This window comes from Treponema sp. OMZ 798, from assembly GCF_024181385.1.
Lineage (GTDB): Bacteria > Spirochaetota > Spirochaetia > Treponematales > Treponemataceae > Treponema_B.
The window spans coordinates 1,441,789-1,499,459 of sequence record NZ_CP051305.1; the positions used below are offsets into that span (position 1 = coordinate 1,441,789).

The following is a 57,671-nucleotide window of genomic DNA, read 5'->3' on the forward strand; positions in this document are numbered from 1 at the left end:
CTAAAACGCAAAATAGATAAACGGGGGGATGCCCGAAGTTGAAACCGCATAAACGGCAGCTAAAAAACTTACGGTGATAACAACTTTGAAAATCATCGGAAGACGGCTATATATCGTAAAAGCTTTTTTTCTTAAACTTTCCGAAGGAAGCTGTAAAATAAGACCTGCAAAAAAGATTAAAAGAATAAAGGGACTTATAATTTGAAAGGGCTGAGACACATTTCCCAAGGATCGTAAATATAAATTCAGTTCCGATAGAGATGACGAAAAAAACACAAGCCAGCTGATATTTATAAATATAAAGACCGGTATAATTTTCAAAAAATCAAAACCTTTTTTTACATTTTGTTTTTCACCTAAAGGCTCTCCTCCTAAGGCTTTCTTTTTTTTCACTTCTGAAAAAATTCTCTCGATACAAAGCATTGTTCCCTGCATCGCTCCCCAAATCAAAAAGGTCCATGAAGCTCCATGCCAAAGACCTGCAATGAGCATCGTAAAAAAAAGCGCAAAAAGAGCCCGAGCAAGGCCAAAACGGGAGCCGCCTAAGCCGAAATAAAGGTAGTCGCGAAGCCATGAAGAAAAGCTTATATGCCACCTTCTCCAAAATTCGGTGATTGACTTTGAAACATAGGGGCGGTTAAAGTTTGCAGGGGTATTAAAGCCTAAAAGAATGCCTATACCTATCGCCATGTCGCTGTATCCCGAAAAATCGGCATAGATAATAATCGTATAACATAGCACCCCAAAAATGAGCTCCCATGTATTATAAAATGAAGGATTTGCAAAAATTTTATCTGTCACAAGGATGGTTAAAAAATTTGAAATTATCATTTTTTTATAAAGACCTGAAATTAAAAGCACAATTGCATTGTCGAAGGCTATGGGCCTTGCTCCTTTTTCATTGTCACAGTTAAGAGCTCTCGGAAGGTCCTTAAAAAAATATTCGGCCTGAACAATGGGGCCTGAGGACAGCTGGGGGAAAAACGATACATAGAGTAAAAAATCCCAAAAAGACTTGACATGCCTTATCTTACAAAGATAGATATCAAAGACATAGCTCATGCATCGGAAGGTATAATAAGAAATACCTACAGGAAGTAAAAGAGACCAAGAGCGTACATGGCTTAAAAAAGGCGATACTGAGTACATATCGGGAAAAAAGGTATTTAAATACGAAAGCAGTCCGTAAAGGTATTTAAAAAATCCCAAATACAAAATATCGAGAATGCAGATAATGATTACGATAGCCTTTCTGGGTACGTAATTTTTTTCTTTATCGATAAGAAAGCCGTAAAAATAATTTATAAGGGTAAAAACAAAAAGCAGGATACAAAAACGCCAATCCCACATCGCATAGAAAAAATAAGAGGCGGCCGTCAAAAGTATTTTCCGTTCTTTTTCCTGCCTAAAAATATACCAGTATAAAAAAAACACTGAGAGAAAAAATACGGCAAACGAAATCGTAGGAAAAAACATTGGTTTAAGTCTAAATTACCTATTACGGGAAGGTAACAGGCTTATTTGCCATCTTACGCTGAATCTCTGCAGCCCTGGAAGCAGGCATCAAAGAAAACCAATAAGCAACCGAAGAGTTTTTACCTTCCTCTATTGCCATCTTTTCTACGGCTCTAAGCACATCTATTACATCCTGATCATCCATCGAAAGGAGGTTGGCAACAGCCTTTTCAGGAGGCATACCGTTAATATATTTTGCTATTTGAACTATATTGGCTTCACGGGAATCCCGCTCCACCATTAAAAGGTTAAAATTCTTTTCTTTTTCTTCTATAGCCAGCCTGCGGTCATCCAGTTCCTCGGCAACCTGTTTATTTTCATTTTCTTTCGATTGAACATCTTCTTCCCGTTTATCCAGTTCCTGCGATCGGACTTCCAAAGCCAAAAGACGTTTTTCGTAGCGGTCATTTTCCAAATCAGCCATCTCATCGGCATCTAATGGAGCAATACCTTCAGCAGTTTTTAAGCCGAAAAGGGAGTAAACAGGAGAAAACAAAGTCCGTGAGCTGATTAGACCTAAATAGTCAAACCACAATAGGCCTCCGAACACGAGTAAAATAATCAATATTAAAAGAACAATAATTCGTCCTATAGTTCCGCTTCTTCTCAAAACTTTTACCTCCCATAAAAATTTTTTAAAACTCGTCAGATAAACAGAGAGGCACCATTTGTGCCGAACTGTTTATCAAACCTCCTATACAATATCGGAAAAACTTTTTCTAAGGTTAATGCTTATACAGATACTGAAAATATTCCATGTCGGTTGAAAGAATTTTTTCGGTCTCGGGCAAGGAATTTTTATAAATTTCCATGCTCTTCCAAAAGCTGTAAAATTCGGGAGACTTGCCGTAGCTTTCGGCATAGATTGCAACAGCCTTTGCATCCGCATCGCCCTTTATCCTTTCAGCTTCGGCATAGGCCTGAGACAAGATAGTCCGTTTTTCGTTTTCCAATTCCCCTAAGATTTTAAGTTTTTCGCCGTCACCCGTAGACCTAAAAGTTCCTGCAATCTGGTTTCTTTCCTTTATCATTCGGCTGAACACGGAATTTTCAAGCTCATCCGAATACTTAATTCCTTTAAAAATAAGGTCAACCACTTCCAAACCGAATTCTCCAAGCTGGCTGTTTGCCCTCTTTAAAATCTCATCTGCAAGAGCTTCCCGGCCTTTTTTTATCACAGGAAAGCCAACCTTTTCGGTTTTTATCGAGCCTAGATCAACTTCGGCATTTTCAAGGTTAAACTCTTCATTGTTTTTGCTTTCATTTATAATATTGGAACTTCGAACAACGTCGGCAAGACTGTTCACCGAAATAATGTCTCTAACCGATGAATCTACAATATCCGAAAGGCGGGAATAAGCACTTTCATAGGTGGTAAGAGATTCATAAAACTTTTTTACGTCAACTATACGCCATCGGCTGGTGGTATCTACTTTGAGATATTGTTTTTCTAAAGTAAGAATTTTTTGAGGATCACCGTCCAAGCGCAGGAGCTTAGCCGTATACTTGTTTACGGTATGAATTAAGGGCATTTTAAAATGAAGGCCGGCTTCTTTTTCGGTCTTTACAACAGCACCGAATTTTGTGATGATGGCAACATTTCCCTCATTTAAAATATAAAAAGGCTTTAAGAATAAAAATAAAACAATTATAATAACTGCAAAGAAAAACCATCCGAGTCCTTTTTTATCTTTTTTTGTTTTTTCGGGCTTTATCTTATTTTTGGAAGAAGATTTTTCATATTGAACATCTTCAGCATTTACATTTTCATAGTTTTCCATAAAATCAATTTCCTCCCTTATTTAAATCTTTTAAAGGTAAAAAGCTTTTTAAGTTTTTATCTATGAGCGTAACGTTTTCATTATTTTTAAAAATAGAATCCAAAGTCTCAAGGTAGAGCCTTCTTCTCGTAATGTCGGGAGCCTTTACATATTCGGAATAAACGGCATTAAATCGGGCAACATCACCCTTAGCCTTGTTTATCCTTTCGGAAGCATAACCTCTTGCTTCTTCAATCATCTTTTGAGCTTCACCCTTTGCCTTAGGAATTTCCTTATTATAGGCTTCTTTTCCTTCGTTTATTAGCCTATTCATATCTTGAATTGCGATGTTTACGTCCTCGAAGGCAGCTTGAACTTCCTCAGGCGGAACAATGTTTTGCAGCTGAACCGATGAAACGGAAATCCCAAGTCCCATCTGCTTATATTTTTCATTCATTTTTTCTTGAGCCAAAACTGCGATGCTGTCGCGGTCCAAGCTGATTATGTCCATAATAGCCCTGTCGCCCACCAAACTGTTGACAACGGATTTTGAAACATCTCTGACTGTTTTATTTCTTTGAGATTCTTCTACATTAAAAAGCCAGGCCTTAGGATCAACTATTTTATACTGAATAACCCATTCAACATTTATAATGTTTAGGTCTCCTGTAAGCATCGAAGATTCGTGAAGCATTGAATTTTGATATTCGCTTCTTTCTCCCGACCGCGATGTTCTAAATCCGAATTCTTCCTTTTGAACGGTCTTAATAGGAACCTTATAAACTTGATCTACAAAGGGAATTACAAAGTTAAGCCCCGGAGCAAGGGTCCTTGTATATTTACCGAAACGGGTAACAACTCCGTTATCTGTTGTAGGGATAACCTTTATCCCCGAAAAGGCTATAAGAGCTATAACTATCAATACTATTATTGTACGTAAAGCTCCAAAAACCCTTGAAGGGTCAACCTTTTTTTGCTTCATTTTTTTCCTCCATGAAGAATTTATTTTTTTTCTTTCTAAAAACCTTAATTTTTAGAAACCGTACTTAACACTTCAGATTTTTCTTTTTCAAGTTCAGCCAATTTTAATTCAAGCTTCGCCTGTTTTTCACGCTTGCAATAAGGGCACTCAAAATGCTCGCCCTCAAGATAGCCGTGAATTGGGCATATCGAAAATGTCGGCGAAATTGAAAAATAAGGAATACGGTAATTGTTAGCAACAGCCTTAACCAGATCCCTGCATGATTCCCAATCCTTTATAGACTCGCCCAAGAAGATATGAAAAACCGTTCCGCCCGTATACTTACGCTGTAAACTTTCTTGATGATCCAAGGCTTCAAATACATCTGTAGTGTAGGCAACCGGAAGCTGACTTGAATTGGTGTAATAAGGCTCGGCATCCCCTGAAGTTATTATATCGGGAAACTGATTTTTATCGTGGCGTGCGAGTCTGTAAGAGGTACTCTCTGCCGGAGTGGCTTCAAGGTTGAACAAGCTGCCTGTTTCTTCCTGGAAGTCGGCAAGGCGGTTTCTCATGTATGTTAAAACCTTTTCGGCAAAGGCCTTTCCTCTTGCACTCACAATATCCTCTCCCAAAAAGTTTAAGCAGGACTCGTTCATACCGCAAATTCCTATAGTCGAAAAGTGGTTATTTAAATGATGTAAATATCTTTTTGTATAAGGGAAAAGGCCGCCTTCCAAGAGCTTTTCGATTACCTTACGCTTCATCTCAAGGCTTTGCTTTGCTATATCCATAAGATAGTCCAATCGGTCAAAATAGTCCTTTTCGGTTTTTGCGAGATATCCTATTTGAGGCATGTTGATGGTAACAACCCCTATGGAGCCTGTAAACTCATCCGAACCGAAAAGACCGCCTCCTCTTTTACGCAGTTCCCTTTTATCCAGTTGAAGCCGGCAACACATAGAACGGACATCCCCCGGGTTTAAGTCGGAATTTATAAAGTTTTGAAAATAAGGCGTACCGTACCGGGCAGTCATCTCAAAAAGCAATTTTGCATTAGGGCTTGTCCAATCAAAATCTGAAGTTATATTATAAGTCGGAATAGGATACTGAAAACCTCGGCCTGCGGCATCCCCTTCAAGCATGAGCTCGATAAAGAGCTTGTTTATCATATCCATTTCTTTTTGACAGTCACCGTAGGTAAAGTCTTGAGTCTCGCCTCCGACAACGGCCTTTTGGTTTGCAAGGTCGGGAGGGCAGACCCAGTCCAAGGTTATGTTTGTAAAGGGAGCTTGAGAGCCCCAGCGGCTCGGAGTGTTTACACCGTAAACAAAACTTTGAAGACATTGCTTTACGCTTGCTTCGTTCATGTTATCCTTTTTTACGAAGGGAGCCAAATAGGTATCAAAGGAGCTGAAGGCCTGAGCTCCGGCCCACTCGTTTTGCATAATGCCTAAAAAGTTGACTATCTGCTGAATAAGAGTCGATAAATGCTTGGGAGGCTTTGAGGTAATCTTATCCGGAACTCCGCCCAAGCCCTCGTGGATAAGCTGACGCAAAGACCAGCCGGCACAATAGCCTGAAAACATTGAAAGGTCATGGATATGAAAGGCTGCCGTTATATGGGCTTCAGCAATTGCAGGCGTATATATATTTTTAAGCCAATAGTTTGCCGTAATGGTTCCTGAGTTATGAAGAATAAGACCGCCCAATGAAAAATTTACATTGGCATTTTCTTTTACGCGCCAGTCGGATTGGCTTAAATAGCCGTCCATGGTGCTGTTGATATTGAGCATGAGGCTTTCCGCATCCCGCACAGCCTCCCTCTTTGCCCTGTAAAGAATATAAGCCTTTGCAAGGCGGGCTTCCTGCTGTTCTATTAAAACAAGTTCGACAACATCCTGAATTTCTTCGATTGCAGGGATAGAATGGGCATAGCGTGAAGCCATAATGGCTTTAAGCTTTTCTTCGACCTTGTCGGTTAAAAAAGCAGCCTTTTCGTCATTCGGGCTTCCTTCAACAGCAGCTATAGCCTTATTGATAGCTTTTTCTATCTTTTTTCGGTTATACGCCTCAATCTCACCCGATCGCTTTACCACAGAACGCAAAATTTCAGGCTTTGCTTTTTCCATAGTACCTAAAAAGGACTTCCACTCAGGAAAAACCGTTTGATTTGTAGTTTTTTCCTCCATAAACTTTTAATACCTCCCAATTTATTTACATTATTTAGTTATTTTTCGAACCTTTTTTACCTCGCTGACAAACTCATCCAAATTGCTGAATTGCTTGTAAACTGAGGCAAAGCGGATATAGGCCACCTTATCTATTGAATATAAATGAGACAGAACCATTTCACCCAGAGCAGTGGTTTCTATTTCTTTGTTAAGGCCGGAACTTAAAACTGCCTGATCTTCAATTTCGGTAACAATATTTTCTATAGAGTTTAATGAAACGGGACGCTTTTCAAGAGCCCTTTCAATGCCCTTTTCAAGTTTTTTACGGTCAAAGGGTTCCCTGCGGCCGTCCTTTTTGATAACCATAAAGGGTTTTTCTTCGATATGCTCATAGCTTGTAAAGCGGTAGCCGCAGGCAAGACATTCTCTTCTTCTGCGTATACAAGCCCCTTGAGCCAGAGTTCTCGATTCCATAACCTTATCGTCGCAATTTCCGCAATGCGGACATCTCATACTTTACTTACAGGATGCCTAAAAAGCCGGCATCCATCCCTCCCAAAAATAGCGTATCTAAATATATCCTACAGGATAACACACTATATATAGCGTGTCAAGCCGATATTTAATTATTTTTCGCCTAAAAGCTGTTTTATCTCGAATATTTCGGCAGACATGGCCGAACGCTGCATCGATTGATATTTTTTCGGGACCATCTCCTTGCTTGTGCACTCTATTGCCGCTACCAAATTTTGCAGTTCTATCTCATAGGGATAAGAAGGCGGAATAAAATCGGCTATAGTTTCCTCCAAGTCTTTTTGTATAACCATAGCACGGCCTTCAACAGTTGCATTCATTTTTGCCCGCACAAGTATGGCTTCAATATCTGCACCGGATACATCGAATTTAATCTTTTTAATAACAGAATTTAAGTTTACCTCATGGAGCTTGATACGGAGCTTTCTTTGGAGGGTTTCAAAAAGATCTAACCTTTCGGCATCGGTTTCGGGGTAAAAAAGAGCCAGATGCTCTTCAGCCCTGCCCTGCCGTTTTAAGTCGACAGGAATCAAATCGGGGCGGCAGGTAATCAAAAACCAGATAATCTTTCCCCGGTATGCAGTGTTTCCCATAAAATTCGCTATCTGGGCAAAGACCCTGCTCGAAGTACCCGATACATCGTTTGCAGTGCGGTTTCCAAGCACTACATCGGCCTCATCTATCATTACAGCCACAGGCGACATAGCCCGCAAAATATTTAAGACCTTTTCAAGATTCGATTCGGTGGCCCCCTGCCATTGGGAGCGGAAGTTGCGTAACCTAACCATGGGAATGCCTATCTCTCCTGCAAAGGCCGAAACTATAAAGGTTTTTCCCGTACCTATGGGCCCCGAAATAAGATAACCCATGGGAAGCACATCGGTTCTTGCAGCCTTTAAGGCCTTTGCAGCTATTTTAAAACGCTTTTTTACAAAGTCATGGCCTGAAACAAGGGAAAGGTCATAATCGGTATCTATAAATTCCAAAAGGCCGCCGGCCTCATTTTCGATAATCTCCCTCTTTTTGGCTGCCAAATAATCCAAACTTATGGGTTTATCATCTTGATAGGACTCCCCCACAAGCTGGTAAAGGTTTAAAAGATTTAGTCCCGAGGTTAGAGCTCCCATTCTTTCAGGACTTAAGCCTCTCTCGGCTAAAAGAATTTCTTCAGTACGTCTTAGATGTTCCAAAAAATTGACCCTCACGGCAGCATCCGGCAGAGGAATACGCACCTTTATTGTAGAAGGAGAGGCTGTAAGGCGCGGATTTAAGTCTGTGAGGTTTTCCGTAAGCATTATTATGGAGATATCTTCCCGTGTAAAAGAAGGCTCATGAGACCACCTGTTTAGGGTAACAAGGCAGTACCTGTCGGTTTCATCCAAATTTCCTATCTCATCGGCCGGAATTATGGTTTCGGCATAGTCTACAATAAGCACAATCCTCAAATTTTTCCCGAAATTAAGCACAAAGTACCTTTCAAGGTATGAAAAAGCCTCTTCCGGATCGCGGGACAAAAAGGCCGCAGGAGGCACATCGGGATAGGTTCTGTGCATTGTTTCAAGATAGGATCTTTCCATGTCCGATGTACAAAAAGAAATTCCTCCGGATTTATCGTAATACACTATTATATCTTGATTTCCAAAAAGAACCTCGGAAATATAGTCCCTTATTTTTACAAATAAAAAATTATGCCCGTATTCGGTTATTTGGTGAGGCAAAAAATCTCTTATATTTCCGTGTACAAAGTAAAGGTTTGCAGTTTTTGAACAATATTTTCTGGAAAGTTCCTGAGCCCATTCAGGCAAAATATCTATGTAGGCACTATTTTCTTTAATCAGCTGTTTTCCTGCTGCCATAATCCCTCCCGCCTTACAATAACCATACAACAAAAAAAATAAAATTTCAAGAAGAAATTGATTGCAATTTATAATTGTATTTTTTTTCCGCTTTGATTGTTATTTTTTGTTTTTTGTGCTATAATTAGTTTAGCTTATGAGAAGTTGAGGAGGAAGTATGAAAAAGCTTTACTTAGTTTTAATATGCTTGAGTCTTGGATCTCTTGTTTTTGCTCAATCGGCAGAAAAAGTTGATGAGATTTTGCAGTCTAAGACTTTGACAAGAGGTCAAGCATGTTACCTAGTAGGAACGGCAATTGGAGAGGTTAAGGAAACCGATTCTTATCAAGCTGCATTTGATAAATTTAAAGGTCTTAAGATGTTTGAAAACAAAAAATATGATGAGCCGATTAGATTTGACGAATTTTCAAATTTAGCCTTACAATACTCTTCAATAAAACATGGGTTATGGTATGGAATTACAAAAAGTCCGCATTATGCTTTTAGGCAGCTTAAGATAATGAAGATAATACCGCAAAAAACGGTTCCGTCTTCAAATATCACACCCTTTGCGGCAATTAATCTACTGGCAAAAATAATGCCCAAAGCAGATAAATAAGGAGAAAGAAATGAAAAAAATACGAAGCCTTATATTTTTCTTTTTGATTATTTCGGTGAGTCTTTCAGCCTTTGAAGCAGGCGGAATTTTTAAAACCGGTGTTGGGCTTGATTTTAGCAAACAAACCACAAATCTAACCCATTTCGACAGTATATCTCTTTGGGCCAAACAAAACCTCGATAAACAAGGAAATTATAACTTTGCCGTTCAGTCTTCATATTTGCTGAATTTAAAAAAACCTATAAAACCTAAAAGTGAATTTGACGTCAACAATCACCTTATGCATATAGCGAACTTGGATATGCTAAAATTCAGCTTTCTGATTCCCATAGGCGATAACAGCCTGAATATTGATGCAGGAAGATACAATATATCGGATATTACGGCAAAGATTTTAAATCAAAATATTGATGGTGTTTATGTTTCATATGATATGCCTCGGTTTTCAATGTTTTTTAATCTTGGGTATACAGGTCTTGTAAATGCTTATGTAAACCCCACAACTGCAGTAGATATAAAGTCCATAACCGAAAAGGATACAAAAGTTTACAAGCTTTCACCTTCTTTTGTTCATATGTCCGCATTATTCAGACTGCCCTTCGCTTCGCTGCGCCACAAGGTAGACTTGGATTTAAGTTCCTTTATTGCAACAACGAATGCAAAATCGACAAATAACTATATATCCATATCTGTAAACGGACCTATAGTAAAAGGTCTTTTTTATAATGCATCAGGATCATCTTCAATTATAACAAGGAATAAGAGGGAGACGCAAACAGGCTTCTTTCTCTTAGGAGAGCTTAATTATTATTTTGAAAAGTATAGTTCAAAAATAGGTTTAAAAACCGAATTGTTTTCCGGAGGAAGGAAAGCATTTAAAACCTTTACGCTTTCAAATGCTTCAAATGTGAGGTTTATTGAAACAAGCGATCTATGGAAAACGGGATTAAATGGGAGCATAAAACCTATACCTGATCTATTCTTAAGTACCGAATTCAACATTATGACGTATGGAGAATCTAAACCAAGAGGAATAAAATTTCTAAGAGGTTTGGAATGGACAGCATTGGTCAAATACACAATACTTCAAGATATAGCTCTAAGCGGGGACCTAGGTATGTTCATAGGAAAAAATGGAAAGTTTGATGCCCGAGTAGGATTAAAGGGCATAATTTCTTTCTAAAGTTTTTATAGGAGAATAAAATGAAAAAGATTTTTATTGTTATCAGCCTTCTTTGTCTTACCTTTTCTCTTATGGCAATGGATGGCGAAGTAGTAGCCGTTAAAGGAAAGGCAGAAATAAAAAAAGGCGGAAAATGGATTCCTGCAAAAACAGGAAATAAAATTGAATCGGGAAGCATGATTTCTACAGGGTTTAAGTCCGAACTAACTTTAAAAATTGACGGTTCGGTTATTACGGTTAGGCCTATGACAAGACTTACAATTGAAGAAATAGCGAAAAAAAATGAAGCCGTTTCTTCGGAAGTTTATCTAAATGTAGGCTCCGTAAAGGCTGATGTAAAACCGGCTTCAACAAAAAAAGTTGAGTTTAAGGTAAAAACTCCTGTTGCAACGGCTTCTGTTCGAGGAACATCAGGCGAAATCAGCTCCGACGGTCTTTTAATAGGAACTAGCGGATCATGGTACTATGCAAACAGTGACGGCCTTGAAACAAGGGTTCAGATAGGCGACTCCGTTATCATAAGCGATACAGGTATGGTAACTCCTGCCCAAAACATTAAGGCAAATGATGTTTTACCTCAATCTGTACAAACTCTTGCCGAAGCAGAGGCTAATTCACCTACAATGACACCTCAGAGCTTGACCATGGAGGATGCAGTAGATATTGCATCATCAGTAACAACAGTCAGCATTAATATCGGCTGGGAAGACTAAACTTATACCGCCCTTTGAAGCATTTTCAATAAAGGCTTCGAAGGGCGTTTTTTTTTCTGCCGGGATTTGACCTTTAAATCTTATCTTTTCTTCATAAGCCAATTCTAAATGTTCAACAGAAAACTCATCAAGATGCCGCTTTAAATTTTCCCATTCGGAATAGGAACACTCAAAAAGAAAAGTTTCTTTTTTGATAAGCTCTTCGGTTTGGGCTTCATTCAAGACAAGTTTTGCAGAATCCGAATAAGCCTTTACCAAACCGCCCGTACCCAAAAGAGTACCTCCGAACCGGCGTGTGACCGTAAGCATGATATTTGTGATTCCTGAACCCTTGAGTACTGCAAGGGCCGGTCTTCCGGCTGTCCCCGAAGGTTCTCCGTCATCCGAGCAGCCCAAGACCTCTCCGTTTTCGCCTGTAACAAAGGCATGAACAACATGACGGGCATCTTCATACTTTTCTTTTTGGATTTTTAAAAGCTCTCTGGCTTCAGATGCCGAATTTATAGGAAAAATTTCGGCTAAAAATCTTGAATTTTTTACGTTGAGCTCACTTGAAGCATACTGTATTAAAATTTTCATTTTAAAAGATTCTCCCTCTTTTTTAATTTCCTGTCGGAATAAAACATAGAAATTATGCCGGCCGTAAAGGGAAGCAAAGCAAATGCCAAACTATCAAAAAAAGTATCCGCCGTCATAAGAGGAAAAAGTGCAAAAATTTGAATAATAAAAAATATAAAATCATAAAAGCCATTCAATAAATAAGAAAAAATAAAGCCTGTAAAAGGAAATAAAATAGAAATAAAAATTGCCGCAAGACCTAAAATTAAAAAGGCCGATATAAGAGGACTCACAACTATAGAAGCAATGATACCAATCGGAGCCAAGACCCCTATTTTGCTTATTACGATAGGAGCTGTAAAGGTCTGCGCACCTATCGAAGCCGAAAAACTCCCCAATATTTTAGGAGGTATTTTTCCGTTTAAGATATCATATACGGCGCTTCCAAAGATTAGTATACCGGCCAAGGCACCGTAAGAAAGCATAAAACCTAGACTGAGAGCCTCATCAGGTTTTACGGCAATATGAAAAATGAGCATTGTACATAAAATGGAAATCATGGGAGGCTGCAGCCCCAAAGATTTTCCTAAAATAATTAAAATCATCATACCGAGGGCACGGTTAAGAGATGGAGCAGCCCCTGCAAACCAAACAAATAAAATAATGGAAACTAAAGAAAACTTTATTGCGAGGCTTTTTTTTCCGAATATAGACCCCATCTGCAGGGCAGTTAAGCTTACCAAGGAAACATGCATTCCGGAAAGGGCTAAAACATGGGCAAGCCCTGCATTTTTAAAAGCTTCCGAAACCGGAAGAATCAAAAAGTCTCTATTTGCAGAAAGAAGGGCTAAAAGTAAGGCTCCGGCACTTCCCCACCCTGACAATAAACGCATAAGGTAAAAACGCAAAAAAGCTCTTAATTTTAAAACAGCCGATCTCCAGCCTAAAAATTCCGGCACGGACTTATCGCCAAAAAAGGCTAAGGGGCTCAAGCCGTTTTTCTTTGCACCGAAACGTCCCGCAGTTTCAAATATTACGCCCTTAGAAAAATTGGTTAAAGCTTCTTTTCTTGAACCGGCCTTGTAGGACGAAATTCCGTAAGCATTATTTTGTAATACCAGCTCCGAAGGAAAAAATATTTTTATATTTCCCCTTGCAGAAAATTTAGCCCCATTCTTATATGAAAAAGATATCAGTCTGGCACTTGCAGCATAGTATTTTTCACCTGCAGGATAGGCTTCTCCTGTAAGCTCTGCCCGGATGCTTTCAACCTTACTTAATTCGGCAAGGGAAAAAGGCTCTGCAGATAGAAAAAAGAGACGCAATACGGCAAGACTTCCTATGAAAAGCCCCGCAAATATAAAACAAGACTTCTTTTTTCTAAATATAAAACCGATTATAAAACTTAAAATAAAAATAAAGCTTATTAAAAATTTATTAAAATAATTTTCTACTGCACAAAAAAAATAAAAAGATAGTATTGCTGCACAAGCAGACAGCACAACCGGTTTTAATACAAAAAAATTACAAGAGATCCTTAATTTTTTTTCATTTACCACTTTAACTCCTCTATGGCATTTCGAGAAGCTTGTTTAACCGTTTCAGAATAATTTAAATACTCAACATACAATAGATAGTCAAATGCGGTTTTGTCCCCAAGCTTTCTCAAAGCCGTAATTACACTGAGCATCAGGGGCTCACTGTATTGCTTTGTTTTTTCGGTTTCCGAATTTAACACACCTAAAAATATCGACAAATTTTGCGAACATTCGATTGTACCCAAATTTCCCATACAATCAATTATCTTCATAAGTAATTCATCGCCCCTTGAACTTGTTTTGCGCAATCCCTGAGCATAGTAAAAAAATTTGTTTACCTGAGAAGATGCCTTACTCCACTTTAACGCAGATAAAACAGGTAAAGCCGCCTCAATCAAATTTTCAGAGCTCTCAAGATCTGCACCCTTTAGATTTTTAAGCCCGTAGTCAATTACAAGCTCACTAATCCTTCCAAGTTCAGGGCCTTCAATACGCTTATTTTCTTTTGCCAATAAATACAGTGTCCATATATATTGTATGTTTTTTTGCATTGTTTTAGCCAAAATTTCATCAAAATAATTAAAAGAAATATTATTTAATGCGGTTTTTACGGTATTTTTTAAACTATCGTTTACAGGATAAAATAAGGTCTTAACTAAGATATCAAAGGATGAAGGATCGGCAAATTTCCCTAGAGCCTCGGCATAAACCGTCAAAAGATTCACATTAAAAGCCTTGCCCGAAATTAAATCGGATAAGCCTGCATCATAAAGAGAATTAAGATAATCCGTAAAGGCTGAATCTTTTTGAACCAACTTACTGAGGCTTTTTAGACAGGCTATTTGAAAGTCTTCATTTTCAACCGTAGAAAATAAATAGCGTATATTTCCTGAGGACTTTACCTCATTTAACTCTCCAAGCTTGGTTACCGCAATTATACCGATATTTAATAATCTGTCATCATTTTGCAATATCTCATAAGAAGTTTTAACATATTCCACAGCATCTTGATATACGGGAATTAAGGTTCTATCATCCGATTGTGAAAGTGAACGCAAGATAACAAGTTTTACATCTATCCCTGCGGAAATAAAATCTTTACGCAAATTCAAAAGCTCATCTTGGTCTATAGCAAAACCGGAAACAAAACAAAAGATAAAAACTAAAACAAAAACTATCTTTTTCATACAGAACCCTTACCTTCTGCAAAATCATAGAATATTTGATCTTCCATTAAACCGTCTTGCAAAAAATTACCATCTTTTCTTTCTTGGCTATTGCTTGACAAAGCATCGTTTTCTTCATTTAAAATATTGCTTATAAATCCGGTATTATCATCAACGGCTATGTTATATATGTAAGATAAAATAGCATTTTTCATTCTTTGATCTAAAAATTCACATTGAAAGTGTATCCTTGATTTATTCAATGGTTGATCATATACAAAACGGACAATTTTACCGCACATTACAATCTCGGTATTTTTTAGTTTAAATTGCAGCTTCATTCGAATACCCTTTGCAGCCTTGCCTCTTACAAAAAACATAGCTCCGTCTTCCGATATATCCTTTACATTTGTTTTTACACCTCCTTGAGTTTCATAATCGGAGTTATAAGGATCACCGGCCCGGAGAGGAAACATCAAGCCTTCAATATCACATGAAGCTCTAACCGATTTTCTTTTTTGTGTACGCACAATTTTTTTTGAATGTTTAACATAAACTTCTATACGGTCATCTATTTTTTTTGCCTTGGCGGATTCAGAAACAAAAACATATCCTGCATCATTTTGTTTCCAAAAATAAACTTTTATAGCCTTATTTTGCCAATTAACTTTTTCGGCTCTTTCTGCAGATGCATCAAACAGGGCAAATACAAGCTCATCCTTAGTGTTTGCCATAAGCTTGCCGTAAACGGTTGTTTCTCGCGGCACAAAGAGAATGCAAATTTGGCCGATATAAATTTCGTGAGTCGATTCAAGCCTTCGCTTTTTTTGAACCTCTTCCAACTCAATCTTTGTACGGTAATCATAGAGTTTGTTAAGTAAAATCTGCATTTTTTGGGAAACATCGGCATCCAGCTTGTTTTCAACCTGACGGGCAATAAATCGTATACATTCGTCCAAGGCAGCAACCGACCAAAAAAGACGTGTTTTGTCTTCAAGGCCTACATAATTGGCTGTCCGCCATAACAATAAAAGATTGGAAAACAAAAAGCCCCTATCCTTCCCTTCGGTAAAAAAGCGGATTGAGTCCAAAAATTTTCTTCCGGGAAGAGTAAACGAGAAAGCTACCAATAAAAGAAATACAATCACAAAAACTATAAGAATATACATGTTTATCTCTTTATGATATAATATCATAAATTATGCATTTTGATAAGAAGACTCTAAGGTTTTTATTTGAATTTATCTTCATTTTCATCATTTTTGTTCTCCCCCCGATGTTAAATAACATGGCTTTTACTTCGCCGCCTCAGCCGGAAGGAGTTTTTTATATCTTGCTATTTATATCAAAGATAGTTTTTTTTGCAGCCTATGAGGAAATTCTATACCGAATATATTTGCCCTATAGAATAAAAAGCTTTTACGGAAAAAATCCTCAAGCTTTTAAATCCTATATAACAGCCTCAGAAATATTACCTATAATCTTTTTTGCTTTAGCTCACCGTTATTTGGGTTTCTTTAATGTGCTTTATGCTATGGCGGCAGGGATAATTTTTAGAATCTTATATGTTCTTATACAAAAAAAATTCGGCACCAAATGCAGCATAACAAGGGCAGGTATAAATGCGGCCCTTTGTATTATATTGCTGCACTCAGTACATAACGGCATTATCTATCTTTTAATTTTTAAAGGATAGATTAAGGCACAGGTCTCATATATCTTTTTATATATAAAAAAATTTTCTTCATAAACCGAGGTAAAAGATTTTCCGTCAATGGGTTTATTTTCATCCTCATCAAGCAAGAGGTCAAAGCCTATTATTGTGTTGGTCTTATCGGTTTTTATTTTTTCGTCGATAAGGTTTAAGCTTTCCATGCTTTTGCTTATGACAGAATCTTCAAGAGGCTTTCCGGCTTGTAAAGAATCTAAAATATTTCGGCATATATCCATACCCTCTTTTGCGAGATTCATGGTTCTTTCCAAATCGGAACTTAGTTCTTTTAAGGCCGAGGAAAGGCTTGCAGAAGTTCTGCTATCTTCTTTTTTAGAGGTCAGGTTAATTAAAGCCTTCATCTTATCGATTTTTATTTTTTTGGAAAGAGGCGAAGCCTTAGCTTTAATTAAAAAGTCTTCCATATTTATAGCCGGCATATTCGGGATTTTTAAGCCGCGAGGTAAAAGATTATAGGTTTTAACATCGGGAAATTCGGCAATCTTACTTTCAAACCACCAAGCGTACATCTGCATTCTCTTGTCGCTTAAGACCTTCCCCTCATAGCCTTCCTTTAATTGGGGCGAGGCAGAATAAAGGCTGAGGTGCGAGGCCGTTTCAGAAGGGAAAAAACGGTTTGAAAATGAATTTAAATCCTCCTCAAAGCGGCTTCCCTTAAAGTGGGTTTGAAAATCGGGAAAGGCCAAATCGAGGCCGGCAAAAATAATTTCGGAACAGCCTAAAATTCTTGCAAAATCCCAGCAGGCTGTTGCAACCGAACCGCCTGTAACAAGCTTACCCTTTTCGCCTATAGCATTTTCTATATATTGGGCAAGCGGGAACATGGAAGTGCATAAAAATTCGGCGGCTGCTTTAAGACGGAAAACGGCCGGATATACTGAAGACTCGGTAATAAGAATCGAATCCGAAATATCGAGATCTGCAAGATGAAGGTAGTTCCAATATTGGGCATCCATTAAAAGAATAAAGTCCGGTTTTAGACCTTGCCTATGGCAGGCCCTTACGGCCGTATCAGCTGCAATGATTATAAATTTATCTTCATTTTCTTTTATAAGATTTATGGTCTTGTCTAAGCCGGGCCCCGCCGCAATTATCAAGGCCGGGTAAGAAGAAAAAATATTTTCTATTTTGTTGATTCCTAAAAGACTTTCAGTGCGGCTGATATTTTTAAAAAAATTTTTAAGCCAAAGTTTTCCGAATTTTTTTAAGGTATTTTTATTTAAATTTGTCTTTTCATTCCGCCTTTTTTTTAAGGCCTCAAGCTCGGAAAACCAAGAAGGGCTTACATCAATCAGGGACTGAATTTTAAACACGGGAATATCAAAAAAAGATTTGCTCTCAAAAAAATCCAAGATGTCTTTCGGGTAAAGGCCTAAAAGAAGCATCAGATTTTCGTGCATAAAAAAATCATCCAAGGGGCGGCTTTGTAAAAAAAGAAAAAAAACAAAAAGATCGGGCTCAATTATAATCAAGGAGGATTTAGGATTGCTTTTTGCATAAAGCTCCTGAGTATAGCCCAAGCCGAGTCCGTAAAAAACACAAGAGCTTTTAGTCTTTTTATCTTCAAAAAAATCGAGGGAGATATTTTTTTCGGCTTCGCTTATAGGATTATATTTTGAGTGAATATATTTTCCGTTTATGCGCGCAGTAAAAATCTTTTTATCTTTCTCTTTTAATTTTGCTTCTTCGAGGGTATAAGTTTCAGGGATTTTTTCGGCAAATTTTTTAATACCGGTTTCAGAGTCAAGGCCCAAGGCAGTGCAAAGTTCAGGAAAACGTTTAAAAAAAAGCTTTGCATTATAGATCAAATTTTCTTTATTCGAGATTGAGCTCAATTTTCATTCCTTTTTTAAGAGGAGTTCCGGGCGGAGGCGTTTGAGAAGTCACATACCCGTCGCCCGTAATTTTTACCGCAAAGTCTTTTTGTAAAAGAAGCTCAAGTAAAAGTTTTTTGGGAACTCCCGTTAAGTCGGGCATCTTATCTTTTAAGACGACAGGTTTATTTTCGCTTATGGGAATCCGTCCCGTGTGTTCAACGGTGGGGGCATTTTCCCTTGCAAGTCCAAGATAGTCGATAATTTCGTTCGAGGCTTCTGAAATTGCAGGAGCCGCAATGATGGAGCCGTATATTTGTCCGACGGGTTTTATGACAGCCGTATATAAAATAATCTTAGGATCATCAGCCGGAAAAATTCCTATACAGCTCGAAATAAAATCGGTCTTACTGTAACCGCCTCCCTTTTCATTTGCCATCTGTGCAGTTCCGGTTTTTACGGCAATGGGGACACCGTTGATAGAGGCCCTCCAAGCTATACCCTCTATGGAGCCTGTTGTCATGTAACTTAAAAGAAGATCGGCATTTTTTTCGGATATAACCTTGTTTAAAACCGAAGGCTTATGAAGATAGACAATGTTTCCCTCCTTGTCGGCAATCTTCGAAATAAGAGAAAGCCTGAGAGTAGAACCCTTATTGGTAAAGGCCGTCGCAGCTTCAACCAGCTGAAGGGCGGAAACGCCTACTTCCTGACCAATGGCAATTGTGTGCTTTGTGCGGACAGACCAATTTTGAGGAGGGGCAAGAAGACCGGCCGTCTCTCCGGGAAGCTCTATATTGGTTTTAGAGCCGAAGCCGAAAAGTTTAATCTTTTCATAAAAGGCATTTTTTTCGGTAATGTCGGCAATCTGGGCAGTTGCATCATTACAAGAAAGACGGATTACATCCCGAGGGCTGACCCTTCCGTGAGTCTTTAAACAGGTTATCGGCTTTACTTTAGCCCTGTTAAATTCAAAAAGAGCATTACAGTCATAGACTTCACCGTCCTTAGTAGTTCCTAGCTCTAGGAAGGCAGCCATAGAAAATATCTTAAAAACCGATCCGGGTTCATAAACATAGTTTGCAGGACGGTCAAGACGTTGTTCAGGAGTGCTTTCGATAAAGTTTGCAAGGGAGGCAGAAGGAGAGTTTACATAGGCAAGTATTTCGCCGGTCTTTGCATCAACTGCAAGAAAAACGGCAGATTCGGCCCTTGTCTCTTCCATAGTTTTCGATATAATTTTTTCGAGCATGTACTGAATGTTTCCATCGATGCTCAGATAAACATCGTAACCCTTCCCTGTATACCCCTTTGTTTCAGGCGGAGGGGAGAGGATATTTTGAAGGGAGTATTCTACACCTGTCTTCCCCCTCCCGTCATCACCTAAAAAGCCTACAACTGTAGAGGCTAAGGTGTTTTCGGGATAGGTACGGTTAAAAACCGATTCAAACCTAAGCCCGCTTAATTTATTTTCATCTATAAGGGTTTTAACTAAATCCCTCTCGCTTTCGCTCATTCTTTTTTTTAAATATAAAAAATTGGATTTGGAATCTTGAATTTTTTCTAAGAGCTCCGATTCGTTTTGCATTAAAACAGGGGCAAGAACCTTTGCTGCCTCGGCAGGTTTTTTCATTAAGGTCTTATCGGCATAAAGATTATAAACAGTCGTTTGAACTGCAAGGATTTTTTTATTTCTGTCGTATATTGTACCGCGCTCGGTGGAAATTTTAGGCTTAATAACTATAGGTTCTTTCATTATCATGTACTTTGCAAACTGGAGTATAAGCAAACATGTGAATACTATTACTATGCCTACAAAAGCCCAAAACCTGCCTTTAGAAATAAAACTATCTACTTCTCCCATATAAAAACCTTACCGTAAATACCGTCAACGAGGACAAAGCCGTAATCTCTGGAGTCCCGTGAAGCATCTAAATTATCCCCAACGGCCAAAACCGTTCCGGCAGGAATAAACGAGACCTCCTTCATAGCCTTTCCGCCCCGGATCATTCCGCCCAAATTATCGAATTGTACAGCCGTCAAGGGTATATCTTTTCCGGAAACCTTCATCGAATAATCATAAGAGCCATTGTAGCCTAATTTTCGATAAAATTCTATAGGCTCTTGCGGAATACCTAAACATCTTTTTACCGTAAACCTGCCGTCTTTTCGGTAGACGATTATATCATCGGCTTTAGGGAGTGCCCGGCGGATAAGGTACTTATTTTTTAAGGGATGCTTTATCCCGTAGGCGGCCTTAAAAATAATAACATAATCCCCATCCCTTAAGGCCGGCTCCATAGAAGGACCAGAAACACGCCTGATATCAAGGAGAAGGCCTTTGAGTAAAATAAGAAAAAATATAATACAAACAAAATAAAGGAATTTTATTTTATAATTTTTAAGCACTTTTTTAGCCTTGCTCTATTTAAACATCTTTTTTATCGAGCCGAAAACTCCTCGCGTAATTTCGCGGCCTACGGTTCGGGTCATACTGTCCACTAAGACCCGTCCAAGCCTTCCGGCCTCGCTTCTTTGCTTTCGGTTTTGAGACTCTTCCAAACGGCGCCTTGCATTTTCCGCCCGTATCCGTGCGTTTTCTGCCCTGATCAAGGCTGCCTCTTCTTTTGCCCTAGCTGCAGCTTCTTTAGAGAGGCGTTTTTCTTCAAGCTCCCTTTCGGCAACCAGTTTTTTTTCTTCAAATTGCTCCATGAGAATTTCGTATGCCGATTCCCTGTCTATTATATCCTTGTACTTATATAACAGAGGGGATTCTTCGACAATAGCTTTAAGCTTTGCTTCTCCCACAGTGCCTATCTTACTTCTTGGAGGGGCAATTAAAACCCTTTGAGTTACAGAGGGGCTTCCGTCTTCCTGCAAGAGGGAAACCAGAGCCTCGCCGGTTTTAAGCTCGGTAAGTACCTTAGCCGTATCGAATTTGGGATTGGTCCTAAAGGTCTCGGCCGAAAGCTTTATAGCCTTTTGGTCTTTGGGAGTAAAGGCCCTCAGAGCATGCTGGATCTTATTTCCCAGCTGGCTTAAAATACTTTCAGGCACATCGGCAGGATTTTGCGTAACAAAAAAAACTGCAACGCCCTTTGAGCGGATAAGCCTTATCATGGTTTCTATCTTTTCGATGAGGGCCGAAGACAAATTATTAAAAAGAAGGTGGGCCTCATCAAAAAAGAAAACGATTTTAGGCTTTTCGGTATCTCCCGCTTCGGGGAGGTTTTCGTAAAGCTCGGACAAGAACCAAAGCAAAAAGGTCGAGTAAAGATTGGGTCTTTGATAGAGGCTTGTAGAATTTAAAACATTTATATAGCCCCTCCCGTCTGAGGTAAGCTTAAAAAAATCGGCAAGCTCCAAGGCTGGTTCTGCAAAAAAATCATTTGCCCCCTCCCCTTCCAAAATGAGGAGCGCTCTTTGGATTGCTCCTATTGAAGAATCTGAAACATTACCGTATTTAAGCTTTAGATCCTTGCTGTTTTCGCCTATATAAACCAAGATCGACTTTAAGTCTTTTATATCCAAAAGGAGAAGGCCTTCTTCATCTGCTATTCTAAAGGCAATGTTGAGAACACCTGCTTGAACCTCGTTTAAATTTAAAAGCTTTGACAAAAGAAGAGGCCCCATCTCAGATATGGCCGTACGTATGGGATGGCCTGTTTCTTTTAAGATACTCCAAAGGCGTATAGGATAGGATTTAAACTCGAATTCCGAAAGCCCTAAAAGGCCTAACCTTTCGTTTATTTTTTCGTTAGCTTCACCCTTTTCGGCAAAACTGCATAAGTCTCCCTTTACATCGGGTAAAAAAACAGGGACACCCATATCGCTGAAGGCCTCAGCAATTACCTTTAAGGTAATAGTCTTCCCCGTTCCCGTAGCCCCGGCAATGAGGCCGTGCCTATTTGCACGATCAGCCAAAAGCTCTACCCTGCTCTCGCCCAATCCGATAAAAATTCCTTTTTCCATACATAAGCTCCCAAGAAATTATGTTTAAACCGATTGACTTCCGATTTTATAGTATGTAATATAAATCAATTTGGATATAATATCAATCCTTAAATCATAGTTAAGGATTTTTATTCACTCCCAATCCTTACTATCGTTAAATCGGTATTAGCGCTAAGGAATTTTTGTACTGCTTCATCATGGGATATGATAATTAGAATCTTATCTTTAGATTTATTAAGGACTTCCTTTAAAATTGATTGAATGGAATTTATATCCAAATTCGCAAATGTTTCATCCAGAATAATTAAATCCTTTTCGGCAATGACAAGCATCAGGCGGGCCAAAGCAATCCGCTTTCTTTCTCCACCCGAAACCTTATCAATTTCGCTCGTACCGATGTGCTGCGTTAAATCCTTAATACCTACAATTTTTGCGGCCGTCTCAAGGTCTTTATCAGAAAACTTCTCATTAAACAATAAAATATTTTCTTTGACGGTTCCGCCGATTAAATAGATATTTTGATGGATAATCCCTATTTTTTCTTTTAACGAATTTTTATCGATATTTTCAAATTGAATATCATTAAAAAAAATAGAACCTTCATAATCAATTTCTCCTAAAAGCGCATTGATTAAACTTGTCTTTCCGGCTCCGCTTTTACCGTTTATTAAATAAACTCTATGACTTGTAAATTCACAATTAAAATTGCCGAAGACATTTTTATCATCATAAGAAACACTTACATTTTTAAAGTTTATATTATTTATTTTTTCACAAATGATAGAACCGGCATTTTCTTTTTCCCTTGCCGATTTAAAAAAGTCTTCTACAGGCTTTTTTAAAGCCTTAACATCTTTTGAATAAGTTCTTAATGTTAAAATACTATTAAAGACGGCAGAGTAATTTATGGAATACATATACATTGCCAAAACGGTTCCCGTGCTTACATCGGGAGATATAAAAGTTTTATAACAAATAATAATGGCTATACTTGTAAAGTTTCCGATATATTTTAAATAGCGGGATTGAGAACTTGTCAGCATAAGAGAAATATGAGACGAAATATATTTTTTATTTATCTTTTCCAAATGTTTTAAAAAGCCTTCATAGGAGGCGTAATATTTTAAATCAAAATTTCCATATACGGCATCCTTTGCTAAAGCCATAACTTCCGTATAGTCAGCTCTTTCATTTATTCTATCCTTACTTATTTTATCTACAAGCCTTTTACTTACAAAATAAAAAAGTATATACCAAATAATCGTTATTAAACCCAATTTATAATCCAATAGCAAAACAAACAATAATAAGGTAAGCACCTTAATGACGGTACTTATGGATATAAAATATTGCTTAATTACAGCTTCTTTTAACTGTTGAATATCGCTTGTTGCCATTCTTGATAGTTCATCAGGGTTCATTTTAGAAAGGTGTAAAGTTTTACAGTTCATTACTATCATTAAAAATTCTTTTAATAATTCCAAACCGATACCGTTTGTAAATTTCCAATAATATTTATCTGCAAAATAATCCGAAAAATATTGTACAAATCCTGCGGCCGTCAAGCCTCCCGCTACCAACAAAACTATCAATGGCGTACTGTCAATAAAACTATCGGATATAAATTTTATTAAAGTGGGAATTCCTTGCGACAAGAGCTGGGCTACTATCATAAAAAACGTAATTATAAATAATTCTTTTTTCTTAGACAGTATTAACTTAAATATAGACATAACTTCCTCCAATAAAAACTTTCGGGCGGGCACTAATCTCCTAAAACTTCCATGCCCGGAATCATAACGCTTTTGGGGCCGAAATAATTTGAATGTTGAACCCTTTCTTTTGAAAAGTAAAATTCTTTTTGGGCTTCAAACATGTTTCCCGAAATTGAGCCGTTATTTATTATGTGAATATCCTTTCCGTCAAAATAGCGGGCAAGCCTAAACTCGCCGCCGAAGTCTCCGGTTACCGCATCTTGAAAAAAGTCGGAAAAGGTTAATATTTCAACATAGGGTCCTTTTTTTAGTTCGGCTTCCGTTTTAGCTCCGGCAGCAACTTCAAAATTAGATATATTGCCCGTAGGCTCCACATTTAGGTAATGGGCAAACTTTATAGAGCCGTGATAGGTTTTTACGATGCCGTCCTTGTAAAGCTCGTGCTCTTTTAAAAGAAGGCCGTCTCCGTCATAGGGGGAAGAATAAGGAGAACCAGCCATATCCGGAACGAGCTTGATATTAACCTTGTCTCCTTTTACCTCGCTTCCTTGAAAGTTCTCTCCCAATTTAGCTGCGGAAGATTTTGTATAAACCATTGAAGCCGAGGCTTGCGAAATGTAAAAGTCAAAGAAGGAGGCAACAGCCTTATTTGTGATTATTACGTTTACCGATTTAAGATGCTTGGCCTTTTCGGCAAGTGCCCTTTCTTCAGTTTCCTTTAATTGCTCCGAGACCATTTCATCGACAAGCTTTTCGTTTTCAGTCGAAAAAGAATTATCTCCGTAAATTTCAACTTCTTCTTTACCGATAGAGCAGTCGGTTATAACTTCAATATAGCCCTTATATTTTTTAAACCTTACATCCACTCCTTCGGAGTTTACTATTTGAACTTCCATATTGTCGATAAAGATTTCGGCAGAATTGATTTCGGCCTTCGTATCGCGCTTTTTATAAATTGCCTTTTGAATCTTGACCAATTCTTCATTTAAGTTTTCGGTATCGAATGAAGAAGAAAGAGCAAAGGCCTTTTCGGAAGAAGGAGAGCTAAGAGGATACCACTCGTTTTTAACAAATTGAGAAGCAAAGGCCGCTTCTTCAATCTTTTTGTTTATTTCCTCATCGTCCATTGTGGGCGAAAGGCTTACATCGGCAGAACCCCTGTATTTTTTTCCCGCCTCTTCAAAATCCTTATAAACCGTAAGCGAGGCATGAAGAACATTTTTCCCGCGGTTCATATCCATCTTATCCCTTACCAAAAACATCTCACCCGATCTTATCTTTGTAAGGACAAGCCTGTATCCGTCTATGTTTTTTTTATTCTTTAAAATAGAAATTATCTTATCTTTCATTATCCCAATCTCCCGCGAGCCTTAATATATCCGCCTCCTGCAGAGGTTCTTACATATTCCTTATAACCCTTTCCGCAAAAACCGGAGCCTCCCAATTCAAAGTCTTCCTCTCCCGAAATCATCGAAATAGAAGAAAGAAGTTCGGGAACGTAGCCTGTCAAAAAAATCGGGCCGACTATTTTGCCTGTAAGCTTTCCGTCCTTTATTTCGTAACCCTTTTCGACGGCACATTGAATACCCCAGTTTTTAGGATCTTCCATTCCGCTAAAATAGCCGTCCAAAAGATAACCCGAATCGACCGATTTTATCATCTCATCGAGGGAAGAATTTTTTGTGCTGAAAAAGGTGTTTGTCATTCGGGTGTAGGCCTTGCGCTCAAAGGATTCCCTTTTGCCGTTACCTGTGGGTCTTATGCCGAGGCTTAAGGCTGAGAGGGTGTCGCAGATTCCCCGCTTTAAAATTCCTTTTTCGATAATATGCGTATCTTGAGCCAAGACTCCTTCATCGTCAAAAAGATATGAAGAAACCTGCTCGGCAGCTGCAGCCCCGTCGTGCATGTCGGTAATTTCGGAAGCGACCTTTTTGCCGATAAACTCCTTAGCCTTTGCTCGGTTTTTAACGAACATATCCATCTCGACCCCGTGTCCGAAGGCTTCATGGGCTATAAGACCTGTAACATTTTGCTTACAGATAATATCGTAAACTCCCGGCTTAATCCTTTCGGCATCCAAAAGTTCCTTTGTAGAATCGATGCTTTTTTTGATATTGTCTTCAACCTCGTGTAAAATCTCAAGGCCGCAGTTTCCCGAAAAAGCTTGGAAGCTGTACTTTACGGATTCTCCCTTTTTTAAATACGGAACAAGATAAGAAATTGCGTAAGCGTAGGCCTGCTCCAAATCTTTTTTTTGCGAAAGGAAAATTTTACAAACGGAAACTTCTTCATACCTAACCTGAAAATCTATCATTTCGGGGCAGTAGTCAAAGCCCTGCTTCATTATGGTTTCAAGCCTTTTTATCTTTTGCTCATCATTCATAGAATCAAAGCTTTCTTTTACCTCGGCATAAAAGCTCTTCGTTAAGGCCTCTTCCTTGATTACGGGATACTTAAGACCCTCAAGGTTTTTCGATTTAAAAAATGCGATATCGGCATTTGCAATGCGCCTTATTTCTTTTTTGACAGATTCGGCATCAACCACATCGAAGGAATACTCGGAGTACCCAAGCCCGTTATAAACGCGCAAGACAAAGCCCCTTTCCGTCGAAAAAGAATCTCCTACCGAAACGGCCGTTTTGCGTACCGAATAAGACTTTCCATTTGAGTCGCAGCCTAAAATCGAAACATATTCAAATTCCTTTGAAAGCTCTTCTACCAGTTTTTTTAAGACAGGCTTACTGTCCTTTAAAAACTTACTCATCTTTTGAGTCATCTTTATAATACCTCCAATCTTGAGCTTAAAAGCTCAAAATAAACTATCTTACTTCTCTATCAGCTTTGCCAGGTTTTCTGCCGTAAAGCCGAGGTGTTCTGCAACCTTTCCGCCGGGAGCTGAGGTGCCGAAGCGCTCTATCGAAAAATTGTCGCACTTGCAGCCTGTCCAGCCTTCCCAGCCTTGGGCAACTCCGGCTTCTGCGGTAACAACGCGGATATGTTTTTTACATCCGCCCAAAACGGAATGTTTAAAGTCCTTAGGAGAAGTTTCAAATCTTTCTTTCGACATAACCGAGACAACCCTGACCTTTTTATCCTTTACAAGACTTGCAGCCTTTACAGCCATACTTACCTCGGAACCCGTAGCGAGGACCGTTACATCGGGAGTCCTGTCAGGCTTACCCAGGGTACAGCCGCAGGCAGAAGCTTCAACATCCTTTACAATGTAGGCACCGTTTTTAACCGACTCTCTCCAAAAAAGATCCGACTTTTCCAAGACAGGTAAATTTTGGCGGCTTAGGATGAGGCATACTGGACCGTCCTTGTGTAAGAGAGCCTCTTTCCATGCTTCTCCGGCTTCTTCCGCATCGGCCGGGCGTAAAACAAGCACATTCGGGATAGCCCTCAAGGAGGCTAAAAGCTCTATAGGCTGATGGGTGGGGCCGTCTTCGCCTACAAAGATTGAGTCATGGGTAAAAACATAGATCGAAGGAAGCTTCATCAAGGCTGCAAGACGGAGAGCCGGTCTTAAGTAATCTGCGAAGACCAAGAAGGTCGCACAAAAGGCTCTAAACCCGCCGTGAAGCTGGATTCCGTTTGTAATTGTACCCATTGCGAATTCTCTGATGCCGAAATAAAGGTAGCGGCCTAAAGGATTTTCAGGCGAAAAGGCAGAAATGCCTTCCAAGCCTACCGCATTGGGGCCTTCCAAGTCGGCAGAACCGCCTACAAGATTGGGAAGAGCCTTTGCAAACTCGTTTAAGGCCTTTTTTGAGGCGGCACGGGTCGCAATCGCCTCATCCTTTTTGAATTCGGGGAGCTTAACAGAGTTTACAATGGCTTCATCGGCTCCGCCGTGAGCAAAGGAAAGATCCCATTCCTTTCGTTTTTCGGGATTGGCCTTTGACCAAGCCTCAAAGGTCTTGTTCCATTCGGCCTCGGCTTGGGCTAATTCCTCGTTTCTCTTTTTAAAGAAGGCATAGGCTTCTTCCGCAACATAAAAGTCTCCCTTTCCTTCGAGGCCGAGATTTTTCTTGGCTTCGGCAAGGCCGTCCTTGCCGAGAGGAGCGCCGTGGGCCTTGTTTTTACCTGCAACAGTCGGAGCACCCTGCCCTATAACCGACTTTAAGATGATAAGGGTCGGCCTTTCATCCTTCTTGGCCTCAAGAGTAAGCCGCTCAATATCTTCAAAGGAGTACATCGAGCCCCGCAATACCTGCCAGCCGTAGGCCTTGTATCTTTCCTCAATGTTTTCGGTAAAGGTGAGATCGGTAGAACCGTCAATAGTAATCTTATTTTCGTCGTAGTAAACGATGAGCTTTCCTAATTTTAGGTGGCCTGCCAAACTTGAGCTTTCGGAAGATACGCCTTCCATCAAACAGCCTTCACCGACAAGGGCATAGGTGTAGTGATCCACTATTTTGTGTTCGTTTGTGTTAAAGCGGGCGGCAAGCATTTTTTCGGCGATGGCCATACCTACTGCCGTAGAAATACCCTGACCCAAGGGGCCCGTGGTAGTTTCAACTCCGGGAGTGTCGCCGTATTCGGGATGCCCGGGACATTTGGAACCGAGCTGCCTAAAACTCTTTATATCGTCAATAGAAACATCATAGCCTGAAATGTGCAAGGCAGAATATAAGAGCATCGAGCCGTGACCTGCAGAAAGGACAAAGCGGTCCCTATCCTTCCAATCCGGATTTTTAGGATTGTGTTTTAATATTTTGGCATAAAGAGGCGCACCCAACTCGGCAGCTCCCAGAGGGAGCCCCGGATGGCCGGAATTTGCCTTTTCGATTGCGTCCATCGAAAGACTTCTGATTGAAAGAGCTATAGCATCAAGTGCATTGTTCATAAAAAAACCTCCAAACTTGTTATGTTTTTGTAAGAGCCGATAGTTTATTGATTATCTCGACTTTTACATCTGTATAGACATAAGATAAATTTTCAAGAGACATAGATATTACTTCAATAAAGTTATAATCTTCCGCTTCGATAGAAGAAACGAATTCGGTCCACTGAAAAACCTTGTCAAAAATTTGGCAAATCATTAAGGCTGATTGACCGTCAAAGTCCGATGTTTTTAATTTACGTTCATCAAGCTCATTAAAAAATACGATAAGATTTTTATAAAAGTCTACCAAGTCTGAACGTAAATCTTTTGAACCATCGTCCTTAAAGGGATTATATAGGTTAACCCAATAATCGTAATGCATCTCCAAATAGGTTTTACACTTTGAAGATAAGGTTTTATGGTTATTCATAAATTCCGGTATGAAAAGGTCTAAAGACTCTTTTATAAAAAGTCCTTTTACCTCATCATCAAAGCGGGCCATATAATTTGAAGATAAAAAATCCAAAACAAAGCAGTCTATAACGGCCTCTGTAACAGGCCTATTTATAGAGTTAAAAAAATTGTCCTCCTTGGTCTCGTTATAAGGATAATAAAACCAGTTAGCCGGGACGGCTATAGGTTCATCCAAGACCCAAAATTTTTCCTCGATACCGTAAGGTATAACCCCGAACACATCCTTACGCTCAAAAAACAATTCCATAGGTGCCGAATTTTCATTAAAAAGAGCATCTTCACCCAAAAAGTAAGCAAAAGATAAGATATCCTGAGTTGTAGATTCCATAGGCAGGATTTTTAAGGAGGAGCGGACTGCCGCTTCAAATAGATCAAACCAATTTGATATATTCTCTTCTAAAAATTCATGCCGTTCTTTTAAAATTTCAAATTCCGCACCAGACCAGTCCTTGATATGCACAAAAAGACGCATAGGATAATTAAAATTACATTTATCAAAAACAGCCGAAAAGTCCCAAGCACTTACGGCAAACCGGGCTTCGGGATTAAAACTGTCATGCAAACCGGAAAAGGTCTCTACATTTTCTTCATAGTCTTCACATAAAACATTGGAAAGATCGCTTTCGGTATATAAAAAATAGAAGGAAGAAAGTCTATCAAAACTCAAATACACCCTGCGCTTGGGAATTTCTTTTCCCTCATAAAAAAGCTTTGCCTCATGAGCATATTTATCTGCCGGTAAAAAGGGTAAAAAACGCGAGCCGGGGATAAAAATTTTCATTTCATCTTCCGTATCTGAAATTTGAACGGAAAATTTCTTGCCGGTAAAAAATCCGTGCTTGCTAATCCATACCCCGCTATCCGAATCGGGATCAGGAAAAAAATAAGCAAGCGACAAGGAAATTAAAAAGACCCCCAGATTAGAATCATCAAAATTCTTTAGACCGATAAAATTTTTAAGATCTTCAAGAGTAAAGGCTTCTCCGACATTTTTTAAAAATAGATTAATTTCAGGCAATAAGGTTTCTAATCGGTCAAACATTGTCCGGCATTTTAGCATATTCATCTTTTTTTTTCAAGATCGAAGAAAAATCGTAAACTGCATCAAACTAAAAATTTAAATAAAGTTCCCTTCACTTGACATTTTTTAATAATAAGTTACAATAGGCTTATGAGTGAGATTATAGGTTTTGAGTGGGAAGACTCATTAAGCGTAGGTTATAATACAATAGATTTACATCATAAAAAACTTTTATCGATAATGGGACAGTTTAAAAATTTGTTTGAATTATCTCAAGAAGAATACAAGCTGAAAATCGGCAAAATAATAAAAAACTTGTCCGACTACACCTATTATCACTTTGAAGAAGAAGAAAAAGTAATGAAAGAATACGGATATCCCGGCTTAAAAGAACATGCATCCATCCATAACTCTTTTATAAAAAAAATACAGGAAGCCATTATACCCATGGCATCAGGCAATATTGAAACCGGCCTTCAATTCTATGACTTTTTAGGCAAATGGCTGGTAGATCACATCGCCGGAGCCGACCATGAGTGGGCCGAATACATTCATACAAATCACCCCGAAGCCCAATTTTAGTGTTTAAGTTTAATATCACGTAGAATATTAGATGATTTAACCAAGCAGCTTGCGGCAAAAATTAAAATCCTTATTTAAAATAAAAATTTTACTATCTATATATAAAAAACCTCTACAATAATTATGAGAGGCGGAATAAAAATTACCGCTCTTTATGGAGGTATTATTTTATGAAACAATTATTTAAAGTCACACTCCGAAATGACTACGCATTTAAACGTGTATTCGGAACTGAAGAACACAAAGATATCCTGCAAGATTTGCTGGAGTGTAATAATATTTTTAACTAATTGAAAAATTTTTATTTAAATGTTATTATTATATTGAAAATAATAAAGTTTAAACTATGAATTATAATAAGGGGTTTCCAAAGGGGACTCCCTTTGGCAGACGGGGACAACCAGCCTTGCTTCGAGGTAAAGATAGGAGGGGTTATAGGGGAGGAAAGTACAGCCAGCGTAGCTTCAAGGCAAACCTGTTCTGTCGGGTTGTCTTTCCTCCCCTATAGCTGCTGTATTACAATTAACTTGATAGGAGAAGGCTTTAATAAAAATAAGCGTATTCACAATAAATATCGAGTTTTAGAAACAGTTGCACTGGAAGAGCTCTCTCCAAAACTTGAGATTCATATATTAAATCTTGAAAAAGCAAAATTGTTCAATGTATTTGACGATAAAGAAAATAAGGCTTTAGTAAACCGGTTAAAGTTTATTGAAACCGATGATAGGGAGGTAAGAAGAATGTTAGCTGAAAATTCACAAATGATGAGAAAGGCAAATGCAGCGATTGAAGTTATAGAAATGAGCCCAAAAGAAAAATGGTTATATGACTCAAGAATGAAATATGAACACGACAAGGCCTCATATAGAAATGAAGGTTATCAAGAGGGAATTGAGCAGGGTTTTGCAGATGGGATACACCAAAAAGCTGTTGAAACGGCAAATAGCCTTATAGAGATAGGACTTTCTATTGAAAATATTTCAAAAGCCACAGGCTTAAACTATGCAGAGATAGAAAAACTTTAAATCAGTTATTAATTTGATAGCGGATGATGTTCACTGTGCATTAATCTCTGTGTGTAATGCTACTTGAAATTTAGTAAATATTAGGATATACTAAATGACATTGAATTTTGAATCTCCCCATTTGCAAGGAAAGTAAATGCTTGAAAATATATCGGTAAAAAACATAGCTCTAATAGACAGCCTCTTTGTAGAATTTGAAAACGGCTTAAACGTTTTAAGCGGTGAAACGGGTGCGGGAAAGTCGATATTGATAGGCTCTTTGACCCTTTTGCTTGGAGGAAAAACAACTACAGACCTTATCCGCTCAGGTACCGATGAGGCCGTCGTATCGGGAAGTTTTTTTATCGGGAGTGAACACAGCGAGGCCTTAAAGTGGCTTGGCGAACACGGAATCGAACCCGAAGACAACCGAATTCTTATACGCAGAAATTTAAAGCAAAACGGCCGATCCAATGCTTGGATACAGAGCACGCCGGTAACAAGGAATGAACTTGAGGAGTTTACCTCTCTTTTAGTCGATATACACGGCCAGCATGACCACCAATCTCTTTTTAAAATTGCAGAACACCGTCGTTTTTTGGACAGCTTTGCAGGCATAAACAATGAAGTTAAAATGTTCACCTCTCTTTATGCTGAACTTGCCGAAAAAAGAACGGAACTGGAAGGCTTAAACCTTTCCGAAAAAGAACTGGCCGAAAAACAGGAACTTTTGCAGTTTGCCATCGATGAAATAAACAAGGCAAAGCTAAAGGAAGATGAAAAGGAAGAGCTGGAAGCGGAAGAAAAAAAATTAAGCCAATTTGAAAAACTTTTTGAAGCCTTAAACACGGCATCTCAGCTTTTTTCCGATGAGGCGGGCATCATCAGTCTTACAAAAAAAGCCTTACACCATCTTGAAGCCGCAAAAAATTGCGATGAAGGACTTGAAGACCTTTCAAAAAGACTGGAAACAAGCTATTATGAGCTGGACGATATAAGCTCTTCTATAGATTCCTATCTTTCAAATCAAACCTTTAATCCTGAAAGGGTTGAACAAGTACAAGAAAGGCTTTCTTTAATATATAAGCTTACAAAAAAATACGGGGCAACGATAAAAGACGTTTTAAACTATGCCCAAAGTGCAGAAGAACAGCTTGAGGGGCTTACCAAACGGGAAGCCGGAAAGGCCGAACTTGAAAACGCTATAGGCATTTTGGAGTCAAAACTTTTAAAGCTTGGAAGAAACCTATCCGAAAAACGAAAAGCAGCATCTTCTAAACTTCAAAAGGATGTTGAAGAAGTGCTTTCCAATTTAGGAATGCCAAAAACAAAGTTTCAGGTGAGGGTAGATACAAGGCTCCCTCAAGGGAACAGACTCTCGGCAAATCCTTACGGTTTTGACGATATAGAATTCATGATAAGCCCCAATGCAGGTGAACCCTTGCGTCCTCTTGCAAAGATTGCATCGGGAGGAGAGCTTTCCCGCGTTATGTTGGCCTTAAAAACCGTTTTATCCGCAGGGGATGAAGCGGATACCTTAATATTCGATGAAATCGATACGGGTATCGGCGGAGAAGTTGCAGTAAATGTAGCTTCCCACATGAAAAAGTTGTCGAAAAAAAAGCAAATTCTTTGTATTACGCACCTTGCAGTAATCGCTTCTCATGCCGATAATCATATTAAGATAGAAAAAAATACGATAGGGCAGACTACCAAAACCTCGGCAGCAGCCGTTTCAGGCAAGGCAAGGCTTGAAGAAATAGCAAGAATGCTGGCGGGAGACGAATTAAGTGAAGCATCTCTCAGACATGCTGAAGAGCTTCTTTTAAAATATGTCCGATAGAGGAGATTGTTGTGGAAGGGGAAAAAAGCGGAAACAGGGAACTGTATACAAAACGGGTTTATGAATATGAGCAGGTAATAAACCAAGTTTTAAAGCATGAACAAAATATTCTTTCGCTTATAAAAAAAGACACCTTCGGCGCCGCCTATAAAAGGCTTGTACTTGCCGACGAGATGATCTACTTGGCAACCCTTTATCTGGCCAAATTCAGACTCTCTGTAGCCCTCCTTGGAGGAAAAAACGAAAACATTCTAAATGAGGCACGAAAGACCCTATATAAGCCCATAATCTATCTTGAAGAAATTGTAACCGACCTCATAGATGCTCCTTTTTCGGAATATGAAGAAGGGGTTGCTCAGATTTCAAAAATTACCGAAAAACAAAGATACTATCTTATACGAAAGCTCGGCCTGGTGATAAACTTGGTAATAGACGCTTATGGAGAAAATACAAAATGGCGCTGGTCTTTTATAGATATAGAAGCCCGTTTTGCAGTAGTAGCCAAAAACATCATGGACCTAAAGGAAATAAGCAAAACCGGATTAAACCCTCTTGCGGAAGATTATGACACCGTCATCTATCATCTCCGCCTTGTAAAAAAGCTTTTTACAAAGGCAGCCGACAAATACCGCGAAAAATACGAAATCGTTACAAACAACATAAGCGACTTCCGCACTGCAATCCTTTTTTTGGAAGGCTTAAGAAGGGTGCACATGGTTTTAAATGAGCACAGGGAAGTTGAAGAAATCAAACGTAAAATCGAAATCTGGAAAGACAAGATGGAAAAGGATCTAAAGCAAAAGGATAAACCTAAAAAATGATTTTTACGACAAAAACCGTTTTAAAATTATTCGAAGCTTTCTCTATCCAGCGCTGGAACGATCTTATCCGGCCCTTTGAAATAGTCGAAATGGACAAAACGGCCGAAAAAACCTTTTTAGCCTACATAATCGGCAAATACGAAGAAAAAAAAGGAAAAACAATCGATTGGGATAGGATAATCGACGGTTCCGTATTCGATATTTTAAGAAAGATAGCCCTTTGCGACATCAAGGCTCCGGTACAAAGAAGGATCCGAAAAGAATATCCTGAAGAGTATAAAAAAATTAACGAGTGGATCTTCGAAAAGTATAATAACCTTTTTCCTGACGGGGAATTTAAGAGTAAATTTCATTCCTATCTTTTTGATGAACCCGATAAAGATGACATAACGTGGAAGGTTTCACGGGCAGCTCATAAGTATTCTACGATAAGAGAATTCGAAATGCTAAAACCGGTAAACGAAGCTTTCCGTCTAACCGAAATAGACGGCTTTTTAAAGGAAGAAATATGCGAATTTATGGATTTGACGGGCATTCAGCTCTTACTTGCAAACCAAAATCCTCATAAACTTATAACCGAAATAGAAAAGCTTAGATTTCAAGTCAGATGGAATCAAACGCCGCGAGTTCCCCCGACAACAGTGCTGGGCCACTCCTTCTATGTTGCCGCCCTAACCCTCTTAATGTGTTACGACTTAAACATAAACAAGGAAAGAAGATACAACAACTTCTTTTCAGCCCTTTTTCATGATCTTCCTGAAGCGGTTACAAGGGATATTATTTCGCCTGTAAAACAGGCAACAGACCATCTCCCTGCCGTCGTAAAAGAAATCGAAGAGCGCATAGTCAAGGATGAGCTTTTACCCTTGATGGACGAATCTTTTATAGACGAGGTTCTATATTATATATCCGATGAATTTGAAAATAGGGTTATTGTAGACAAACAGGTAAAAATTGTAAATTTTGAAGAATTATCTCAAAAATATGCCGATAAGAAATTTAAGGCTGTTGATGGGAGATTGGTAAGAGTTGCCGACCAGATCGCAGCCTTTGTTGAAGCTGAAAGCTCAATAAAATATGGAATTACCTCCAAGCATTTGGAAGAAGGCCGTAAAAACATACTGGGGGCTTACCCCGTAGGAACAAAGATAAATAATTTAAGCACGGATGTGTTTTTTAACGCATACCGTTAATGGGAGATAGGGAGTAGATATGAACAAGGTAGAAATGGATAGGGACATTTTTTTCCAAGAAGTAAAGCAAACCGCTATTTTTTCGTGCATTGAAGATGCGGATTTAATGCAGATAATAGATTTTTCCGAAATTCTTTCCTATGAACGAGGCGAAAGCATTATTACCGAGGGCACCGAAAACAAGGGCTTTTTTGTATTATTAAGCGGAAAGCTTGAAATAGTAAAAAACGGAAAATGGGGAGATGTTAAAATCGGCATTTTACAAAACAATGCAAGTTTCGGTGAAACCTCCCTCTTTAAAGATCAGCCTGCAACGGCTACCGTAAATGCCTTAGATCCTTCGACAATCTTACTTATATCTAAGGAGCAATTTACAGCATATATAAATGCTCATCCAAAGGCAGGAAACGTTATCCTAACCTATATAGTTTTTAGCTTATTGCAAAAACTCAATACTACAAATGAAGAGAGGGTACAGGAAAAGAATCTTGAATTCTCTCCGGAAGATTTAGCCTTTATGGTTGATATGTTTAATCCTCCAAATGCAGAGGCTTAATGTATAAAAAAAACATTTTACGGCTTTTATTTTTTATATTTTTATCTCTTGCTGCCTTTGCAGAGGATGTTGTACATATAATCGAAAAGGGCGACACCCTCTATGCTATAAGCAAAAAATATAATACGCCTATAGATATCATTCTCAAAAGAAACAACTTGAGCGATCCTTCAAAGATAAAAATAGGACAAAAACTCATAATTCCGGTAGAAAATTCTTCAAAAGCCAATACAAAAACCAATTCGGACGGCCTTACCTATGTCATCCAAAAAGGAGATACCCTTTATGCCTTGGCAAAAAAATTTGGCGTCAAATTTTCGGATATTCTTAATCTAAACGGCCTTAACGAAAAAACACCCCTAAAAATAGGCCAAATTTTAAAGATTCCTACAGATAAGGTTCAAGCCGATAAGCAAGACAAGACTTCAATTACAAAGACTGCTCCGGATAAGGGTTCTAAAGCCGTAAAGCCGAGCACTTCAACAAAACAGGCCGATTCCAAGCTGCTTTGGCCCGTTCCGGCCTCAAAGGTTGCGTACTTGTCCGGAAAAATTACGGGAGTCGTCATAGATTCGGTAAAAGGACAGGCTGTAAAGGCCGTCAGTTCCGGAAAAGTCGTATCTACAGGTCCTCACCGAGGCTTCGGGCAGGTCGTCTTTGTTCAATCTAAGACAAAACACATATATGTTTACGGCGGAATGGAGAAGGTCATCGTCAAAAAAGGAGATACCATAACAGTAGGCCAAAAATTGGGAGAATTAGGAGTAGAGTTGCTGACAGGTAAGGCCAGGCTCTACTTTATGGTCTACGATAAAAATAAACCCATTGATCCTGCAAAGGCCCCGAGAGGTCTTTAATTTTTTCCCATTTATTTGTATTTAATGCTCGACTTTTCGGCAAAAGTGTAGTATCCTATAAGTACAATGAAATTGTGTGGAGGAAATTATGAACATTAACATTCAAGCAGTAAAATTTACGATGGACGAGGATCAGAAAAACTATCTTGATCAAAAGTTTAAAAGAATTGAATATGCGGATAATCTTATTACCGACATTCAGTGCTTTATCAAACTGGATAAAAAGTTTATCTACGACACAACAATTAACTTTAGGTGGGGGGGCACAGCCCATGTTTCAACCGAAAACTATGAGTTTGAGGCCGGCGTCAATAAAATGATGGATATAGCCGACCAAAAAGTCAAAAAAGAAAAGGACAAGGTTCAAGAAAAGAAATAAACTTAGGCTTAAGGTTTAAATTTTTAGGGGAGCTCTAAGGGGCTCCCCTTTTTATTTTCTAAGCTCTTAAATTTTTAAAAGAGACAGAAAATCAGGCAAGGTCTGTTTACAAAAGAGCCGTAAATGTGTATAGTAAAAACATGGCTAACATAAGCTTTTCGGTGCTCAACCTTTTGGAATTAGACCTTAAAAAACATGACTCCCTTGAATTGACCTGCGTATCGGGGAGAATGGGCCTTGCAAATAAGATTATCGAGCCTAATATAAACCGTCCGGGACTTGCCCTTTCAGGCTTTTTCGATTCATTTGCAAATGAAAGAGTACAGCTTTTCGGACGGGGAGAATATGCCTATCTTGCCACCCTTACAGAAAAAAAAGACCTATCCACAATCGAAAAAATGTTTTCCTTTAAAATTCCATGCTGTTTATTTTCAAACGATTTAAAACCGCCTAAGGAATTTTTAGAAATAAGCGACAAGCACAATTGTCCGGTTTTGATTTCAACCCTTTCATCAAATGAGCTGGCCTTGCGCCTTTTAAGAATTTTATCAAATATCTTTGCCCCTAAAATTTCGATTCATGGGGTCTTGGTAGAGGTTTTCGGCCTCGGAATCCTCATAATGGGCAGCTCAGGCGTAGGAAAAAGCGAAACGGCCCTTGAGCTAATCGAAAGGGGACACCGTCTTGTGGCCGATGATGTAGTCGAGATTTCCTGCATAAACGGAAACACCCTTGTAGGCCGCGGAGCCAATAAGATTATAGGCCACCACATGGAAATAAGGGGCTTAGGGATTATAAACATACGCCGGCTTTACGGTATAGGTGCTATAAGAGAAATAAAGCAGATTCAGCTGGTTGCAAAGCTTGAAGAATGGGATGCAGAAAAAGTTTATGACAGATTGGGAACGGAACAGCTTACAACCGAAATTCTTGACGTTAAGATTCCTATGTTGGAAATACCGGTAAAACCGGGAAGGAATGTGCCGATCATTTTGGAAACGGCAGCTAAAAATGAAAGACTAAAGAGTATGGGATATTTTTCTGCAAGGGAATTCAGCAGAAATGTGCTCAGATGGATTGAAACCGATTCGGCAAGGGCACCCTACTACACTGATGACGATACGTATTAAAAGGATTAAATTATGATTTCAAAAATTATTAAGGTTCAAAACCGGGCAGGAATACATGCCCGCCCCGCAGCTCTCATTGCACAAAAATCGAACAACTTTTCTTCGGAGATTTTTTTATGCAGGGAAGACGCAAAAATCAATGCCAAGTCGGTAATAGGAATTATTACTATGGCAGCAGCCTACGGCACGGAGATAACTTTAACCTGTGACGGACCCGATGAAGCTGAGGCCTGCGAGGCAATCGAAACTATTTTTAACAATAAATTTGAAGAAGAATAAAATGGAGGAAGACCATGAAATTTGATGATTTAAAGAGTCATGCAAGGCTTTTTTCGGAGTACACAGAGCTTCGAGTTCAAGATGATACATTTATGACTGTCGCAGCTTTAAACGGAGATCTTGTAAACAATGTTCAAGCCCGAAAAGCCGGGGTTTGTGCCCGCGCTTTTAAGGATGGAGTATGGGGCTTTGCCTCATCTCCTGAGCAGACGGATGAGGCCATAGCCTCTTCTATAAAAGCGGCAAGCGAAAACGTTAAGTTCTTAGCTAAAAAAACGGGAAGCGGTCAAGCTGAACTTCCTGCCTTTACGGGACAGGGAACCTACGGAAAATACGATCCTTCCAAGGATGCCGATCAAAAGGAAGCTATAGACTTTATAAAAGACCTTGAAAACTACACGGCAAAAAAATATCCCGAACTTCAATCAAGAATTTTTAGAATCTCGGCAAACGGAACCGAAAGGCATCTTATTACCTCGGACAAGGCCGATGCCCACACCTATATTTCAAGGGCAAATTTAATGATGAGCTTTAAGCTCCTTTCGGAAGGACAGCCCATAGACCTTTACGATGTTTTCGGAGGCTGCGGCCAGTTTAAAAACCTTTTCGATGAACCTTCTCTTTACTATTCCAAGATAGACGAAATGGTTGAAAACCTAAAACAAAAGGCAGCCGGAGTCTATGCCCGTCCGGGAGTTCACGACGTAGTTCTCGGCCCCGACCTTGCAGGTATTCTTGCCCACGAAGCAATCGGCCACACCACGGAATCCGACTTTGTAATGTCCGGCTCTATCGCAGCAGATTTTATGAATAAGGAAGTTGCAACACCTCTCGTAACCCTCGTAGACTTTGCCTATGAGTACAACGGCAATCTCTGCCCTGTTCCGATTTGGATAGATGATGAGGGAGTTGCCGCAAAAGATGCAGTAATCATCAAGGACGGAATTTTGCGCTCCTACATGCATAACAAACAGTCGGCAGCAATCTTCAAAGTAGACCCGACAGGCAATGCCAGAGCCAACGAGTTTTCTGATGAACCACTAGTACGCATGAGAAACACGGCCATCCTTCCCGGCAAAGATAAGCTTAAAGATATGATAGCGAGCATCGATGACGGATATTATTTTGTACGCTCTTCAAACGGGCAGGCCGATTCTACAAGCGAATTTATGTTCGGCGTAGTTTTAGGCTATGAAATTAAAAACGGAAAAATCGGCAAAGCAGTAAAGGACTGCACAATAGCGGGAGTTGCCTTCGACATGCTAAAAACCGTAACTATGGTAAGCGACGATATGAGTTGGAGCAATGCCGGCATGTGCGGAAAAAAGCAGCTCATCAATGTAGGAATGGGCGGGCCTGCCATCAAGTGTAAAATCGGAGTAGGAGGACGTGAATAATGAGCGGATTTGACGGAATAAAACATGCGGAATTTATCTTAGAGACCATAAAAAAAGAGGGAGCCGATAAGGCAGTAACAAGGGTTTCAAAAAGCGTAAAAAGCGAAATGAATATTGATGCAGGCCGTTTAAGCCTTTACAGGAGTACTACGGATATTTCCGTTGCGATGACCTCCCTTGTTGAAAGCAAAAAGGGGCATATTTCAGGAAATGATTTAAGCGAAAAGGCATTAAAAGAAAACGCGGCAAAGGCAGTTTCCCTTTCACGCTCTTCCGAAAAAGATGATGGAAACGATATTTCTCCTATGCAAAAGGCAGAAACTCTTTCTTACGGAGATAGCGAACCCAATAACGAAAAAATGTATGATAGGCTCAAAGAGTTTTTGGATTATACAAAATCTACCTATCCTACCCTCCAGTTAAACCAATGTATTTTGGACTTCACACGAAGTGAAAAAGTTCTTGCAAACTCGAACGGAGTGCGCTTTACGCAAAGCTCAGGCATATATAATTTTGCTGCAATGTTCTTTGCAAAAGACGGCAAGGGAACAAGCAGCTTTAACTATAGCGGAGCCGCTCACCTTAATTTGGATAAGCCCTTAAAAGACTGGGGAAACCTCGATGAGATTATGAGGGAAAACTGCGAACAAACAATTACAACCCCTCTTTCAGGATCATTTACAGGGGATATAGTTATAACGCCTATGAGCATGATAGATTTTGTAGGTACGATGGTAGGTCTTTTTATGGGTAATATGCCGCTAATTACGGGCACGTCTATTTGGAAGGATAAATTAAACCAAAAAGTATTATCGGATTTATTTACCCTCCATTCATTCCCTCGAAAGCCGGGTACGGAACTTGAAAGCCTCTATACGGGAGACGGTTTTAAGACTGAAAACGAAACCCTCATCGAAAAGGGAGTTTTAAAAGATTTTGTTTTAAGCCTTTACGGTTCCAAAAAAACCGGACTTTCCCGCTGCGTTTCGGGAGGAGAGGGTCTAATCATCGAAAGCGGAAATACGGCAAAGACAGATATGATTAAGGCCGTCAAAAAGGGAATTTTACTCGGACGTTTTTCAGGCGGAAGCCCTGCGGCAAACGGAGACTTTTCGGGTGTTGCAAAAAACTCCTACCTCATCGAAAACGGCAAAATTACAAAACCTCTTTCCGAAACGATGATAGCCGGAAACATCGTAAAAATGTTCAGCGATATAATTTCGGTTTCAAAAGAAAAAGTAGACTATGGAAATGCAATAGTTCCGTGGATGCATTCTACGGGAATTACTATTTCAGGAAAGTAAAATGAAAAGACCGCCCCGGCCTTTATTAAGGTTGAGGCGGTTTTATTTTAAGGATAAAAAATGTTACCTTCTAAAGAAGAAGCTGAAAGATTACTTGAAGAAGCCTATTTAAAAAATCCCGGACCTTGGCGGGAACACTCCATAGTTGCAGGCAAGTGTGCACAAAAAATCTCTTCAGCCTGTAAGGACTTGGATCCCGTCAAGGCTTATATCTTGGGACTTCTCCACGATATAGGACGGCAGGAGGGCGTAACCGCCCTAGCCCATGTGATAGACGGCTATGAATATCTTATGAAATTAGGCTATGATGAAGCCGCCCGAGTATGTATAACTCATTCCTTTTCCATAAAAGATATAGAAACCTACATAGGCAAAAATGATGTCGGCCCGGAAGCTTATAAAAAAATAAAAAAGCTTATCGACGAATACGAATATGATGACTACGACAGGCTCATTCAGCTATGCGACAGCATTGCTCTCCCTCAAGGCTCTGCAAAAATCGAAGAGAGAATGGGCGACGTCAAAAAACGCCACGGCTATTATCCTCAAGACAAATGGGACAAACATATCGAACTAAAAAAATACTTTGAACAAAAATCCGGCTTGGATATAGATAATCTCGGAATCGGCCCGGAATATAAATTTTAATTTCTTCTTAACTCCCTGTGCCTTCATATTTTTTTATGCTTTTCATAAAGAATAGATAACCGATTATAAATATAATTATGGAATATATCGGTAAAAAAATAAATTTAATATTAAATGAATATTTATTCAAGCTAAAAGCAGCCGGATAAAATGCTATCATTGAGACAGGAAATACATAGGTTAAAATAAACTTGATAAACGCATTATAAATAGATATGGGGTATTGAGCAAAATCGAGCATATCCATTAGGGGCGAAAAAGCTTCTTCTATTTTAGGATATTTTATAGAAAAAGATGAGACTATCAAAAATATGCCGATAATGCCGAAAGTTCCTGCAGCTAAAAATAAGAATAAGGATAAGATGGTTATTATGCCTAAATTTAAAGTATAAGCCGAATATATAAAAATTGATAAACCTGTAACAATTCCAAAAACTTCAGATAAGGCAAAGTTATCAAAAGTGATGTACAAAAAAGGATTAACCGGAAGAGTTAATACCAAACTTAATTTACCTTGCAGTATATAAGTATTTGAATACCAAAGTGTCCAAGCAAAAAAACAATAAAAAATACCGACGGAAATTGTGTACAAAGAATAAATTAACAAACATTCTTCTCTATTAAAACCTTTTATATCAAGAGTTTTGTTAAAAATAAAAACAAGAACCAATATTCCCATTATGGAATTTAAGACTCGAACGATTAACCATAAAACAGAATCGTTTTTAAAAGAAAGCTGCTCTTTTATTTTTAAAACCAAAAGTTTATAACAATAATTCATCTAGCCGCCCATTATCTCTATTTTTTTTATTGCCCTTCTATGAAAAATACAGGTAAACACCAAAAGTAAAAATATCCAATATAATTGCCTTGATATTAAACTAAATGATTTTAAATTAGTGCTGTTTAAAACCTCAATAGGAATTTGATACAGCACTCGAAACGGTAGATAATTTAAGATTTTTTGTAAAGTTTTAGGAAAAAAATCAAAAGGAATCAAGGACCCTGAAAAAAATAAAAATAAAATATTTTTAATTTGAATAAACCCCTCATTATTACCGTAAAAGAAAACGCACAAACCGACAATATAAGCCGTAAACCAATTAAATAAATATGCACAAAAAGCTGAAAAAATAAATAAACTTAAATTTAGGGCACCGTAATAGATGTTCACGTCAAAAAATAAAATTAAAACTATAAGCAAAGGCAGAGATTTTAATATAAATCTTGTAATAGCTGCCGCAAAATCTTTTAAAAAGATATTAAGACCGAAATTAATCGGTCTTAATAAAAGAAAAGAAATAGAACCGGTTTGATAAATAGTTTGAAAATATCTATCGGTAGTTACGACGATAAAAGAACCGACTATAGTTATAATTGCAAAATAAGAAATATAATCCGTATTTCCTATTTGCGACCAAATTGAAGATTTTATTAAAAATAAAAACAACAAGGAAAATATAGAAAAAACGGCCGATATTTTAAAATACAAGTGCTGTTTAATATTTAAATAAATAATTCCAAGTAAATATTTCATTCCGTTTTTTTATCCTTGTAATAGTTTAATAAAATTTTAGAAAAATCTTCATTTTCAATTTTTATATCATAAATATTTTCTTTATCATCTAAAGAATTAAAAATTTCTTCCATTGTAATCTGTTTGTCAACTTCAAATGAAATACTGTTTTTTTGAAGATCTTTTTCTCTTATATTAAAATTGTTTTGTAGTTTTTGGGTTAAATCAATATTCTTTTTATACAAAAGTGTAACAATTTTAGACTTATCGTAATTTTCTATAAATTCATGAGTTCTTATATCTTCTTGTAATCTTCCGTTGTTTAAAACCAACAATCTTTCAGACAGATTGATTATATCATCGGAATTATGAGAAATTAAAATTAAAATAATATCATTAGATTGTTTATAAGTTTTTATCAGATTATAAAATTGTTCTTTTACTTCAAGATCCAAACCTATTGTCGGTTCATCTAAAAGAAGGATTTTAGGATTATGAAATAAAACCAAAGCGATTTCACATTTCATTTTTTGTCCTAAAGACATTTCTCTAATGGGCTTTTTTAAAAGGTTTTCAAGTTTAAACAAATCGATAAGACTGTCTAGCCTTTTATTTGCTTCATCTTTTTCGATTTTATAAATAAGCCTAAAAAGTTCTAAAGATTCTCTAAAAATCATATTTTGGTAGAGCTGACTTCTTTGACCGAAAATAACACCTATATTCCGTTTGTATTCTTTTTGATTTTCATAAATATTTTTTTGATTAAATAAAACTTCTCCGTTCGTAGGCCGCAAAATACCCGAAATAATTTTTATCAAGGTAGATTTCCCTGAACCGTTTTTGCCGACTATCGCAACATTTTCATTATTCTCAATCTTAAAAGAAATATCCGTTAAAGCCTTAACCTCAGAATAATCGGCCTTAAACATATCTTTTACGATACCTAAAAATCCGAATCTTCTTTCTTGAGTTTTATATGTTTTATTGATATCTTTAAGTTCAAGCATAATTATTTTTCCTTTGCGGTTTACCCTACATCAAGCTGCCGAGTTTTTCGCGGATGAATTCGCTTTTTTCTTTTAAGCCTATCTTGCCCGTTTGGAGGATGAGGACATTCGGGGCCTTGGGGTCAAGGCTTACACGGCCTGCGGATTCTTTTATCATGCGCAAAAGTTTATCTACCGATATTTTTGATACGCGCGCAAACTCTATTCGGACGGCGGCCTTTCTTTCTTTTAGGCTTGCAATCGAAAGATGATTACAGATAATTTTTATTTCGGAAAGTGCCAAAAGGCTTTCCACCTCGGAGGGTGCGGGGCCGAAGCGGTCAAGAATTTCGGAGTAGACCCTGTCGAGGTCTCCCTGCACCTTGACGGCGGCAATTTTTTTATAAACTTCCATCTTCGTTTCGGGACTTGAAATATAGGAATCGGGGATAAAGCCCGAGTACTCAAGCTCGATAACGGATTCTTGAACGGGCTCATAATCTTGGTTTTGAAGTTTTTGAACAGCCTCATCCAAAAGGCGCAAATATAAATCGAAGCCGACGGAATAAATATCGCCCGATTGTTCCCTGCCCAAAAGATTTCCGGCTCCTCTTATTTCCATATCCTTCATCGCAATTTTAAAGCCGGAACCGAGCTCGGTAAAGTCGGAAATAACTTGAAGCCGCTTCATTGCAATTTCGGAAAGGGCCTTATCGTCAGGATATAAAAGATAGGCATAGGCCTTTTTATCGGAGCGGCCTACCCTTCCCCTCAACTGATAAAGCTGGGAAACGCCGTACATGTCGGCTCTGTCTATGATGATGGTGTTGGCATTCGGAATGTCGATACCGTTTTCGATAATGGTGGTCGCAATTAAAACCTGAAAACCGCCCATACTAAACCGTTCAAAAATTTCTTCAAGTTGGTTCGGAGACATTTGACCGTGGGCTGTCTCAATCATAATCTCAGGCAAAAGGGATTGAAGCATAAAAAGAGTTTCATCTAAACTTTCAACCCTGTTATGAAGATAAAAAACCTGCCCGCCCCGAGAAGATTCCCGCCTTATAACCTCGGCAACTTTTTCGGCATTGAACTCGGCAATAACGGTTTCGACAGGCTTTCTGTTTTGAGGAGGAGTTGCAATTACGCTCATGTCTCTTATTTTTAAAAGAGACATGTGAAGGGTGCGCGGAATTGGAGTTGCAGAAAGAGAAAGACAGTCCACATTGTGCTTCATCTGTTTTAATCTTTCCTTATCCTTAACACCGAAGCGCTGTTCTTCATCGACAATCATCAAACCCAAATCCTTAAAGACAACATCCTTTTGAATTATGCGGTGAGTTCCGATCAAAATATCAACTTCGCCCTTTTTTAATTTTTCCAAAACTTTTTTTTGTTCTCCCTTTGGAACAAAACGGGAAAGACGGGCCAGCTTTACGGGAAAGTTTTTAAACCTCTTATCTAAAGTTTCAAAATGCTGTTCCGTCAAAATAGTTGTAGGAGACAAAAAGGCAACCTGCTTTCCGCTCATAACGGCTTTAAAAGCCGCGCGCATTGCAACCTCGGTTTTACCGTAACCTACATCACCGCAGATAAGCCTATCCATAGGAACTGGTTTTTCCATATCCTCTTTTACCTCGGCTATGCAGGTAAGCTGGTCATCGGTTTCTTCATAAGGAAAGGCAGCCTCAAAGGCCGTCTGCCATTCATCGTCTTTTTGAAAAGCAAAACCGGTACTCGCCTTTCTTTTGGAATAAAGGTCGATGAGTTTTGCCGCTATATCTTCAACCGATTTTTTTACCTTGTTTTTTCTGTTCTCCCAAGACTTGGAGCCGAGGATATCGAGGTGTGGAGCCTCTCCTTCGTTTCCTATATAACGCTGAACAAGGTCGGCCTGCTCAATCGGAATAAAAACGGTTTCATCGTTTGCATATAAAAGATTTATATAATCTCTTTCAGTGTCTAAAATTTTAACACGCTCGATACCGCGGAATTTTCCTATGCCGTAATTTACATGAACAACATAGTCTCCCGGATTTAATTCGATGAAAGTATCGATAACGGAACTCTTTGCAGTCTTTACCGATTTTGGAATTCTTCTGCGGCGGCCGAAAATTTCGTTTTCGTGAATTACCAAAATTTTTAGATCAGGAATACCGAAGCCGCCTGAAAGGTTGTATGGCAAAATCTTTATCCGCTCTTCATGCAAAATCTCTTCGATACGGAGAGCCTGATTATCGCTTTCGGCAAATACAAAGATAGACCAATTATCGTTTAAAAGGTTATTTAATTCTTCCCGCAAATAAACTATGTTCCCGAAAAAACTGCGGGGCGGATCGGTTTTAAATTTAAGAGTTTTTGTTTTATTTTCTTGTTCAGCAAGCGTTCTAAAATAAATCGACTTATTATATTTTTGTACATTGCTTTCAAATTGAAGTAAGATGCGTTGAGGTTCGGGATATTCCGAAATCAGGGCCTTTCGTTTTTCGTTTTCGTCAAATTGAGTTTTTGTTTTTTTATAAAGCCCCATGTATTCTCTAAGTAAAACTTCGGAAGAATTTTTTTGTCTGTCATAATCGGCATAAAAAACAGGAATCTCATTTAGTTCCGCATATTCCAAAACTGAAGAGCTTTTTTCAAATGCAAGCGGATAAAAAATTTCTTCTCCCTCAAAGGTTTTATATTCTTTTAAGGCATCAACAATCTTTAAAATGTTTTCGGAGAACTCCGAATAGGTTTTTAAATTTTTTTCCAAGCAATCGATACGCTCGTCATTCCAAATAACTTCTTTTACGGGATAAAGGTTAATCTTTTTATGTTCTTCTAAAGAACCCTGACTTGCTATATCAAAGCTCTTTATTTTTTCTACCCTGTCAAAATCAAATTGAATTCGGTAGGCCGTTTTTTCGGAGCCCGAATTGGAAGCAAGGCAGATATCCAAGACTTCACCGCGCAGGGCAAACTCCCCCCTCACGCTTACACGAGGAACCCTTGTATACCCCCAAAGGGTTAAAAGCTCTGCAACGCTTAAAATATCCAAACTTGAACCGGCAGAGATTTCTACCTTGTTTTGTTTTAAATAATCGGCCGGAGGAACCGGAGTTAAAAAAGAGCGCTGACAGCTAATAAAAACGGGAGGCTTATTTTTTGCATAAGATTCATTCCCGGATTCCAACAAACGGATCAGCACTTCGGCTCTTTCCGAAAAAACGGGAGCCGTCGGCGAAATCGGCCTATAGGCAAGAGAGCCCCACCAAGGCAAAACAAAATTTTCTATTCCGGAAAAATCCAAGTCGGCCCTTACGGCCTCAGCTTCCTTTTCGGTAGGCACTACAACGAGGACGGGCTTGCGGGTTCTATACAGATACTCCGTTAAAAAAAAACCGAAAAGGCCTCCCGAAATCCCTGTGAGGTTGTAGGGATAAGAATTTTCATCTATCTCATCGAAGGCATTTTTCATATCCTTCCATGAGCGGATAGAACTTTGTAAGGAATCTATTAGAGGCTGAGGCATTTAAATTCTTACTCGTTTGAGGGCATCAGCTGCATCCTTAAAATCGGGACGGAGTTTTACGGCTGTCTGATAAGCCGCAATCGCACCTTCTTTTTCCCCGGCCGCTTCACGGACGATTCCGAGTCTATACCACCAAAGAGAGTTGGAAGGCTCCAAGTGAACCGAAATAGAATAAGCTATATCGGCCTTGTGATACTTTTTGGTATTTCGGTAAATTTCGCCGACAAAAAAATGGGCAACGCTTATACGCTCTCCGTTGGGAGCCATTTCGATATACATTTCCATGTTCCGCAAAGAGTCCTTATAGTTTCCAAGGAAAAACTGAGCTTCCCCTAATGTTTCGATAATTCGGGCATCCTTCCCTATTTTTAAGGCATCACTACACACCAGCTCAGTGTCCTTATATCTTCCTAATCGAAAAAGACACCACGTATATACGGCATAAGAATCCATGTTTTTAGAATTTACCTTTAATTCGTTACGGCAAATTTCGATAGCAGATAAATAAGCAGTCCTGGCATCATCCCGTCTCCCTATAGAATCAAGACTGCGGCCCTGCCTATAAAGCTTTAGAGCGTCAGGTTTATCTTGTGCAAAAAGAAGGCCGGCCTCCGTAAAAAAAAGGCCTGAAGTAAAAATAAAAGTTAATAGAATAAATTTAAAACGTTTTCCGGTTATCATAATTTTCTCCGTATAGTATTTTACATAAATTTATACTTTATTCAATCGGGGAGCACAAGCCTGTCTAATACACGAACTTATCTTCTTCGTCTTTTACGATGGAAACCCTGCCCCGTTCCGCCTCATTTTTGACACGGGCTAAGAAGAGGTTGACGGCATTATTCAGATCGCGTTTAAGAACAGGCCCCATGTACTGTTCTTCATCGAGCACCAAAGAAGCGCGGCTCTTAGATATATTTGCCAAGATTACTTTTCTGAATTCTTCACTTTGATTATGGATTAAAAGAGCCAATTCTTTATCGGTCATGGGCGAGATAAGATACTGAATGTGCTTGGGATACATGTTTATCACATCATCGAGTGTAACGAGTTTACGCTTGATAGTTTCAGTCAAGGTTTCATCTTCAAGATCTAAAGAGTCCAAGATATTGGAGCCTGTTTCATAATCCAGTTTACGCAAAATATCGGCCAAGACGGAAACTCCGTCAACAGAGCTTGTGCGGTTTAAATTTACATCGGCAAGTTTTTTCTTTAAGGCCTCGCTTACCTGATTGAGAACTTCTACATCTATTCTTTTAAGCTTTGCAAGGCGCAAAATGATGTCTTTTTTTTCGTCCTCATCTTCGATGGAACTTATATAAGCCGCAGCCTGCTTAGGCTCCAATTGCGAAAGGACTATGGCCTTTGTAGCCGGAAGCTCGCCTTGCAGTATTCGTGTCAGGCGGTCTTTATCCATGCCTTCAAGATATTCAAAGGGCACAGGCATCTTGGGAGGCACGGCACTTTCAAGAATCTCTTCAGCCCTGGCCTCGCCGAAGGCCTCTGTTAAAATGGTTTTAGCCGTATCGACACCGCCCAAAAGGTTTTTGTTTTTATTGTAGATATCGTTAAATTCGTTTAGAATATCGTAGGCTTCTTTTTTGTCTATTGATTGAACCGTAACAAGCTCGGCTACAACCTTGTCTATTTGCTCCTTATTGAGCTGCCGTAAAACATCGGCCGCCTGTTCCGCCCCGATTATAAAAAGGAATTTTGCAACCTTCTTATAAGGACTTTCTTTTTCCGTACTTTCAGCAATGGGAACCTTTATAAGCCCCTTCTTTAGCATTTGACTTTCAATATCGCTCATAAAAACCTCAGGGGCTATTATAGCATAGATTAGCTCTAAATAGCAAGGGTAAAGAAAAGTTATAAATTGTTCAAGGAGCTCTATACTTTAAATTTATTAACCTCAAATGCCAAATTCTCAATACTGATTTTATTTTTTTGCGTAATTTCATTGACTTCCTTCATTGCATCACTTATTTGGACAGCACTCGAAGCCATCTCATTCATACTTAGCGTAATTTTTCGGGTTAACTCATCTAATTTAGTCATCTCTTCAGCAACCTGCTCACCGCCTCTTAACATTTCAGCCGAGCCGTTGTTTACTTCAATAGTTACGGAATTAATATTTTTTATTGCATTTAAAATTTCTACACCTGCATTTTCCTGTTCACGCATTGATTGCGTTAAAGATTCACTCATAGATTTTACTTGTTCTGAAAGATTGAAAATTAAGCCGAATTTTTCTTCAGCCGTTCTAGAAGATGCAGATAAGGAATCGATTTCGCCGCTTAAAGCTTTAAGAGTCGCCGTAATTGTTTTTCCCTGAGCACTTGACTCTTCGGCTAATTTTCTGATTTCGTCGGCAACTACGGCAAACCCTTTTCCTGCTTCTCCTGCATGAGCGGCTTCAATCGCGGCATTCATAGCCAAGAGATTTGTTTGGCTTGCAATATGCTGAATAACACTGCTTGCCTCCAAAAGCCCGCCTGATTCTTCTGCAATTTTTTGAGTTACTCTATTTGACTTAGAAACGGTTTCTTTTCCGTCTTCAGTTGATTCGGCAAGAGTCTTAATAAGTTCATCGGTTTTTTCCAAGGTTTTAGTTATTGAAGCAATATTTGCAGTCATCTGCTCAATCGAAGCCGACGAGCGTGAAACACTTTCAGCCTGATTTTCAATTGAGGCATTTAGTTGCTTAATTGTTTTGATTATCTGTTCAATTGTGGCGGCCGTTTCCGTAACACTTGATGCTTGTGTCAAAGCCTGTTGTTTTACGCCGTTGATATTTTCAGTAATTTCATGAACGGAATCGGCTGTCCGGTTCATATTTGAAGCCAGGTTAGAACCGATTTCGGCCATTGAGCGGCTGTTAAGCCCTACAGACTGCATTGAATTTCCTATTTTTTCGATTGTTCTATTAAAATATTCGGATAGTTCCGTAATTTCATTATTACCAATTAGAGGCAGCCTTACGGTTAAATCACCCTCGCCTTGAGAAATATTTTTAAGAACTCCAATTACTTTGTTAATAGGTTTAACAATATTGTTTGCGGTAAAAAATCCTATAAGTACCGCAATAAGTATACCGCATAAGGCAACAAGGATAAAAATATTTAAAAAGTTGGATACGTTCTCCGAAATAAATTCTGAAGAAGGAGCCGTTATCAATAATTTCCATCCCGAATATCTCATTGTAGACAGGGCCGAAATATGTTTTATTCCGTTTATTTTAGAAACTTTTACAGCCGATTTTTTTGAAGTGAGCATATCTTTTAAGAATATCGAAAAATCCGTTTCTTTCGAATTTAATATTTCGGCAAAAAAATTTTTATATAAAATTTCCGGCCTGCGGCTTCCCAGAATAATTCCGGAAGGACTTATAAGATAAGCCTGCCCCGTTTTACCGACAATTATATCGCTTATTAAATTAGATAAAGAGTCGCCTAAAATGGAAGCATTAATAGTGCCCACAATTTTTCCCTGTAAATCACGTAGGGGAATTGCAATTATAGAAACATATTTTCTTTTTGTTAAAGACATTTCAGGTTCCGTAATTACATATTTTCCTTTTATGACGGATTTAAACCACTCGGCATTTTTTATGTTTTCCTCTTTATCGTCTGTGGTGTACAAAATACCGTCAAGTCCGCTTATTCCGAAACTAAGCCACCCGCTTTGCTTCAGCATTTGGATTTCATTTTTAAAAAAATCAATTTTCTGTGAATAAGAAATTCCCTTATCTTGAATGATCGGCATATTTGAAAATGTATCCAACTTTTTGAATATTGAATCTGCCCTCTCATTTAAAACTTTAGAAGAACCTTCAGCTAATTCATTTATAAAATATTCGGTATTACGCATAAGAGAAAAAGAAGCAAGGTATACCGATATTATACATATTACCGTTAAAAGAGATACGGCAAAAAATATAAAAACCCCTATCATCTTATTTTTTATTGAAAATAATTTTAATCTTCCGCCTGTATTTTCGTTTTTTTGTTTCATAATTTTTATTCTCCCAGCGTACGGTCCGCATCTTTTACAAAAGAGTTAAGAACATTTTGGATATCTTTACCGGATGAAGCTTCCTTTAATGCCTTATTCCAATATTCCCGCATTTTTGAAAATCCGGTTATATTATTATAATATTGCCCAAAGAATTTTTGAAGTACAGAATTATATAATATTTCGTCATCGGAAGTTTCAATTTGAATTTTAGATGTAGCCGGAAAACCTCCTGAAGCTTTTACAAGTTTACCTGCCCAAACTTCATCGGTTGCAGCAAATTTTAAAAACAGTTTTGCGGCTTCTATTCTTTGTTTATCGGAGCTTTTAAACACGCATGCTCCGCCTGCTAAAAATTCCAGTAAAGGCGCAGAAGAATCATTCGGGAAAGGCATATAAATCGGAGTAAAATCTTTACCCTTATAGTTTCGTTTTCCGTCATACATTTTATTAAGCTGGGGTGAATATAAAATAGTGTGAGCCGCTTTTGACTCTGCAAACATGGAAATTGCATCATTGGAAGTAAGCTCTGCACCGTCAAGCAAAAGGCCTTCATTCATTGCATTTATGGTCCATGTCAAATTTTTTACGGCCTGAGTAGAATTAAAAATATATTTTGAATAGTCTTCATTTAAAAGATTAGCATTTCCGAATAGGTTTACCAAAAAAGCCCTTGTGCCTTGATCACCTCCCATAGTTTTATAATAAAAAACTCCGGGTGTTTTTTCTTTAGGCAGTTTTTCTCTTAAAGATCTAAGAAGCGTTTCATATTCGGCTACAGTCCAGCGCCGATCCAAGCGTTTATAAGGTAAAAGATCTATAAGTCCCAAATCTTCAAGCATCTCTTTATTGAAGGCCATGGAAAAAGGGCCTTCATGCATGGGATACATGTACGAACGCCTGTCTTTACCGGCGGAAATTTCCAAAAGTCCTGTGGTAATATAAGGTTTTTCGGCTGCAAGAATATCATCCAACGGTTCCAGTAAGCCCGCTGCTGCCCAAGCAAGAATGCGACCTGGTGCATCATAAACGACATCCGGAGCCTTGCCGTCAGCTATTGCAGCTTCGATTTTTGCCTGCCCGTCTGCAAAACTTATAAGCGTAAAATTAACCTTAATACCCGGATATTCTTTTTGAAAGGCTTCGATAAGGCTTTTTTCAAAACCGCCGCTTTCTCCTGTTTCAGATGTAAAATTAGGAAAACTCCAAAATTCGATTTCGGCAGTAACCTGCTTCTTTTCTTTGTTTATACATCCTACAAGAATTAAAAAAGACATCACAAAACAAATACATAAAGATTTCTTTTTTAAAAGTTTCATATAAAACCTCTCAGTATAATATTAATCGTTAAAAAACATTTGCTTTTTTATCGGTATTCATAGCTTGTCTTAAAATAGTATTTATACGGCTTTGGTAACCTTTTCCGTATGATTTAAGCCAAGCAATAATATCGGAATCAAGTCTTATTGATAAAGGCTTTTTAACAGGGCGGTACATTTCCAAAAAATCAGCTTTTGTTAGTTCAGGAATGTCTGAAGTATCTATCGGCCTATCATTTAAAGCTTTTAATTCTTCAATCTTTTCTTTTGTTAAGTTTTTCTTAGCTTCCGTAATATTCATTGATTTTCCCGCATTTTATTGTATATACAAAATAGTATTTTGTCAAGTCCGGCCTATTCTCCTCGACAAAAATTAAAAAAAGCGGTATAATAGCTTCGATGAAAACAAAACAAACATTAATTCAAACTAAACTTTTTTCATTTGAAGATAAAAAGTACAAGGACTTTAATAAAAAGCTGATTCCTAATATTGATGAAAATACTATGATAGGCATAAGAACGCCTGTCTTACGTAAATTTGCAAAGGAGTTTTTTAAGTCGGAACCGGAAGCGGTATCGGCCTTTATGAAGGATGTGCCGCACAAGTACTTTGAAGAGAACAACCTGCACTGCTTTTTTATTGAAAATATAAAAGATTTTGATGAAGCGGTAAAAGAAACCGAAAAGTTTTTGCCCTACATCGACAACTGGGCAACCTGCGACAGCTTCTCTCCCAAACTGTTTAAAAAATACCACGAAGAAATTTACAAAAAAATTTTGGTGTGGATAAAATCGAAACATACCTATACCGTAAGGTACGCTATAGGGCTTTTATTATCGAATTATCTTGATGAGCATTTTAAACCCGAAATGCTTGAGCTTGTTTCAAAAATCAGATCAGACGATTATTATGTAAACATGATGATAGCTTGGTACTTCAGCATTGCCCTCGTCAAGCAATACAAGACAGCCATCCCATACATCGAAGAAAAAAAACTTGACACCTTCACCCACAACAAGGCTATTCAAAAAGCAATCGAAAGCTATCAAATTCCTAAAGAGGTAAAAGAACTTTTGCGAGGGATGAAGGTGAGAACACAATAAAAATTATTTTGATGCCCCTTGCGGTTAAATAAACTTTTTGTTTGCTATACTCCAACCTGCAATTTTGCTTTAAGAGCATTTTGCAATTCTTGCGAAAAATTCAAATTGGCATTTTCGGCAGCTTCTGCAAGCCAGGCCGGAAGAGATACATTTTTTCTAAGACATTTATCTTGCTTTAAATATTTTTTGTCCGTTTTGATGAGAGTAATAAATTCCGCTTCTTTAGGTTTTTTAATATTAGCGAATTCTGTCGGTATAGGCAGCTTTTCATTATCTTTTAACATTAAGTGTATGCGTCCGGTTAAAGCCTCTTCAGCCATAACAAAAGCTTCCTGAAGTGTATCGCCGCAAGTAGCCAGTTCCAAATCATAAAAATCTACGGAATACCCGCCTGTTTCGTCTTTATAAAATATTGCCGGATATAAATACATTTTCTACTCCTTTAAGCCAGCCTATTTTAAAATACTGTTTATAACCAATTTCGATAAATCTTTATTACCATGAAATGGAATCGTAACCTTGCCTTTTTTTGACTTGTGCAAATAATGATAATGAGACCCCACTGTTGAATCTAAATACCAGCCGTCTTTTTTTATTATCTTTTCCATTTCTTTAAATGTCATAATTTATTATACACATTTATACACATTCCGTCAAGATTATTTTTCCCTAAAAATTTTCAACTTCAATGCTTGACAAATTAGAATTTATATACTAGGGAGCCTCTAAAAACATCAGTTTTTAGAGGGTTTCCTTAAATTTAATTTGCGATGTTTTTCATAAGTCATTGATACATAAGGACTTATGAAAAACTCGTCGGGCATCTCTAAAAATCCAACAAGGTTTTTAGAGATGCCCACTAGTATTATGCCTATAGTAAAATTAATTTTAAACGGCTGGCGATTTAATCTTTCTCACGCCTCAAATTTAACGGATAAAGCCACTGAGAAAAATGCCCCCTTACAATAGGAACAGCAATTGATATCAATTCTTATATGGTATTTCTTAAACCTACTGGTATAGGTATGTCGCTTGTATGTCCAATAAGATGGGAAATTAATTTCGGAAAGGTACCTAAATTTAATATGTTTATTGAAGTAGCTCCTGTTATAGGATTTTCATATTCACCGTATGGTATGTGGCTTATTGTAAAACCAGTAAATGATAAATTAAGTATTGATTTTATACCTCAATTCAGTATAGATCTTAGAGCCAGACTGCCGAATAAAAAATAAACGTAAACATCTGGGCATATTTTTAAGTTCCATAAAAATATGCTTAGATTCAACAAAAAAGATTGACAAGAAAATCAGTATCATATATAATACCATATAATGAAGGTGCCAATAATAGTTATAGATACAAATGTGATTTTATCCGCACTAAAAAGTAGAAATGGAAGATCAAATCAGCTGTTAAGAATTATAGATACAGGTAAATTTGATTTTGCTATTTCTGTTCCGCTTATTTTGGAATATGAATCTGTTTTGAAAAAACACTTAGATCGCAGCTATTATTTAGAAAAAGACATTGACGATTTTATCGATTATCTTTGTTACATTGGAAAGAAAATAAAGCTTTTTTATTTGTGGAGACCATATTTAAAAGATCCTCATGATGATCATATATTGGAGGTAGAGATTCATTCTAACAGTAAGGTTATAGTAACATACAATAAAAAAGATTTTAAAGAAGCCGAAGATTTAGGTATATGTTCACTAACTCCGGCAGAATTTATAAATAAAATAAATGGAGGTGAAAAATGAGTACATTGAGTATTAGAATACCGGATTCATATCATATGATGGTAAAAGAGGTTTCAAAAACCGATAATATTTCAATCAATCAGTTCATAACGGCTGCAATAGGCGAAAAATTGACTGCGTTACAAACCGAAAACTATGTTAAAGAAAGGGCAAAAAAAGGCTCCAAAGAAAAGTTTTTAGCAGTTTTAAATAAAGCTCCCGATATTGAGCCCGAGGAATATGATATGTAATTAATTGTTTTTCTACCCCCCAATCTGTAATTTTGCTTTAAGGGCATTTTGCAACTCTTGATTTAACCGTGCTAGAAAAACAAGGCATTCTTAACAAAAGCTAAAATTTTTATATATACATCTTGAATATTTTGATAAGATTATGATAAAATTATGATATTGGAGGTGCTTATGTTACAAATCAGACCTGTTTCAGATTTACGAAATAAATTTTCCGAAATAGAAAATATAGTTATTTCAAGTAGAAGTCCTGTATTTCTTACAAAAAACGGATACGGTTCTATGGTGCTAATGAGTCTTGATATGTACGAAAGTCTTACAGATAATGTGGAAAATAGACTTAATGAGGCTGATTTTCAGGCTGCTTCCACCAATGTTAGGCTTTCTCATGAAGATGTATTTTCAGATATCCGCTCTCGAATAAAGTTAGGTAAATGAAAAAATATATTTTGCGTTATCTTCCTTTAGCAAAACAGGATTTAGACGGTATCATAAATTATATTCAAAATAATTTACAAAATCCTATTGCAGCAGAAAACACACTCTCAAAGATTGAATCTGCAATACTTGAAAGACTTGGCAACCCGGAAGATTTTGCAATATGGAGCTCAAAAAAGCAACGTCCATATCCGTATCGAAGAATAAATGTCGGAAATTATACAGTCTGGTATGTTGTAATTGATAATATTATGGAAATAAGGCGAATTTTATATTCAAGGCGTTACGAAGAAAATTTAATTTGATTGATTTTATGAATATATAATCAACATCTTTGCGCTCTTGGCGAGCTGCGCGGTTAAATAAAATTTTTCTGCGGCTACACCCCAACCTGTAATTTTGCTTTAAGGGCATTTTGCAACTCTTGCGAAAAATTCAAATTGGCATTTTCGGCAGCTTCTGCAAGCCAGGCGGGGAGAGATACATTTTTTCGTACTGCCCTCGAGTATGTCATAGCTCTATATTTTTTCGTATCAGCCTTTATAATGGAAAGTATATCATTTTGAGTATGTAGGATTTTTTTCTGAGGTGTCGCATTAGGAATATCAAAGCCTTCATCTTCTGCAACACAAAGCCAGGCCGACATTGCATCTTCCATTTGCTTCATTGCATCCTGTAAGTCTTTACCGGTTGTTAT

56 protein-coding genes (1 of these 56 running past the window's edge) are annotated in these 57,671 nt (G+C 38.2%); 24 read left to right on the forward strand and 32 right to left on the reverse strand.

What is annotated here, in order from left to right:
* The 7 genes from E4O07_RS06800 to E4O07_RS06830 form a co-directional block, all read right to left on the reverse strand.
* A complete protein-coding gene (locus E4O07_RS06800) occupies positions 1 to 1,476 on the reverse strand; it encodes an MBOAT family O-acyltransferase (protein ID WP_253684705.1) in 1,476 nt (491 codons plus the stop codon).
* 22 nt (positions 1,477 to 1,498) lie between these two features.
* Positions 1,499 to 2,125 (reverse strand): periplasmic-type flagellar collar protein FlbB, encoded by a 627-nt coding sequence (locus E4O07_RS06805; protein WP_253684707.1) that lies wholly within the window; start codon positions 2,123 to 2,125, stop codon positions 1,499 to 1,501.
* A 115-nt stretch (positions 2,126 to 2,240) separates the two neighbouring features.
* Positions 2,241 to 3,296, reverse strand: coding sequence for a protease modulator HflC (gene hflC / locus E4O07_RS06810; RefSeq protein WP_253684709.1), 1,056 nt, complete (start codon positions 3,294 to 3,296; stop codon positions 2,241 to 2,243).
* A gap of 4 nt (positions 3,297 to 3,300) precedes the next feature.
* Entirely contained in the window at positions 3,301 to 4,257 is a 957-nt protein-coding gene (gene hflK, locus E4O07_RS06815) for an FtsH protease activity modulator HflK (RefSeq protein ID WP_253684711.1), read from the reverse strand.
* A 44-nt stretch (positions 4,258 to 4,301) separates the two neighbouring features.
* Positions 4,302 to 6,428 carry a ribonucleoside triphosphate reductase gene (locus E4O07_RS06820; protein ID WP_253684713.1) on the reverse strand — a complete coding sequence of 709 codons (2,127 nt, stop codon included), beginning with the start codon at positions 6,426 to 6,428 and terminating at the stop codon, positions 4,302 to 4,304.
* A gap of 30 nt (positions 6,429 to 6,458) precedes the next feature.
* Entirely contained in the window at positions 6,459 to 6,923 is a 465-nt protein-coding gene (gene nrdR / locus E4O07_RS06825) for a transcriptional regulator NrdR (protein ID WP_253684714.1), read from the reverse strand.
* Between the two features lie 113 nt (positions 6,924 to 7,036).
* The gene (locus tag E4O07_RS06830) at positions 7,037 to 8,800 is read right to left on the reverse strand and encodes an ATP-binding protein (protein WP_253684715.1); all 1,764 of its coding nucleotides are present in this window, start codon (positions 8,798 to 8,800) and stop codon (positions 7,037 to 7,039) included.
* 157 nt (positions 8,801 to 8,957) lie between these two features.
* Here E4O07_RS06830 and E4O07_RS06835 point away from each other — a divergent pair, with 157 nt between their 5' ends.
* Genes E4O07_RS06835 through E4O07_RS06845 form a run of 3 tightly spaced genes read left to right on the forward strand, consistent with a single transcriptional unit; the run spans position 8,958 to position 11,294 of the window.
* Positions 8,958 to 9,398: a hypothetical protein gene (locus tag E4O07_RS06835; protein WP_253684716.1), complete on the forward strand. Its 441-nt coding sequence runs from the start codon at positions 8,958 to 8,960 to the stop codon at positions 9,396 to 9,398.
* Between the two features lie 10 nt (positions 9,399 to 9,408).
* Positions 9,409 to 10,581 carry a hypothetical protein gene (locus E4O07_RS06840; protein ID WP_253684717.1) on the forward strand — a complete coding sequence of 391 codons (1,173 nt, stop codon included), beginning with the start codon at positions 9,409 to 9,411 and terminating at the stop codon, positions 10,579 to 10,581.
* A 20-nt stretch (positions 10,582 to 10,601) separates the two neighbouring features.
* Entirely contained in the window at positions 10,602 to 11,294 is a 693-nt protein-coding gene (locus E4O07_RS06845; protein ID WP_253684718.1) for a FecR family protein, read from the forward strand.
* Here the strand turns inward: E4O07_RS06845 and E4O07_RS06850 are convergent.
* The 4 genes from E4O07_RS06850 to E4O07_RS06865 are packed head-to-tail and all read right to left on the reverse strand — an operon-like array spanning position 11,253 to position 15,725.
* A complete protein-coding gene (locus tag E4O07_RS06850; RefSeq protein WP_253684719.1) occupies positions 11,253 to 11,873 on the reverse strand; it encodes a YigZ family protein in 621 nt (206 codons plus the stop codon). The two genes, E4O07_RS06845 and E4O07_RS06850, sit on opposite strands and share 42 nt — an antisense overlap.
* Positions 11,870 to 13,411, reverse strand: a complete 1,542-nt coding sequence (locus tag E4O07_RS06855) for a ComEC/Rec2 family competence protein (RefSeq protein ID WP_253684720.1) — start codon at positions 13,409 to 13,411, stop codon at positions 11,870 to 11,872. The genes E4O07_RS06850 and E4O07_RS06855 overlap by 4 nt, the downstream gene beginning before the upstream one ends.
* Entirely contained in the window at positions 13,405 to 14,577 is a 1,173-nt protein-coding gene (locus tag E4O07_RS06860; RefSeq protein ID WP_253684721.1) for a hypothetical protein, read from the reverse strand. The genes E4O07_RS06855 and E4O07_RS06860 overlap by 7 nt, the downstream gene beginning before the upstream one ends.
* A complete protein-coding gene (locus E4O07_RS06865) occupies positions 14,574 to 15,725 on the reverse strand; it encodes a PilZ domain-containing protein (RefSeq protein WP_371921968.1) in 1,152 nt (383 codons plus the stop codon). Before E4O07_RS06865 ends, E4O07_RS06860 begins: the two co-directional genes overlap by 4 nt.
* A gap of 32 nt (positions 15,726 to 15,757) precedes the next feature.
* Here E4O07_RS06865 and E4O07_RS06870 point away from each other — a divergent pair, with 32 nt between their 5' ends.
* A complete protein-coding gene (locus E4O07_RS06870) occupies positions 15,758 to 16,252 on the forward strand; it encodes a CPBP family intramembrane glutamic endopeptidase (RefSeq protein ID WP_371921912.1) in 495 nt (164 codons plus the stop codon).
* On the opposite strand, the gene E4O07_RS06875 is transcribed toward E4O07_RS06870, so the two are convergent.
* The 9 genes from E4O07_RS06875 to E4O07_RS06915 form a co-directional block, all read right to left on the reverse strand.
* Entirely contained in the window at positions 16,228 to 18,123 is a 1,896-nt protein-coding gene (locus E4O07_RS06875) for a motility associated factor glycosyltransferase family protein (protein WP_253684724.1), read from the reverse strand. The genes E4O07_RS06870 and E4O07_RS06875 overlap by 25 nt on opposite strands.
* Complete coding sequence (locus E4O07_RS06880) at positions 18,104 to 19,966, reverse strand: penicillin-binding protein (RefSeq protein ID WP_253684725.1); 1,863 nt, start codon at positions 19,964 to 19,966, stop codon at positions 18,104 to 18,106. Before E4O07_RS06880 ends, E4O07_RS06875 begins: the two co-directional genes overlap by 20 nt.
* Positions 19,954 to 20,454, reverse strand: a complete 501-nt coding sequence (gene lepB, locus E4O07_RS06885; RefSeq protein WP_371921969.1) for a signal peptidase I — start codon at positions 20,452 to 20,454, stop codon at positions 19,954 to 19,956. The genes E4O07_RS06880 and lepB overlap by 13 nt, the downstream gene beginning before the upstream one ends.
* A gap of 72 nt (positions 20,455 to 20,526) precedes the next feature.
* A complete protein-coding gene (locus E4O07_RS06890; RefSeq protein WP_253684727.1) occupies positions 20,527 to 22,074 on the reverse strand; it encodes a helicase HerA-like domain-containing protein in 1,548 nt (515 codons plus the stop codon).
* Positions 22,075 to 22,184: 110 nt separating this feature from the next.
* Positions 22,185 to 23,789, reverse strand: a complete 1,605-nt coding sequence (locus E4O07_RS06895) for an ATP-binding cassette domain-containing protein (protein WP_253684728.1) — start codon at positions 23,787 to 23,789, stop codon at positions 22,185 to 22,187.
* Positions 23,790 to 23,821: 32 nt separating this feature from the next.
* Positions 23,822 to 25,120 (reverse strand): metallopeptidase TldD-related protein, encoded by a 1,299-nt coding sequence (locus E4O07_RS06900; RefSeq protein WP_253684729.1) that lies wholly within the window; start codon positions 25,118 to 25,120, stop codon positions 23,822 to 23,824.
* Positions 25,120 to 26,547 carry a TldD/PmbA family protein gene (locus tag E4O07_RS06905; protein WP_253684730.1) on the reverse strand — a complete coding sequence of 476 codons (1,428 nt, stop codon included), beginning with the start codon at positions 26,545 to 26,547 and terminating at the stop codon, positions 25,120 to 25,122. The genes E4O07_RS06900 and E4O07_RS06905 overlap by 1 nt, the downstream gene beginning before the upstream one ends.
* A gap of 48 nt (positions 26,548 to 26,595) precedes the next feature.
* Positions 26,596 to 28,620: a transketolase gene (gene tkt, locus E4O07_RS06910; protein ID WP_253684731.1), complete on the reverse strand. Its 2,025-nt coding sequence runs from the start codon at positions 28,618 to 28,620 to the stop codon at positions 26,596 to 26,598.
* A 19-nt stretch (positions 28,621 to 28,639) separates the two neighbouring features.
* A complete protein-coding gene (locus tag E4O07_RS06915) occupies positions 28,640 to 30,133 on the reverse strand; it encodes a hypothetical protein (RefSeq protein ID WP_371921970.1) in 1,494 nt (497 codons plus the stop codon).
* A 111-nt stretch (positions 30,134 to 30,244) separates the two neighbouring features.
* Here E4O07_RS06915 and E4O07_RS06920 point away from each other — a divergent pair, with 111 nt between their 5' ends.
* From E4O07_RS06920 to E4O07_RS06980, 14 genes are all read left to right on the forward strand, one after another.
* Positions 30,245 to 30,676 carry a bacteriohemerythrin gene (locus tag E4O07_RS06920; RefSeq protein WP_253684733.1) on the forward strand — a complete coding sequence of 144 codons (432 nt, stop codon included), beginning with the start codon at positions 30,245 to 30,247 and terminating at the stop codon, positions 30,674 to 30,676.
* A 170-nt stretch (positions 30,677 to 30,846) separates the two neighbouring features.
* Positions 30,847 to 30,966: a PD-(D/E)XK nuclease family transposase gene (locus E4O07_RS13505; RefSeq protein WP_371921913.1), complete on the forward strand. Its 120-nt coding sequence runs from the start codon at positions 30,847 to 30,849 to the stop codon at positions 30,964 to 30,966.
* Positions 30,967 to 31,059: 93 nt separating this feature from the next.
* Positions 31,060 to 31,701, forward strand: coding sequence for an Rpn family recombination-promoting nuclease/putative transposase (locus tag E4O07_RS06925; RefSeq protein WP_371921914.1), 642 nt, complete (start codon positions 31,060 to 31,062; stop codon positions 31,699 to 31,701).
* 136 nt (positions 31,702 to 31,837) lie between these two features.
* Positions 31,838 to 33,523 (forward strand): DNA repair protein RecN, encoded by a 1,686-nt coding sequence (gene recN / locus E4O07_RS06930; RefSeq protein WP_253684734.1) that lies wholly within the window; start codon positions 31,838 to 31,840, stop codon positions 33,521 to 33,523.
* Positions 33,524 to 33,534: 11 nt separating this feature from the next.
* Entirely contained in the window at positions 33,535 to 34,344 is an 810-nt protein-coding gene (locus E4O07_RS06935; protein ID WP_253684735.1) for a hypothetical protein, read from the forward strand.
* The gene (locus E4O07_RS06940; protein WP_253684736.1) at positions 34,341 to 35,537 is read left to right on the forward strand and encodes an HD domain-containing protein; all 1,197 of its coding nucleotides are present in this window, start codon (positions 34,341 to 34,343) and stop codon (positions 35,535 to 35,537) included. The genes E4O07_RS06935 and E4O07_RS06940 overlap by 4 nt, the downstream gene beginning before the upstream one ends.
* A gap of 19 nt (positions 35,538 to 35,556) precedes the next feature.
* Entirely contained in the window at positions 35,557 to 36,093 is a 537-nt protein-coding gene (locus E4O07_RS06945; RefSeq protein ID WP_253684737.1) for a cyclic nucleotide-binding domain-containing protein, read from the forward strand.
* A complete protein-coding gene (locus E4O07_RS06950) occupies positions 36,093 to 36,950 on the forward strand; it encodes a murein hydrolase activator EnvC family protein (protein ID WP_253684738.1) in 858 nt (285 codons plus the stop codon). The genes E4O07_RS06945 and E4O07_RS06950 overlap by 1 nt, the downstream gene beginning before the upstream one ends.
* Before the next feature lie 88 nt (positions 36,951 to 37,038).
* Positions 37,039 to 37,329, forward strand: a complete 291-nt coding sequence (locus E4O07_RS06955; RefSeq protein WP_253676748.1) for an HPF/RaiA family ribosome-associated protein — start codon at positions 37,039 to 37,041, stop codon at positions 37,327 to 37,329.
* Between the two features lie 140 nt (positions 37,330 to 37,469).
* Positions 37,470 to 38,459, forward strand: coding sequence for an HPr(Ser) kinase/phosphatase (gene hprK, locus E4O07_RS06960; RefSeq protein ID WP_253684739.1), 990 nt, complete (start codon positions 37,470 to 37,472; stop codon positions 38,457 to 38,459).
* A 12-nt stretch (positions 38,460 to 38,471) separates the two neighbouring features.
* Entirely contained in the window at positions 38,472 to 38,738 is a 267-nt protein-coding gene (locus tag E4O07_RS06965; protein WP_253684740.1) for an HPr family phosphocarrier protein, read from the forward strand.
* Between the two features lie 14 nt (positions 38,739 to 38,752).
* Entirely contained in the window at positions 38,753 to 40,135 is a 1,383-nt protein-coding gene (locus E4O07_RS06970) for a TldD/PmbA family protein (RefSeq protein ID WP_253684741.1), read from the forward strand.
* Complete coding sequence (locus E4O07_RS06975; RefSeq protein ID WP_253684742.1) at positions 40,135 to 41,439, forward strand: TldD/PmbA family protein; 1,305 nt, start codon at positions 40,135 to 40,137, stop codon at positions 41,437 to 41,439. The genes E4O07_RS06970 and E4O07_RS06975 overlap by 1 nt, the downstream gene beginning before the upstream one ends.
* 60 nt (positions 41,440 to 41,499) lie before the next feature.
* Entirely contained in the window at positions 41,500 to 42,087 is a 588-nt protein-coding gene (locus tag E4O07_RS06980) for an HD domain-containing protein (RefSeq protein ID WP_253684743.1), read from the forward strand.
* 7 nt (positions 42,088 to 42,094) lie between these two features.
* Here the strand turns inward: E4O07_RS06980 and E4O07_RS06985 are convergent, their stop codons facing one another.
* From E4O07_RS06985 to E4O07_RS07025, 9 genes are all read right to left on the reverse strand, one after another.
* Positions 42,095 to 42,868 carry an ABC transporter permease gene (locus tag E4O07_RS06985; RefSeq protein ID WP_253684744.1) on the reverse strand — a complete coding sequence of 258 codons (774 nt, stop codon included), beginning with the start codon at positions 42,866 to 42,868 and terminating at the stop codon, positions 42,095 to 42,097.
* Positions 42,869 to 43,624 (reverse strand): ABC transporter permease, encoded by a 756-nt coding sequence (locus E4O07_RS06990; protein WP_253684745.1) that lies wholly within the window; start codon positions 43,622 to 43,624, stop codon positions 42,869 to 42,871.
* Positions 43,621 to 44,610, reverse strand: coding sequence for an ABC transporter ATP-binding protein (locus E4O07_RS06995; RefSeq protein WP_253684746.1), 990 nt, complete (start codon positions 44,608 to 44,610; stop codon positions 43,621 to 43,623). The genes E4O07_RS06990 and E4O07_RS06995 overlap by 4 nt, the downstream gene beginning before the upstream one ends.
* A 25-nt stretch (positions 44,611 to 44,635) precedes the next feature.
* Positions 44,636 to 48,103 (reverse strand): transcription-repair coupling factor, encoded by a 3,468-nt coding sequence (gene mfd / locus E4O07_RS07000; RefSeq protein ID WP_253684747.1) that lies wholly within the window; start codon positions 48,101 to 48,103, stop codon positions 44,636 to 44,638.
* Positions 48,104 to 48,784, reverse strand: coding sequence for a tetratricopeptide repeat protein (locus E4O07_RS07005; protein ID WP_253684748.1), 681 nt, complete (start codon positions 48,782 to 48,784; stop codon positions 48,104 to 48,106).
* A gap of 64 nt (positions 48,785 to 48,848) precedes the next feature.
* Entirely contained in the window at positions 48,849 to 49,913 is a 1,065-nt protein-coding gene (locus tag E4O07_RS07010) for a flagellar motor switch protein FliG (protein WP_253684749.1), read from the reverse strand.
* 80 nt (positions 49,914 to 49,993) lie between these two features.
* Entirely contained in the window at positions 49,994 to 52,117 is a 2,124-nt protein-coding gene (locus E4O07_RS07015; protein ID WP_253684750.1) for a methyl-accepting chemotaxis protein, read from the reverse strand.
* A 5-nt stretch (positions 52,118 to 52,122) separates the two neighbouring features.
* Positions 52,123 to 53,436 (reverse strand): ABC transporter substrate-binding protein, encoded by a 1,314-nt coding sequence (locus tag E4O07_RS07020; protein ID WP_253684751.1) that lies wholly within the window; start codon positions 53,434 to 53,436, stop codon positions 52,123 to 52,125.
* Positions 53,437 to 53,464: 28 nt separating this feature from the next.
* Positions 53,465 to 53,737 carry a BrnA antitoxin family protein gene (locus E4O07_RS07025; protein WP_253679674.1) on the reverse strand — a complete coding sequence of 91 codons (273 nt, stop codon included), beginning with the start codon at positions 53,735 to 53,737 and terminating at the stop codon, positions 53,465 to 53,467.
* Between the two features lie 98 nt (positions 53,738 to 53,835).
* Between E4O07_RS07025 and E4O07_RS07030 the strand changes: the two genes are divergently transcribed.
* Positions 53,836 to 54,540 carry a DNA alkylation repair protein gene (locus E4O07_RS07030; protein WP_253684752.1) on the forward strand — a complete coding sequence of 235 codons (705 nt, stop codon included), beginning with the start codon at positions 53,836 to 53,838 and terminating at the stop codon, positions 54,538 to 54,540.
* A gap of 44 nt (positions 54,541 to 54,584) precedes the next feature.
* On the opposite strand, the gene E4O07_RS07035 is transcribed toward E4O07_RS07030, so the two are convergent.
* Both E4O07_RS07035 and E4O07_RS07040 read right to left on the reverse strand, forming a co-directional pair.
* Positions 54,585 to 54,971 (reverse strand): type II toxin-antitoxin system HicB family antitoxin, encoded by a 387-nt coding sequence (locus E4O07_RS07035; protein WP_253684753.1) that lies wholly within the window; start codon positions 54,969 to 54,971, stop codon positions 54,585 to 54,587.
* Positions 54,972 to 54,992: 21 nt separating this feature from the next.
* On the reverse strand, positions 54,993 to 55,163 hold the full coding sequence (locus E4O07_RS07040) for a type II toxin-antitoxin system HicA family toxin (protein ID WP_253684754.1): 171 nt from the start codon (positions 55,161 to 55,163) through the stop codon (positions 54,993 to 54,995).
* A 372-nt stretch (positions 55,164 to 55,535) separates the two neighbouring features.
* Here E4O07_RS07040 and E4O07_RS07045 point away from each other — a divergent pair, with 372 nt between their 5' ends.
* The 5 genes from E4O07_RS07045 (at position 55,536) to E4O07_RS07065 (ending at position 57,279) form a co-directional block, all read left to right on the forward strand.
* Positions 55,536 to 55,775, forward strand: coding sequence for a hypothetical protein (locus tag E4O07_RS07045; RefSeq protein ID WP_253684755.1), 240 nt, complete (start codon positions 55,536 to 55,538; stop codon positions 55,773 to 55,775).
* 99 nt (positions 55,776 to 55,874) lie between these two features.
* Positions 55,875 to 56,306 carry a putative toxin-antitoxin system toxin component, PIN family gene (locus E4O07_RS07050; protein WP_253684756.1) on the forward strand — a complete coding sequence of 144 codons (432 nt, stop codon included), beginning with the start codon at positions 55,875 to 55,877 and terminating at the stop codon, positions 56,304 to 56,306.
* Positions 56,303 to 56,536, forward strand: a complete 234-nt coding sequence (locus E4O07_RS07055) for a hypothetical protein (RefSeq protein WP_253684757.1) — start codon at positions 56,303 to 56,305, stop codon at positions 56,534 to 56,536. Before E4O07_RS07050 ends, E4O07_RS07055 begins: the two co-directional genes overlap by 4 nt.
* Positions 56,537 to 56,707: 171 nt before the next feature.
* Complete coding sequence (locus tag E4O07_RS07060; protein ID WP_253684758.1) at positions 56,708 to 56,974, forward strand: type II toxin-antitoxin system Phd/YefM family antitoxin; 267 nt, start codon at positions 56,708 to 56,710, stop codon at positions 56,972 to 56,974.
* Positions 56,971 to 57,279 carry a type II toxin-antitoxin system RelE/ParE family toxin gene (locus tag E4O07_RS07065; RefSeq protein WP_253684759.1) on the forward strand — a complete coding sequence of 103 codons (309 nt, stop codon included), beginning with the start codon at positions 56,971 to 56,973 and terminating at the stop codon, positions 57,277 to 57,279. Before E4O07_RS07060 ends, E4O07_RS07065 begins: the two co-directional genes overlap by 4 nt.
* Before the next feature lie 74 nt (positions 57,280 to 57,353).
* Here the strand turns inward: E4O07_RS07065 and E4O07_RS07070 are convergent, their stop codons facing one another.
* Positions 57,354 to 57,671 carry the 3' portion of a type II toxin-antitoxin system HicB family antitoxin gene (locus E4O07_RS07070; RefSeq protein ID WP_253684760.1) on the reverse strand. The gene runs 78 nt beyond the window's last position, so only the last 318 of its 396 coding nucleotides appear in the window; its start codon lies off the right edge, out of view; it ends in the stop codon at positions 57,354 to 57,356.

Excerpts from the sequence above, each read along its gene's own strand:
- E4O07_RS06800 (WP_253684705.1), bottom strand. The coding sequence starts at position 1,476 with ATGTTTTTTCCTACGATTTCGTTTGCCGTATTTTTTCTCTCAGTGTTT.
- hflC (WP_253684709.1), bottom strand. The coding sequence starts at position 3,296 with ATGGAAAACTATGAAAATGTAAATGCTGAAGATGTTCAATATGAAAAA.
- hflK (WP_253684711.1), bottom strand. The coding sequence starts at position 4,257 with ATGAAGCAAAAAAAGGTTGACCCTTCAAGGGTTTTTGGAGCTTTACGT.
- E4O07_RS06820 (WP_253684713.1), bottom strand. The coding sequence starts at position 6,428 with ATGGAGGAAAAAACTACAAATCAAACGGTTTTTCCTGAGTGGAAGTCC.
- nrdR (WP_253684714.1), bottom strand. The coding sequence starts at position 6,923 with ATGAGATGTCCGCATTGCGGAAATTGCGACGATAAGGTTATGGAATCG.
- E4O07_RS06830 (WP_253684715.1), bottom strand. The coding sequence starts at position 8,800 with ATGGCAGCAGGAAAACAGCTGATTAAAGAAAATAGTGCCTACATAGAT.
- E4O07_RS06835 (WP_253684716.1), top strand. The coding sequence starts at position 8,958 with ATGAAAAAGCTTTACTTAGTTTTAATATGCTTGAGTCTTGGATCTCTT.
- E4O07_RS06840 (WP_253684717.1), top strand. The coding sequence starts at position 9,409 with ATGAAAAAAATACGAAGCCTTATATTTTTCTTTTTGATTATTTCGGTG.
- E4O07_RS06845 (WP_253684718.1), top strand. The coding sequence starts at position 10,602 with ATGAAAAAGATTTTTATTGTTATCAGCCTTCTTTGTCTTACCTTTTCT.
- E4O07_RS06850 (WP_253684719.1), bottom strand. The coding sequence starts at position 11,873 with ATGAAAATTTTAATACAGTATGCTTCAAGTGAGCTCAACGTAAAAAAT.
- E4O07_RS06860 (WP_253684721.1), bottom strand. The coding sequence starts at position 14,577 with ATGAAAAAGATAGTTTTTGTTTTAGTTTTTATCTTTTGTTTTGTTTCC.
- E4O07_RS06865 (WP_371921968.1), bottom strand. The coding sequence starts at position 15,725 with ATGTATATTCTTATAGTTTTTGTGATTGTATTTCTTTTATTGGTAGCT.
- E4O07_RS06870 (WP_371921912.1), top strand. The coding sequence starts at position 15,758 with ATGCATTTTGATAAGAAGACTCTAAGGTTTTTATTTGAATTTATCTTC.
- E4O07_RS06880 (WP_253684725.1), bottom strand. The coding sequence starts at position 19,966 with ATGGGAGAAGTAGATAGTTTTATTTCTAAAGGCAGGTTTTGGGCTTTT.
- E4O07_RS06890 (WP_253684727.1), bottom strand. The coding sequence starts at position 22,074 with ATGGAAAAAGGAATTTTTATCGGATTGGGCGAGAGCAGGGTAGAGCTT.
- E4O07_RS06895 (WP_253684728.1), bottom strand. The coding sequence starts at position 23,789 with ATGTCTATATTTAAGTTAATACTGTCTAAGAAAAAAGAATTATTTATA.
- E4O07_RS06900 (WP_253684729.1), bottom strand. The coding sequence starts at position 25,120 with ATGAAAGATAAGATAATTTCTATTTTAAAGAATAAAAAAAACATAGAC.
- E4O07_RS06905 (WP_253684730.1), bottom strand. The coding sequence starts at position 26,547 with ATGACTCAAAAGATGAGTAAGTTTTTAAAGGACAGTAAGCCTGTCTTA.
- tkt (WP_253684731.1), bottom strand. The coding sequence starts at position 28,620 with ATGAACAATGCACTTGATGCTATAGCTCTTTCAATCAGAAGTCTTTCG.
- E4O07_RS06915 (WP_371921970.1), bottom strand. The coding sequence starts at position 30,133 with ATGCTAAAATGCCGGACAATGTTTGACCGATTAGAAACCTTATTGCCT.
- E4O07_RS06920 (WP_253684733.1), top strand. The coding sequence starts at position 30,245 with ATGAGTGAGATTATAGGTTTTGAGTGGGAAGACTCATTAAGCGTAGGT.
- E4O07_RS13505 (WP_371921913.1), top strand. The coding sequence starts at position 30,847 with ATGAAACAATTATTTAAAGTCACACTCCGAAATGACTACGCATTTAAA.
- recN (WP_253684734.1), top strand. The coding sequence starts at position 31,838 with ATGCTTGAAAATATATCGGTAAAAAACATAGCTCTAATAGACAGCCTC.
- E4O07_RS06940 (WP_253684736.1), top strand. The coding sequence starts at position 34,341 with ATGATTTTTACGACAAAAACCGTTTTAAAATTATTCGAAGCTTTCTCT.
- E4O07_RS06945 (WP_253684737.1), top strand. The coding sequence starts at position 35,557 with ATGAACAAGGTAGAAATGGATAGGGACATTTTTTTCCAAGAAGTAAAG.
- E4O07_RS06950 (WP_253684738.1), top strand. The coding sequence starts at position 36,093 with ATGTATAAAAAAAACATTTTACGGCTTTTATTTTTTATATTTTTATCT.
- E4O07_RS06955 (WP_253676748.1), top strand. The coding sequence starts at position 37,039 with ATGAACATTAACATTCAAGCAGTAAAATTTACGATGGACGAGGATCAG.
- hprK (WP_253684739.1), top strand. The coding sequence starts at position 37,470 with ATGGCTAACATAAGCTTTTCGGTGCTCAACCTTTTGGAATTAGACCTT.
- E4O07_RS06965 (WP_253684740.1), top strand. The coding sequence starts at position 38,472 with ATGATTTCAAAAATTATTAAGGTTCAAAACCGGGCAGGAATACATGCC.
- E4O07_RS06970 (WP_253684741.1), top strand. The coding sequence starts at position 38,753 with ATGAAATTTGATGATTTAAAGAGTCATGCAAGGCTTTTTTCGGAGTAC.
- E4O07_RS06975 (WP_253684742.1), top strand. The coding sequence starts at position 40,135 with ATGAGCGGATTTGACGGAATAAAACATGCGGAATTTATCTTAGAGACC.
- E4O07_RS06980 (WP_253684743.1), top strand. The coding sequence starts at position 41,500 with ATGTTACCTTCTAAAGAAGAAGCTGAAAGATTACTTGAAGAAGCCTAT.
- E4O07_RS06985 (WP_253684744.1), bottom strand. The coding sequence starts at position 42,868 with ATGAATTATTGTTATAAACTTTTGGTTTTAAAAATAAAAGAGCAGCTT.
- E4O07_RS06990 (WP_253684745.1), bottom strand. The coding sequence starts at position 43,624 with ATGAAATATTTACTTGGAATTATTTATTTAAATATTAAACAGCACTTG.
- E4O07_RS06995 (WP_253684746.1), bottom strand. The coding sequence starts at position 44,610 with ATGCTTGAACTTAAAGATATCAATAAAACATATAAAACTCAAGAAAGA.
- mfd (WP_253684747.1), bottom strand. The coding sequence starts at position 48,103 with ATGCCTCAGCCTCTAATAGATTCCTTACAAAGTTCTATCCGCTCATGG.
- E4O07_RS07005 (WP_253684748.1), bottom strand. The coding sequence starts at position 48,784 with ATGATAACCGGAAAACGTTTTAAATTTATTCTATTAACTTTTATTTTT.
- E4O07_RS07010 (WP_253684749.1), bottom strand. The coding sequence starts at position 49,913 with ATGAGCGATATTGAAAGTCAAATGCTAAAGAAGGGGCTTATAAAGGTT.
- E4O07_RS07015 (WP_253684750.1), bottom strand. The coding sequence starts at position 52,117 with ATGAAACAAAAAAACGAAAATACAGGCGGAAGATTAAAATTATTTTCA.
- E4O07_RS07020 (WP_253684751.1), bottom strand. The coding sequence starts at position 53,436 with ATGAAACTTTTAAAAAAGAAATCTTTATGTATTTGTTTTGTGATGTCT.
- E4O07_RS07025 (WP_253679674.1), bottom strand. The coding sequence starts at position 53,737 with ATGAATATTACGGAAGCTAAGAAAAACTTAACAAAAGAAAAGATTGAA.
- E4O07_RS07030 (WP_253684752.1), top strand. The coding sequence starts at position 53,836 with ATGAAAACAAAACAAACATTAATTCAAACTAAACTTTTTTCATTTGAA.
- E4O07_RS07035 (WP_253684753.1), bottom strand. The coding sequence starts at position 54,971 with ATGTATTTATATCCGGCAATATTTTATAAAGACGAAACAGGCGGGTAT.
- E4O07_RS07040 (WP_253684754.1), bottom strand. The coding sequence starts at position 55,163 with ATGACATTTAAAGAAATGGAAAAGATAATAAAAAAAGACGGCTGGTAT.
- E4O07_RS07045 (WP_253684755.1), top strand. The coding sequence starts at position 55,536 with ATGGTATTTCTTAAACCTACTGGTATAGGTATGTCGCTTGTATGTCCA.
- E4O07_RS07050 (WP_253684756.1), top strand. The coding sequence starts at position 55,875 with ATGAAGGTGCCAATAATAGTTATAGATACAAATGTGATTTTATCCGCA.
- E4O07_RS07055 (WP_253684757.1), top strand. The coding sequence starts at position 56,303 with ATGAGTACATTGAGTATTAGAATACCGGATTCATATCATATGATGGTA.
- E4O07_RS07060 (WP_253684758.1), top strand. The coding sequence starts at position 56,708 with ATGTTACAAATCAGACCTGTTTCAGATTTACGAAATAAATTTTCCGAA.
- E4O07_RS07065 (WP_253684759.1), top strand. The coding sequence starts at position 56,971 with ATGAAAAAATATATTTTGCGTTATCTTCCTTTAGCAAAACAGGATTTA.